Source organism: Streptomyces sp. NPDC008086, assembly GCF_042957325.1.
GTDB lineage: Bacteria > Actinomycetota > Actinomycetes > Streptomycetales > Streptomycetaceae > Streptomyces.
The window spans coordinates 273,093-330,631 of sequence record NZ_JBIBIA010000004.1 but is presented as its reverse complement, the minus strand read 5'-3'; the positions used below and the strand labels follow the sequence as shown (position 1 = coordinate 330,631).

Below are 57,539 nucleotides of genomic sequence, written 5' to 3'. Positions count from 1 at the left end.
GGACCCCCGGCGCCGGCGCGTCACGCTCACCGCGCGCGGCAGGGAGACCGGCAAGCTGCTGGAGGAGCGGGCCACCGAATCGGTCGGCTCACTGCTGTCGACGGTGCCGGCCGCCGAACGCCCGCGCCTCGCCGAGGCGATGACGACGGTCCGTACGATCCTGTCCCACGGCCGCCCGCCCCGCCGCGAGGACGTCCTGCTGCGCGAACCCGGCCCCGGCGACCTCGGCTGGATCGTGCAGCGCAACGCCGCGCTGTACGCCGCCGAGTACGGCTTCAACGCCGACTACGAGGGGCTGGTGGCGAGGATCGTCGCGGACTTCGCGGAGGACCACGACCCGCATCTGGAGCGGGTGTGGATCGCCGAGCTGGACGGCCGGCCGGTGGGCTGCGTGATGTGTGTACGGGACGAGGCGCCCGGCACGGCCCGGCTGCGGCTGCTGCTGGTCGAGCCCGACGCACGCGGCCTCGGCATCGGCGACCGGCTCGTCGGGGCCGTCGTCGACTTCGCCCGCGGCGTCGGCTACCGCGACCTGGTGCTGTGGACCAACGACGTCCTGGCCGCCGCCCGCCGCATCTACCAGCGGCACGGCTTCGTCCTGGCCGCCGAGAAGCCCCACCGTTCCTTCGGCAGGGACCTGAACGGCCAGGACTGGCGCCTGGATCTGCACGACACACAGGAGTGAGTCCCGCCCGGGTGCCTGCCGGATGGGCGTACCCGCGTTTCCCTGGCAAGGTGGGGGGCATGAAACTGGCGTTCTCCACCCTCGGCGTCCCCGGTCTCCCTCTGCCCGACGTGCTGCGGCTCGCGACCACGCACGGCTATCACGGCGTCGAACTGCGCACGCACCCGGAGGAGCCGGTCCACCCGGGCCTCGGGCCCGCCGAACGGGCCGACGTGGCGGCCGAGTTCAAGTCCGCCGGCATCGAGCTGCTGGGCCTCGCCGGGTACGCCCGGGTCGCCGCGCCCGGTGACGACGGGCCCGTGATCGAGGAGATCCGCACCCTCGTCGACCTCGCCCACGACCTGGGCGCGCCCTATGTCCGTGTCTTCCCCGGCGCCGACCCCGAGCAGAGCACCCAGCGGGCGGACGCCATCGCCGCGCAGCGGCTGGGTACGGCCGCCGAGTACGCCGCCGACATGGGCGTACGGATCCTGCTGGAGACCCACGACTCGCACCGCACCGCCGCCGACGCGATCCGTGTCCTCGGCCTCGTCGGGCACCGCCACGTCGGCTCGCTGTGGGACGTGATGCACACCTGGCTGGGCGGCGAACAGCCCTCGGAGAGCTACGCCGCGCTCGCCCCGTTCCTCGGCTACGTCCAGGTCAAGGACATCGCCTCCGCCGACGACACGACACCGCTGCCGCTGGGCGCCGGGGTGCTGCCACTCGCCGACTGCGTGGAGGTCCTCTCCCGGCACGGCTGGGACGGCTGGCTGTGCTGGGAGTACGAGAAGCGCTGGTACGAGGAGGCCGCGCCGCTGGAGGGGCTGTTGGGCGCGGGCGCGGAGCACCTGTCGCGGCTGCTGAACGAGTCGGCCTAGGCGTCGCGGGGACCCGGGGGCGGGGAGGGGCGACAGGTCGGCGAGGCGGCCGCACGAGTCCCGTAATTCGGTGGTCCCGGTCGGAGCCCCCGGTATAGCGTCCCGCCTCGTGCCCGAGCCCCGTCCCGCCCCCCACCCCGTCCTGCCCTCATGAGCCTCGCCCGTACGTTCATCGACGTACGGCCGCTGCGTACCTCCCCGGTCTTCCGGCGGCTGCTGATCGGGCGGACGGTCTCCGTGCTCGGCGGCTTCATGACCCTGGTGACCGTCATGTACCAGGTGTGGGACATGACGCACAGCCCGGTCTGGAGCGGTGCGGTCGGGCTCGCCCAGGCGCTGCCCCTGGTGTGCGTGGGTCTGTTCGCCGGGTCGTGGGTGGACCGCGGGGACCGGCGGCGGATCTTCCTGGTGACCACCGTCGGGCAGGCGGTCTGCGCGGCCCTGCTCGCGGTGCAGGGCTTCACCGGGGGCGTGCCGGTGGCCGGGGTCCTCGCGCTGGTGGCGGCCGGTTCCTGCTTCGGCGCGGTCGGCGGTCCGGCGGCGGGCGTGTTCGTGCCGCGGCTGCTGCCGAAGGAGCAGGTGGCGGCCGGGCTGGCCCTCAACCACGCCAGCGGCCAGGTGATGATGCTGCTCGGCCCGGCGCTGGGCGGGCTGTTCCTCGGCTGGTTCGGCATCGGCCTGTGCTATCTGCTGGACGCGCTGAGCTTCGGTCTCGCCTTCTACGGCGCCTTCGGCCTGCCCGCGCTGCCGCCGGAGGGCGAGCCGTCGCGGGCCGGGCTGCACGGCGTCCTGGACGGACTGCGCTTCCTGGCCGGCCACCGGGTGGTGCGCGGCGCGCTCGTCACCGACCTCGCGGCGACGGTCCTCGCCATGCCGGCCAGCCTCTTCCCCCTGATCAACGCCGAACGCTTCGACGGCAACCCCCGCACCCTCGGCCTGTTCATGTCGGCCGTCGCGGTGGGCGGTATGACGGCGACGGCACTGTCGGGTTCGGTCACCCGCCTGGGCCGACCGGGCCTGGTGATGCTGTGCGGGGCGGGCACCTGGGGGACCGCGCTCGCCCTGTTCGGCGTGACCACCAACCCGTGGCTGGGGTTCGCGCTGCTGATGGCGGCGGGCGCCGCCGACGCCCTCTCGGTCGTCTCCCGCGGCACGATCGTCCAGACCCGCACCCCCGACGCCCTGCTCGGCCGGGTGACGGCCGCCGAACAGATCGTCGGCCAGGCCGGCCCCCACCTCGGCAACCTCCGCGGCGGCCTGGTCGCCGGCTGGACCTCCGGTCCGACCGCCCTGATCACGGGCGGCCTGCTGTGCGTGCTCGCGGTGACCTGGGTGGGCACGAGTACGCCGGAGCTACGGGACGGGAGGGTCACGCCGGACGAGGGGTGAGGGGCACGGCGGGGCCGGGCACCCCGGAACGGCAGCCTCACGCCGGACGGGCCATCAGCGGCACCGTGGGATCCAGGCACCACCCCAGCACGGCCGGCCACGGCCCGTACCCGGCGTCCAGGTCGAGGTGGGCGGCGCCGGGGAGGATGTCGGTCGGGAGCGCGAGCGGGGTGCCGTACAGGGTGTCGGCGCCCTCCTCGCAGTACGGGTCGTCGTCGCCCGCGACCAGCCGGGTCGGGCCGGGGAGGGTGAACTCCAGGGGCGGCGGGGCGAATCCGGCGACCTCCGGGTGCCGGGCGAGTACGGCACCGGACGGCGGGGCGACCAACAGCACCCGGTCCACGGCGTCGAGCCCGGGCAGCCCGCGCGCGGCCGCGTGCAGCCACAGCACGGCCGACAGGCTGTGCGCGACCACGACTCGTTCCCCGCCGGCGTCGAGCGCGTCGAGGTGCCGGGCCAACTCCGCCAGCCATACGTCGAGTTCGGGGTCGTCGGGCTCGGGCAGCTGCGGATATCCGACCTGATGGCCGATCGCGGTGAGCCGACCGGCGAGCCAGTGCTGCCAGTGGCCCTCGGGGCGGTGGTTCTGCCAGCCGTGCAGGATGAGGTAGGCGGTCATGGCCCCGATGGTTTCCGATCACCGCGGGGCCGGTCCAGCCTTACCGCCCGTCGTCCGACGCCCCGGCGCCCGGCCACCCGCGCCTCCAGCAGCTCCCGGCGCTCCGGCTCCGCTGCGCGCCGGTGCTCCAGCGGCTCGAGCCCCGCTCACAACCGTGCGCGCAGCGCCCCGAACTCCTCGTGGAAACCGGGGAAGGTCTTCCGTACGCAACCGGGGTCGTCGAAGGAGATGCCCGGCACCCGCAGCCCGGTCACCGCGAAGGACATGACGACGCGGTGGTCGCCGTACGACTTGATCTCAGCACCTGTCGGCCCGTCGGCAGCCGTCGGCCGGATCTCGATCCAGTCCGGCCCGGTGGCCACCTCCACCCCCAGCCGCCGCAGGTTCTCCGCGCACGCCTCCAGCCGGTCGCACTCCTTCACCCGCGTGTTCGCCACGTCCTCGATCCGCACCGGGCCGGAGGCGAACGGCGCTATGGCGGCGAGGGTCGGCATGGTGTCGGAGATGTCGCGCATGTTGACGGTGACGCCCCGCAGTTCGCCGGTCCCCCGGACCGTTGTCGCGTCCCGGCCCACCGTCACGTCCGCGCCCATCCGCCGCAGTACGTCGACGAAGCCCAGGTCGCCCTGGAGCGCGCCCTCGCCCAGGCCCGGGACGGTGACCTCGCCGCCCGTGACGGCCGCCGCGGCGAAGAAGTAGCTCGCGGTGGACGCGTCGGGCTCGACGGCGTAGGTCGTGGCCCGGTAGCCGCCCGGCGGCACCACGAAAACGTCCCCCTCCCGCCGTACCTCCACCCCGAACGCCCGCATCATCGCCATCGTGATCTCGACGTACGGCACGGAGACCAGGTCGGTGACCGTGACGCGCAGGCCCTCGCGGGTCAGCGGGCCGAGCAGCAGCAGGGCCGTCAGGTACTGCGAGGACTGGCCCGCGTCCAGCGTCACCTCGCCGCCCGCCACACCGGCCGCCGTCACGGTCAGCGGGTGGTGGCCCTCCTGGTCCTCGTGCCGCAGGTCCACGCCCAGGTCGCGCAGGGCGCGGGTCAGTGGGAGCAGGGGGCGGCGGCGCATCTGGGGCGAGGCGTCGAAGCGGTATGTGCCGTGGCCTGCGGCCGCCAGTGTGGGCAGGAAACGGGCCGTCGTCGCGCCGTCGCGGCAGTAGACGTCCGCCTCCGGCACCGCGGGGCCCTGCGGGCGGCCGTCGACCTGCCAGGTGTCCGGCGTCCGGCCGACCCGGTAGCCGAGCCGGGCCAGCCCCTCGGCGAACCCCTCCGTGTCGTCCGAGCGCAGTGGCCGCACGAGCGTGGTGACCCCGTCGGCCGCGGCCGCCAGGAAGAGGGCACGGGCGGTGATGGACTTGGAACCGGGGATGTCGATTACGGGCATACCGCCATGATCACCCGCCCCCGCGATGCCGCGCCCACCCGTCCACAAACTGGACCCGCCCCCGCCGCCCCTACCCGTCCCATCCTTCTGGGGCTCCGCCCCAGACCCCGCTCCTCAAGCGCCGGAGAGGCTGAGACCTTCAGCCCGTCCGGCGTTTGAGGACGAGGCCCGAAGGGCCGATCAGGGGGGTTTGGGGGCGCAGCCCCCAGGGATGGGACGGGTAGGGGCGGCGGGGGCGAGGGAACGGTTGGTCCCATCGACCTCACTCTCCCCCGCCCTACCAACTTCGCGGATTCCAGCCATCCCCGGGAACCCAGCCCCACCCCCGCCCGTCCAACCCCCGAGCTGCCGGAGAGTCACCGTGGTGCGGTGTCGGCCCTCGCTGCTGGCTGCGATAGCTGACCAACCCTCTCCGCCGTACCGCGGCCGGCAGCACGCCGTCATCGGCGCGCCCCCCTCCAACTGCGCCGATGGCGGCCCCTCCTCGGTTGTGGTGCACTCCCTTGACTGGCAGAAACTTCCCGGTTATTGGTGACTTCTCGGAAGTTTCCTTCAGCGCACCACCTCCGGAAGGAGCGCACGTGCCCGACACCAGCCCAGGAAACACCGCGAGACCCGCCAGACGTACGGTCCTCACGGCCACCACCGGCCTCACCACCGCCCTCGCCCTCCCCCTCGGCGGCACCGCGCACGCCTCCGCCCCCGACGACAGGAAACTCCGCGCCCTCATCGCCCGGATGACCCTGCCCGAGAAGGTCGGCCAGCTCTTCGTCATGCGGGTCTACGGCCACTCCGCCACCACCCCCGACCAGGCCGACATCGACGCCAACCTCAAGGAGATCGGCGTCCGGACGGCCGCCGAGCTGGTCGCCAGGTACCGGGTGGGCGGCATCATCTACTTCACGTGGGCGCACAACACCCGGGACCCGCACCAGATCGCCGACCTGTCCAACGGCATCCAGGGGGCCTCCCTCACCCAGCCGCGCGGCCTGCCCGTCCTCATCTCCACCGACCAGGAACACGGCATCGTCTGCCGCGTCGGCGAGCCCGCCACCCTGTTCCCGGGCGCCATGGCCATCGGCGCCGGCGGCTCCCGCTCCGACGCCCGTACCCTCGGCCGGATCGCCGGACAGGAACTCAGGGCGCTCGGCATCCGGCAGAACTACTCCCCCGTGGCCGACGTGAACGTCAACCCGGCCAACCCGGTCATCGGCGTCCGCTCCTTCGGCGCCGACCCGCACGCCGTCGCCGGGCTGGTCGCCGCCGAGGTGGCCGGATACCAGCGCTCACCGCACGCCCGGCAGGTCGCGGCCACCGCCAAGCACTTCCCCGGGCACGGCGACACCGCCGTCGACAGTCACTACGGCTTCCCGGTCATCACCCACACCCGTGCGCAGTGGGAGAGCCTGGACGCACCGCCCTTCCGGGCCGCGATCCGCGCCGGCATCGACTCGATCATGACCGCGCACATCATGGTCCCGGCCCTCGACGACTCCGGCGACCCGGCCACGCTCTCCCGCCCGATCCTCACCGGCATCCTGCGCGAGGAACTCGGCTACGACGGGCTGGTGGTGACCGACTCGCTCGGCATGGAGGGCGTCCGCACGAAGTACGGCGACGACCGCGTCCCCGTCCTGGCACTCAAGGCCGGCGTCGACCAGCTCCTCAACCCGCCGTCCCTCGACATCGCCTGGAACGCGGTCCTGAAGGCCGTACAGGACGGGGAACTCACCGAGGCACGGCTCGACGAGTCCCTCCTGCGCATCCTTCGGCTGAAGGCGAAGCTGCGGCTGTTCGAGGAGCCGTACGTCAGCCAGGGCGGCGTCGACCGCAACGTCGGCACCCGGTCCCACCTCGCGGCCGCCGACCGTATCGCCGAGCGGACGACGACCCTGCTGGTCAACGACGGCCGATTGCTGCCACTGTCGCGGCGCACCCATCCCAAGGTCCTCGTCGTGGGCGCCGACCCGGCCTCCCCGTCCGGCACGACGGGCCCGCCGACCGGTGTCCTCGCCGCCGCCCTCACCGAGCTGGGCTTCACGGCGACCGCCCTGTCGACGGGCACCTCGCCCTCCGCCGCCACCGTCGCCCGAGCCGTCGAGGCGGCGCGGACGGCGGACGCGGTGGTGGTCGGGACGTACAACGTCACCGCGAGCAGCACCCAGAAGACGCTGGTCGAACAGCTCCTCGCGTCGGGCAGGCCGGTGGTGGCGGTGGCCGTGCGCAACCCGTACGACGTGGCCCATCTGCCCACCGTCCGGGCCTGCTTGGCGTCGTACTCCTGGACCGACGTCGAGCTGCGCGCGGCCGCCCGGGTGATCGCCGGACGGGTGGCACCGCGCGGGAGGCTGCCGGTGCCGGTGCAGCGGGCGGACGATCCGACGCGCGTGCTGTATCCGGTCGGTCATGGGCTGTCGTACGGGCGGGGTTAGCACCGCACGGCACAGTGGGGGCCTGTCCGGCGGACAGGCCCTAGCTCTTTGGGCGTAGCGCCCGTACGCCACACAACGGGCGCACTCACCCCCAACCGGCGCAAAGGACCCCACATGTCTGGCGTGTGCCTGCCGCGGCGGGTCACGCTGGACGGGGGTACCCGGGGGGAGTGCGATGCGTGAGCGGAATGTGGTGGGGGTGGCCTGTGCGTTGCTGGTGCTGCTCGCCGCGCTGGTGACGGGGTGCCAGAGTCCGTCGGGGGCGGCCAAGGAGGACGGGCGGCTAGGCGAGAGCGCGAGTTCCGGCGCGGGCGCGGGTGTCGGGCAGAGCGATCGGCAGACGACGTCGCCCACGCGGCCCGCCGGGTACGGCGCGGTGTTCCTCGGGGTCGACGAGTGCAGTTCCTTCGGAACGACCAGTTTCACCGAGGTGCCGTGCACCGGTGAACGGGCGGCGGCGCGGGTCGTGTCCCGGCACGACGGCACAGTGGGCGACGGGCCGGTGTGCCCGGGGACCACGGACTTCGTGCTGCACATCAGCGAGCAGAGCCGGACCTCCGACGAGGACGGCGACGGCGCGATCCCGCAGGGCTACGCCTGTATGCGCAACCTGGCCCCGCCCCACCCCGGCGACCCTGGCGGCGGAGGCGGCCCGCGCACGATCGTCGGCGACTGCGTCTACAGCTCCGGCGACGGCCAGGTGCGCGAGACGTCGTGCGACGGCGAGGGGAAGCAGCGGCCCGAGTACAAGGTGACCAAGGCCGTGGACAAACGGGCGAAGTGCCCGCTGTCGACGGCCCTGTACGTCCAGTTGGGCGGCGAGGAGCCGGTGGGCTGCGCCCGGCCCGTGTGACGGCCCACAGGGGCCGGGCGCGGCACCGGGATCACGGGCGCAGGGTGGGCTCCCGCTCCACGTCGCGCACGTCCAGCTTCGCGTCGTACCTCGCCAGCGGCTCCGCCCGGTTCACGGCGGCGGCCGGGACGCCCGCCCACTGCAGGATGCGGGCCGTGGCGAGGGCCTTCTCGTCGCCGACCAGGCCGTCCACGCGGGCGCCGTGGTTGGCGCCGGGGGCGGTGAACACGTACGAGTCCTTCGCGCCCTTGCCGAGGCGGAACGGCTCGGCGCCCCACGGGTCGTTCTGCCCGTAGACGAAGAGCATGTGGCGGGCGTTGTGCCGCACCCAGGTGTCCACGTCGCGCATGGCCCGCGGCTGGAACTTCGTCGGAATGTCCTGCGGGACGAAGTTCCGCGGGGGCTGGTAGCCGTAGCGCAGGTACTTCTTCTCGATGTGCGGGAAGTGGATCGTCGGCGCGCCGAGCTGGGTGGCCGCCTGGTAGTAGTACGGCGTGTACGGCTCCAGGCCCTGGTCCGTGTAGAAGGAGAAGCCGGAGACCGTGTCGATGGACGTCCAGATCTGGTCGTCGGTGGCGTTCTTCGCGTCCGGCGGGATCAGGGTGTCGTCGGCGCAGTTCTGGAGCAGGTTGTACTGCCAGAAGCCCCAGACGTAGTCCAGGACGACCGCCTCGTACGCCTTGTCCAGGCTGCCGACCGTGCGGAAGGTGTAGCCGTTCTCGGCGGCCAACGCGGCGTACTTCTTCTCCAGCGGCTCGCGGCGCACGAGTGCCTCGCGCTGTACGGCGTTCAGCCGGTCGCGGCACTCCTTGGTGCCGACGCCCGCGAAGAAGCGGTCGTAGGCGGAGTCCTCGCGGTTCACGACGTCGTTGGGGGCGACGTAGGCGACGACGCCGTCCATGTCCTGCGGGTAGAAGCGCTCGTAGTAGGTGGCGGTCATGCCGCCCTTGGAGCCGCCCGTGGAGATCCAGTTCCGGTCGTAGACCTTCTTCAGCGCCCGGAAGATACGGTGCTGGTCGCTGGCCGCCTGCCAGATGTCCAGCTTGGTCCAGTCGGCCGGGTCGGGCCGGGACGGGGTGAAGAAGCGGTACTCCATGGATATCTGGTTGCCGTCGACGATCTGGGTCGGCTCGCGGCGGCTGGGTGTCGTGGAGACGCCGTAGCCGCCGGTGTAGAAGACCGTCGGCCGGCTGACGTCCTTGTGCAGCACGGTGATCCGCTGCTGGAACGTTCCCTTGGTCGGATGCCGGTGGTCGACCGGCTGGGTGTAGTTGAGCACGAAGAAGCGGTAGCCGGTGTACGGCTTCTCCTCGATCAGGCTCATCCCCGGTATGGAGAGCAGCCGGTCCTTGATGTCGGTGGTGGTGGCCGCCGACCGGGCGGTGGTGGCCGCCCCCGCGGTGCCCGCCGTGCCCAACGTGCCGATCAGCACGCCGAGCGCCAGCAGCCATCTGAGCGCCTTCCGCATGCACCCTCCCTTGTGAGTCAGATGTGCGTGCGGAAGCTATCGGAGCAACTCCCCGACACACCAGGGGAGATGGAGAATTCCCGGAAGCGGAGGCGGGGCGGAGGCCCGGCAGAAGCGCGAATCAGCCGGTCGGCATCAGCGCCAGCGTCAGCACAGGATCCAGCCCTTGCTGACCGACCCGCTCCCCACCCGGCCCGTCACCCACACGCACCGCTGCCCGGCATGGACGGTCACCGGACCGGCCCGGCGGGTGTACAGGCCCTCGTCGGTCACCGGCTTGGCCCGGAACGCCTGCACGCTGACCTTCATCGCCTGCTGCCGCCCTGGGCGCCTGGGCAGGACGATGGCGCAGACGTGGCCGCGCTTCTTGTAGACGTACAGGGTGCCGGTGGAGAACGGGTACGTCTTGACCTTGCGGCCCTCGCAGCGCGTGGCGGCCGCTGCCTGCGCCTGCGTCGGGGCCGCGACCGCGATCAGTCCGGCCGCGGTCAGCACCGCAAGACCGACGGCCAGCCGTCGGCGTATCGCACCACTGTCCACTTGGTTGTCCTCCCCGTACACCGGCGATGAGCGTACTGGTGTACGGACGCACGACGTAGGCCGGATGGTTGCACACCGGCCCCGCCCGTCCCGCCCGCACCGCCCCTACCCGGCCACCTGAGCGGGCTCTTCCGGCTCGGTCTCCCCCACGAAGGTCCGCCACAACTCGGCGTACCGCCCGCCCCGCGCCAGCAACTCCTCGTGCGTGCCGTCCTCGGCGACCCGCCCGTGATCCATCACCACGACGCGGTCCGCGCGGGCGGCCGTGGTCAGGCGGTGGGCGACAATCAAGGTGGTGCGCGCGCAAGCGCTCGACGAGGGGTGGTGGTCGGGCGACGGGAGGGCCGTGCGGCGGCCGGCGACGCGGTCCGTGGCCTGGTTGACCTGGGCCTCCGTGGCCAGGTCCAGGGCGGCGGTCGCCTCGTCGAGGAGCAGGATGTCGGGGTCGACCAGTTCGGCGCGGGCGAGGGCGATCAGCTGGCGCTGGCCGGCGGAGAGGTTGCGGCCGCGTTCGGCGACCTCGTGGAGGTAGCCGCCGTCGAGGGTGGCGATCATCTCGTGGGCGCCGACCGCGCGGGCCGCCGCCTCCACGTCCGCGTCGGTGGCGTCCGGCCGGCCGTAGGCGATGGCGTCACGGACGGTGCCCTGGAAGAGGTACGCCTCCTGCGGGACGACCCCGAGGCGGTGCCGGTACGACGTGATGTCCAGGGCACGCAGGTCCGTGCCGTCGACGGTCACCCGGCCGCCGGTCGGGTCGTAGAAGCGCGCCACCAGCTTGACCAGGGTCGACTTGCCCGCCCCCGTCTCACCGACGAACGCGACCGTCTGCCCGGCCGGGATGCGCAGGTCGACGCTGCTCAGCGCCTCCTCGTCCGCCCCGTACGTGAAATGCACGTCCTCGAACGCGACCTCGCCGCGCAGCGACAGCACCTCCAGCGGCTCCTCGGCCGCCTTCGTCGAGGTCGGCTCCCGCAGGAGCTCCTGGATGCGGCCGAGCGAGACCGTGGCCTGCTGGTAGCCGTCGAAGACCTGGGAGAGCTGCTGGACCGGGGCGAAGAACAGGTCGATGTAGAGCAGGTACGCCACCAGCGCGCCGGTCGTCAGCGTCGCGGCCTCGATCCGGGCGCCGCCCACGATCAGCACCGCCGCCGCGGCCCCCGACGACAGGAACTGCACGAACGGGAAGTAGACCGAGATCAGCCACTGGCCCCGGATGCGGGCCTGCCGGTAGCTGTCGCTGCGCTCGGCGAACCGCGCGCCGCCGTCCCGCTCGCGCCGGAAGGCCTGCACGATCCGCAGCCCGGACACCGACTCCTGGAGGTCGGCGTTGACCAACGACACGCGCTCACGGGCGAGTTCGTACGCCTTCACGCTCGCCCGGCGGAAGAAGTAGGTCCCGACGATCAGCGGCGGCAGCGTGGCGAAGACGACGAGCGCGAGCTGGAGGTCGAGGACCAGCAGGGCGACCATGATGCCGAAGAAGGTGACGACGGAGACGAACGCGGTGACCAGGCCCGTCTGGAGGAACGTCGACAGCGCGTCGACGTCCGTCGTCATCCGGGTCATGATCCGGCCGGTCAACTCCCGCTCGTAGTAGTCGAGTCCGAGCCGCTGGAGCTGGGCGAAGATCTTCAGCCGCAGGGAGTACAGGACGCGCTCGCCGGTGCGCCCGGTCATCCGCGTCTCGCCGATCTGCGCCACCCACTGGACGGTGACCGCGAGCAGCGCCAGCAGGGAGGCCGCCCAGACCGCGCCGAGGGCCACCTGGGTGACGCCGGAGTCGATGCCGTGCCGGATCAGGACGGGGAGGAGCAGGCCCATGCCGGCGTCCATGGCGACCAGGCCGAGGCTGATCAGGAGCGGCGGCCCGAAGCCTCGCAGCAGCCGCTTCAGGCCGTACGACTCCTCCGGCCGGACCGCCTTGGCCTCGTCGATGTCGGGGGTGTCGGTCGCCGGCGGCAGCGCCTCCACCTGGGCGAGCAGCTCGGGGGTGGCCGGGGACTCCGTCAGCGCCGGGTCCTTGCGTTCGCGGTCGCCGGTCCACAGCCTCGGCGTCACCCCGCGTTCGGCGTCGAACTCGGCGTCCAGTTCGTCGCGTACGGAGGTGTCCTCCTGGGGGCAGACGGGCTGGGCGTGGCCGGGTGAGACGCCGCCGAGTTCGTCGGGGTCGGTGAGGAGGCGACGGTAGAGGGCGGACCGCTGCTGGAGTTCCTCGTGGGTGCCGATGTCGGCGAGGCGGCCGGCGTCGAGGACGGCGATGCGGTCGGCGAGGTTGAGGGTGGAGCGCCGGTGCGCGATCAGCAGCGTCGTCCGGCCCTCCATGACGTGCTTCAGCGCCTCGTGGATCTCGTGCTCGACGCGGGCGTCCACCGCCGAGGTCGCGTCGTCGAGGACGAGCAGCCGGGGGTCGGTGAGGATGGCGCGGGCGAGCGCCACGCGCTGGCGCTGGCCGCCGGAGAGGGTCAGGCCGTGTTCGCCGACCGTGGTGTCGTAGCCGTCGGGCAGCTCGGCGATGAACCGGTCCGCCTGGGCCGCGCGGGCGGCCGCGCGGATCTCCTCGTCGGTGGCGTCGGGGCGGCCGTACGCGATGTTGTTGCGGACCGTGTCCGAGAAGAGGAAGGAGTCCTCCGGCACCAGCCCGATCGCGGCCCGCAGCGAGTCGTAGGTCAGCTCGCGGACGTCGTGGCCGCCGACGAGGACGGCGCCGCGGGTGACGTCGTAGAAGCGCGGGAGGAGGAGGGAGACGGTGGACTTGCCGGAGCCGGAGGAGCCGACGACGGCGAGGGTCTCACCGGGGCGGATCTCGAAGCTGAGGCCGTCGAGGACGGGGCCGGAGGAGTCGTCGTAGCCGAAGGACACGTCGTCGAACTCGACGGTCGCGGGCGCGTCGGCGGGCAGCGTCTTGGTGCCCTCCTTGATCGACGGCTCGGTGTCGATCAGCTCCAGGACGCGCTCGGTGCCCGCCCGGGCCTGCTGCCCGACGGTGAGGACCATGGCGAGCATGCGCACCGGGCCGACCAGCTGGGCGAGGTAGGTCGAGAAGGCGACGAACGTACCCAGCGTGATGTTCCCGCGCACCGCCAGCCAGCCGCCGACCGCGAGCATGGCGACCTGGCCGAGCGCCGGGACCGCCTGCAGGGCCGGGGTGTACTTCGAGTTGAACCGGATGGTGCGCAGCCGCCCCGCGAAGAGCCGCCGGCTGACGTCCCTGAGCTTCCCGGTCTCCTGCTCCTCCTGCCCGAAGCCCTTCACCACGCGTACGCCGCTGACGGCTCCGTCGACCACGCCCGCGACGGCGGCGGCCTGGGCCTGGGCGTACCAGGTGGAGGGGTGCAGCTTGGTCCGGCTGCGCTTGGCGATCCACCACAGGGCGGGGGCGACCGCGAGGGCGACCAGCGTGAGCGGCAGGGACAGCCACGCCATGACGACCAGGGATATCAGGAAGAGCGCGAAGTTCCCGATGGTCATCGGGAGCATGAAGAGCAGGCCCTGGATCAGCTGGAGGTCGCTGGTGGCCCGCCCGACGACCTGCCCGGTGGACAGCTCGTCCTGCCGCCGCCCGTCGAGCCGGGTGATCGTCCCGAACATGTCGGTGCGCAGGTCGTGCTGGACGTCGAGGGCGAGGCGGCCGCCGTAGTAGCGGCGGATGTAGGTCAGGACGTACACGGCGAGCGCGGCGGCGATGAGCAGGCCGGCCCAGAGGGCCATGCCTCGGGTGTGGTCGCCGATCACGTCGTCGATGATCACCTTGGTGATCAGCGGTACGACGGCCATGACGGCCATACCGGCGAGGAGCCCAGGGCCAGGACGACGTCCTTGGGGTAGCGCCACGCATACCCGGCCAGTCTGCGCGCCCAGCCCTTGGTCTCCCCCTGATGCGCTGCCACGCGGGTGCCCTCCGTTCGTCCTGATCTACCGGAAGGCACCAACGCCGGTGAGCCCTGATTTCATCCCGCCGCAATGCGCTCCGCGGGTTCGGCCGCTTTCGTTGTCCTTACCCGCAAGTAATAGAACCGTGTCGTCTGTGCGGCGTTCTGGTTGTCGTCGCTGACCAGCAGCACCTTCAGGCGGTCGCCCGCACGGCCCGTGATCACCATGCCCTCGATGTTGTCGAGCAGCGGGTTCGGCTGGGGCTGCTTGGCGGTCGCTCCCCGTGACGGGCAGTTCACGATGTCGGCGAGCAGCGTCTTCCTGACCAGCCGTACGCCGTCCTGCCCGGTGAGGTTCTCGACACCGCTCGTGTCCGTGGCGCGGCGCGGGTCGGCGAGGTAGAGGCGGACGGTGTTGCCGACGCCCGCGGTGAAGCCGCGTTCCAGGACGAGGAGGCGGCCGTCGGGGGTCGCCTGGACCTCGGGGACGCCGAGGCCGGCGTCGGTGCGGTAGGCGTACTGGCGGGAGAGCCGGAAGTGCCCGCCCTTGGTCTCGCGCCAGGTCTGGAAGCGGACGATGCCGGAGCTGTCCCCGGCGAGCGCGTACTCCATCGACGCGAGCAGGGTGCGGCCGCCGGGCAGCAGGGTCAGGCCCTCGAAGGTGCCGTTGGAGACGGCGCGGCCGGCCGGGGCGACCTTCAGGGCGTCCGGCACGGGGAGGCGGTCGAGGATCCTGCCGTCGCGGGAGTAGCGGCGTACGGAGGGCTCGGTCTCGGAGGAGACCAGCCGGCTGCCGTCCCGGTCGACGACGAGGCCCTCGGAGTCGAGGGCGGCGCCGCTCTCGTCGGCGAGCGGGACGACGGCCCGGGGCGCGAGCGTCCTCCTGTCCAGGTTGAACAGGGCCGAGCGGTCGGAGACGGCCGCGAGCGAGCCGTCCCGGTCCACGGCGAGGGCGGAGAAGTTACCGACGAAGGTGCCGTCGTACGTCGTCTTGTCGAGCGCGTCGGAGAAGCGGTCGATGGAGACGGCGGGCGAACAGGCGTGGCTGCCCGGCGTGTTGGCGGGGACGGTGGGGGTGACGGTGGCGGCGTGGACGTCGGCGTTCGCCGGGCCGGCGGCGGTCAGGCACGCGGCCGCCGCCAGGCTCGCGGTGGCGGTGGCGAGTACGGTTCTCAGGCGCATGGGGGTCACCGTAGGACGGGTGGGTGACGCGAGGTGGGCCGCCCAGTTAAGGCTCGGCTCGCGTGAGGCTCAGCTCGCGGCCAGGTCCTTGTGGATGACCTTGGCGACGCCCTGGATGGTCGTGACGCCGTAGTTCATGGTGCTGTTGCCATGGGTCAGCACAGTCATCACGTAGTCGTGCCCGCGCCCCTTGAAGGCGCCGACGCTGTGCACCCGCCAGCCCTGGGTGGCACGCTGCAGCCAGCCGTTCTTGACGGCGACGGTGACGCCGGACGGCACGCCGTACGGGGTGCCCCAGCGCTGCGAGGAGACGACCTGGCCCATCAGCTTCAGGATGTAGGCGCGGGAGTTGTCGCTGAGTATCGCGTTCTTGGCCGTGATCAGCTTCAGCAGCTTCTGCTCGTCGGTGACGGTGATCTGGGTCAGTCCCCAGTAGCCGTTCGCGCCGGGCTTGGTCTGGGTCATGCCGGCGGCACCGAGGAACCCCTTGATCTTCGTCAGCCCGAGCTGCTTCCAGAGCGTGCTGGTCGCGGCGTTGTCCGACTTGGTGATCATCGCCTTCGCGAGGGACACCTCACGGTCGGTGAGATACCGGTTGTGCTTCTTCGCGTCCCACAGCAGCGCGGCGAGCACGGTCACCTTGACGACGCTGGCGGAGTCGTAGGCGCTGGAAGCCCTGAGCGCGCAGGTGGTGTTGGTGGACCGGTCGTAGAGGCCGACCGCGATGGTCCCCTTGCGGTTGGCCAGCGCGGCGGTGATGTCCTTCTTCAGCTTGGCGGCGAGGCCGGCTTTGGCGGACGTACAGCTGACGGTGGGTGCGGTGGCCGCGACGGCGGGGGTGGCGGCCGCGACACACGGTATGAACACCCCGGCCACGACACCTGTCGCGAGGACTGCTCTCGCACGTCCGGAAACGCCTCTTGATTTCGCTCTCGATACCCCTTGAGTCATGCCCTGTTGACTCGCGAGCCCAAGGGAAAGGTTGTACGCACGTGGACCCTTTTACACACCGAAACGGTCACGGCACGCATGGCCCTGCACGACGACTTCATGATCAATTCCCTTGCCGTACACCCAATGACAAGATCGTCCGACATAGCGTCACCTCGACCAGACTGGCGTGATCACGTCAGATGCAGGTAAATCGGAGGGGACGTTCCATGCGCAGACAGAGGATGATCGCGGCCGTCACGGGATGCGCCTCGGCCGCGGTGCTCGCCAGTGCGATTCCGGCGCACGCCGAAGGGAGCTGGAGTTCCAGCATGAACGGAGTGCGCACGGGCTTCGACTCCCGTACGTGGACGGACAACAACAACGACAGCGTCAGCACCTCCATATCCCTGAGCGGTTGCAGCAACGGCGGACTGGGCCCCGCGGTCAGCAACACCCAGCTCCAGCTGACCCGCGAGACCTCGATCGTCCAGCCCGACGAGGACCGGGGCCGCTACACGTTCCACTGCAGCAGCTCCGCCTCCCACGCCTTCGGCGACCAGCCGAAGGGCGACTACCACTTCACCGTGACGAAGATCCAGGACAGCTCGTCGGGCTACTACCTGAAGGTGGACTCGGTCTCGGTCCGATACTGAGCACCGCAGGCGCTACGAGCATCACGAGCACCACACTGAAACGTCGTCATTCCTTGTAAGAAGGCCGTGGGCTGTGTCTGTCGAGTTCGTCACCTGCACCTACCAGTACCGTCGGGGCCCGGTCGTCCTCGACAGACTCAGCTTCGCCTTCCCCCCGGGCCGCACCGTGCTGCTCGGGCCCAACGGGGCGGGCAAGACCACGCTGCTGGCGCTGGCCGCCTCCGCGCTCAAGGCGCACTCCGGCTCCGTCTCCTTCGCGGGGCTCGACCCCGCCGTACGTTCCCAACTGCGGGAGTACCGACGCCAGGTCGGGTGGATGCCCCAGCACATCACCCCCGCCCCCGGTATGACGTGCCGGGAGCAGGTCGCCTATGCCGGGTGGCTCAAGGGTATGTCCCGGCGGGACGCGTGGGACGGAGCCCTGGCGGCGCTCGACCGTGTGGGACTCGCCAAGAAGGCGGACCAACAGGCGTCGTCGTTGTCCGGTGGCCAGCTGCGCCGGGTCGGCGTGGCCCAGACGCTGGTGCACTCCTCCCGGCTCGTGCTGATGGACGAACCGACGGCGGGCCTCGACCCCGCGCAGCGGAGCACGTTCCGCAAGGTCGTCGAGGAACTCGCCGGAAGTGCCGACATCGTCGTCTCCACCCACCAGACCGAGGACCTCTCCGAGGTCTACGACCATGTCGTCGTCCTGTCGGACGGCGTGGTCCGGTTCACCGGCACCGTCCAGGAGTTCCACGCCCTCGCCCCGCGGGACACCGCGTCTGGCCGCGTCGCGGACGGCGCCTACACGGCGGTTCTCGGCGGAGGCGAGGCGTGGTGATGTTCCGTCTGCACCCGCGCGCGAACGCGGCCGTTCCCGCCGCTCCCGTGCTGCTCTGTATCGTCGCCATCTACGTCACCTCGAACTACGTCGCCGGGGACCTGGACGGCTACTGGACGGCGGCCACCGCCAAGGCCGTCTCCGCCATGATCTTCATCGCCCCGGTCACCGCGGCCTGTGCCGCCTGGGAGGCCGGAAGGCTCCGCCGCGCCAAGGTCGGTGAGGGCACCCCGACCCGCAACGGGTGGCAGATCGCCGCGGCGGCCCTCGTACCGGTCGTGCTGCTGGGCCTCCTCGCCCTCGCGGCGGCACTCGCCGTGGTCCGCCTGCAGATGGAGTCGGCTCCGGGGTGGCCGGATGCCCGGATCATCGCCGCGGCGTGCGTGGTCCTGTGCGCCCACATCGCCCTCGGCTACGCCGTCGGCATGTGGCTGCCCGCCGTGGCCGCCGTCCCGGTGATCCTGGTCGGTGACTACCTGTGGAACGTGTACCCGCCGGCGCTGGAGCCCCTGTGGCTGCGCCACCTGACCCAGCCGGCCTTCGGCTGCTGCTCGAACAACTCCGCGGTCTACCCGGGGGCCGTCACTGCACCCACGCTCGTGGCCGTCGGCCTGGCCGCGCTGGCTGTCGCCGCCGCGGCCCTCTCCCGGCGTACGCCCCGGCGCGGCAGCCTGCCCCGGGCCGTCCCCTACTGGGGTGCCGCCCTGGCCGTGGTCGCCGCCACGGCCACCACCGCCACGGGTGTCAGGCTGGTGGACCGACTCGGCCCCGACGCGATCGAGGCCCGCCCGGTGTCCGATCTGGTCTGCGCCGACCCTCGGGGCACCCGGGTGTGCGTCTGGCCCGAGCACGCCTCCCGTCTGACCGGGACGGCCCGCACCGTGAGCACGGCGGTCGAACGCCTGCGCGCCGTCGGAGTGAGTGCACCCGACGTCGTCACCGAGAGCGGCCATCGCCCCGGGCCCAGGCAGTGGACGATGACCGTGCGGCAGGATCCCGCGTTCACCGACCAGGACCTGCTGACCAGCCTGACCTCCGACCTCGCGGTGATCCTCGTCGACGCCCCGCACGGTGACACCCGCGGAGACTGCCCGGCGGATCCGGCCACCGCCGCACAGCGGGCGTTCGACTCCCAGGACCAGCTCGGCGTCTGGCTGTCGGTGCGGGCAGGTCGGAGTCAGCAGGAGGCCCGGGACGGCACCGATCCACGGATCTGGGCGCCGGTCGGTCGTGTCCTCGGCACCAGCGCGGCCGACCAGAGGACCTGGTTCCAGGACACCCTCGGCCAGGCGCGGTGCATGCCGCGATGACCTGGTGGATCCACACACGGCGCACGACCCTGCTCACGCTCGTCACCGTCGGCTTCTGGGCGGCGGCCTTCGCCCTGGGCAACAGCCGCCTGCCGCTGCCCCAACTGGGCGGAGCCACCTCGGCGGACGTCCCGTTCATCCTGTTCGCCCCCTTGGCACCGGCCATCGCCCTCAACGCGTGCTACGGCACACCCACCCCCGTCGAGCGAACAGCGCTACGCCGGGTCGCCGCCCTCGACTCCCTTCTCGCCGTCGCGGTGGTGGCGGCCTCCGCGGCCGTGGCGACCCCCGTCATGGCGGGCTGGATCAGCGGCCCCGACGCGTTCGCGGCCGAGTCGGCCGTCCGCAACCTGGCCTTCTACACCGGGCTCGCCCTGATCGGCAGAGCGGCCCTCGGCAACCACGCCTCCACGGTGATCCCGACGCTGCTCGCGCTGGTCGTGTCGGTCTTCGGCTACGGCCCCGAGCAGACGGCCCATTGGTGGGCATGGCCCGCGGCACTCCCCTCCGACCCCCTCTCCTGGGCCGGATCCGCCGTGCTCCTGTCGATCGGCCTGTACCTGACGGCGCGGGGGGACTTTCCGCGGCGTTGGGCGACCTTGGCGGACGGGTCATGAAAGCCTGTGCGCATGATGCCTGCTGACGGCGTACTGGCCATCCTCTCCGTGCTCCGGCAGGCGCAGGTCGCGGTCTGGATCGGGGGCGGCTGGGGCATCGACGCCCTGATCGGCGAGCAGACCCGCGAGCATCGGGACCTTGACCTGATGCACCGCCAGGAGCAGGAGCCCGCGGTGCTGTCGGCCCTCGCGGAGGCGGGCTTCGTGGAGACCCTCGACTGGCGCCCGGTCCGCTTCGTGATGGGGGCTCCGGACGGCCGCGAGATCGATGCGCACCCCCTGGCCTTCGCCGAGGACGGCTCCGCGACCCAGGCCTCCCTGGAGCCGTCACGTCCGTTCCGCTACCCCGCGTCGGCGTTCGTGACGGGCAGCATCGGCGGGACGCCGGTCCCGTGTCTGTCGGCAGAACAGCAGGTCGAGTTCCACCAGGGCTACGAGCCGGCGGACCGCGACCGGCATGACATGGCTCAGCTGCGGCGCGTGTTCGGGATCGCCACGCATTTCTGATCCCGTCCCCGCGCTGTGCGGCCCCTCCTGGGCCACAGGGCTACGCGGCCCGTCCAGGGCTCCTGAGGATCTCCGTCAGGGCGGAGATGCTGTGGTCACCGTGGCCGGCTTCGACCGCACGCTTGAGCAGATCGTGGAACGGCCTGTGCCAGGCCATGTCGAGGTTCGCTTCCCTGCCGAGTTCCTCGTCGTGGGCGGTGCCTGCCAGGAAGAGGTTCACGGAGGAGGCGGGCCTGGTGTAGTCGCCGCGGTCGATCTCCTCGGCGAAGACCGGCAGTACCGAGTTGATCATTTCGAACCACTTGACGCTGAACCGAACCATCGAGGCCGCCGTGAGGCCCCGGGCCTGCAGGGCCGCAGCTCCCTGGAAGAAGCCGACGAGCGCGGGTAACAGGGTGCCGCCCACCGCCATCTCGTACAGGGCGGCGAGGTCGGGGTCCGCACCGAGATAGACGGTGTCGCCGCCGAGGACCCGCAGCGTCGGGGCGAACTCCTCGAACACGCCGATGTCACCGCCGTAGTACAGGAGGGTGTCCTCGGCGCCCACGGCCGACGGCACGTTCTTGATCGCTCCCCCGAGGTAGCGCGCTCCGTGCCCGAGCGCCCACTCGGCCATCTGCCGGGCCCCGGCCGGTGAGCCGCTGTTCAGGGTCACCAGGGCTCGCCCCTTGAGCCCGGCGGCGGCCGGTTCGAGGGCCTCGACGGTGTTCTCGAACGTGGTGAGACAGGCGACGACCAGCGGACTCACCGCCACCGCCTCGGCCACGGTGTGCGCGTGAACAGCCCCCTTGGACACTAGGGGCGCGGCCTTCCCGGGTGTCCTGTTCCAGACGGTGGTCGGGTGCCCGGCGGCGATGAACGCCTCGGCCAGCGCGCTGCCCATCGAGCCCAGCCCGACGACGGTGACGGGAGTGCGGTGCTGCCCGGTCATATGTTGCTCCTGCCTGGAACGGATCCTTCTGAGCACCTGAAATGACGTCAAACACGAGCTTCGGGCGTCGAGTTGCTGCCATCCGGATGCGCTGCCTGCTCCATGCTGTGGGCGCGCCATCACATCTGCAAGTACCTACAATTTTGTCGGGTACCCACATTTTTGTCAGTGGAGGACAGATGACGAAGCGGAGCTACACCTGCGGGCTCGACGCCGCCATCGACGTCATGGGAGGGAAATGGAAGGGGCTGATCCTGTTCTGGCTCGGCGAAGGGCCACTGCGCTTCGGTGAGTTGCGCCGGACCGTGTCCGGCATCAGTGAACGGATGCTGATCCTGCAACTACGGGAACTGGAGGCCAGCGGCCTGGTACACCGCGAGGTCCATCACCAGGTCCCACCGAAGGTGGAGTACTCCCTGACCGACTTCGGCCACTCCCTCGTCACGGCACTCGTCCCGCTCGGGCAGTGGGGCGAGGACAACATAGAGCGTCTCGAGGGGCTCCGGTGAGGGGGCCCACGGCCTCCTTTGCCGCCCCCTTTGCACATCCACAGGAAAGATCCAGCTCCGGCACAGCCCGCACCCACCCCCGCCGCACACGATGCCCTGGTGACATCAGCGACCGATCCCCACCCCCACCCGACCGTGACCGCCACCCGCGTGCCCCCGCGGGCCCCGTCGGAGGTCCCACCCCCGACTCCCCCGGACAAGACGCCGCGCTGGTCGCCGCCCGCGTTGATCGCGATCCTGATCACGGCGGCGGTGCTGTACTCGTGGAACCTCTCCGGTTCCAGCCTGAACAGCTTCTACAGCGCGGCCGTGCTGAGCGGCACGGAGAGCTGGAAGGCGTGGTTCTTCGGCTCGCTGGACGCGGGGAACTTCCTCACCGTCGACAAGCCGCCGTTCGCCCTGATGGTGATGGGGCTGTCGTGCCGGATCTTCGGTTACGGCACCTGGCAGATGATGCTGCCGATGGTTCTGGTCGCGCTGGCGACGATCTGGATCGTGCACTCCTCGGTGAAGCGGGTGTGGGGCCACGGCGCGGCGACGGTGGCCGCGCTGGTGCTGGCGCTGACCCCGATCACGGTCGCCATCAACCGTGACAACAACCCCGACACGCTGCTGGTGTTCCTGATGGCCGGCGGTGCGGCGCTCGCCCTGCGCGCCGTGCACAACGGCAGGTTGCTGCCGCTGGTCGGATCCGCGGTGTGCTTCGGTCTGGCCTTCAACACCAAGATGCTCCAGGGCTACATCGCGCTGCCCGCCGTGTTCGCGGTCTACCTGTACGCCGCGAAGCCGAAGCTCGTGAAGCGGATCGTGAACCTGCTGATCGCGGGCGCCGCCCTGGCCGTCTCCAGCTTCTGGTGGGCCGCGGCCGTCTCACTCGTGCCCGCCGACGAACGCCCGTACATCGGCGGTTCGACGGACGGCACGGCCTGGGACCTGATCATGGGCTACAACGGCCTCGGCCGAATCCTCGGCGGCGAGGGCAACGGCGGAGGCGGCGGCGGTGGAGGCGGTGGCTTCTCGGGTACGGCAGGCATCGGGCGGCTCTTCAACGACATCCTCGGCGGCCAGATCTCCTGGCTGATCCCCTTCGCGGCGCTCGCGTGCATCGGCGGCCTCGTGCTGTGCGGCCGCGCCCCGCGCACCGACCTCACCCGTGCCGCGCTGCTGCTGTGGGGCGGCTGGACGGCCCTGCACTACCTGACCTTCGCCATGGCCGAGGGCACGATGCACCCGTACTACACGACCGCGCTCGCCCCGGGCATCGCGGCGCTGTGCGGAGGCGGCGGCGTGATGCTGCTGCGCGCGTTCCGCGCCGACAAGCGGTGGGCGTGGGTGCTGCCGGTGGGGCTGGCGGTCACCGCCGTCTGGGCGGTCGTACTACTGCGGCGGGCCTCCGGCTGGAACACCTGGCTGTGGCCGGCGATCACCGTCGTCATGGCCCTGGCGATCGTGGGCCTGCTCGTCTTCCGGTCCGCGTCCGGGAACCGGCTGCGGCTGCTCGCGGCCTCCGTGGTGGCGGCGATCGTCGCGGCGGTCGCGGGGCCCGCGGCGTACGCCTGGTCGGTGCCGTCCGGTTCGGGCGCCGGCATGGGCGGTACGAATCCGACGGCCGGCCCCTCGACGGGCAGCGGCTTCGGCGGCGGCCCCGGTGGGGGCGGTGGCGGCCGGGGTGGCTTCGGCGGCGGCCGGATGCCGGACGGTGGGCGTCAGCAGAACGGCCAGAACAGCCAGGCCAACGGCCAGACCGACGGTCAGGCCGGGCAGCAGGGCGGCTTCCCGGGCGGACCGCAGGAGGCTCAGAACGGCCAGAACGGCCAGGCCCCCGGCGGCACCGGCGAGACGGGCGGTACGCCGCCCAACGGAGCCGGCGAGACCGGCGGTACGACCCCGGGCGGCACCGGCACCAGCACCGGCACCAGCGGCACCCCCGGCGGCATGGGCGGCGGAGGCTTCGGCGGTGGCGGCATGGGCGGCGGCGCGACCAACGAGCTCATCACGTACCTCAAGAAGCACCAGGACGGCGCCAAGTGGCTGCTGGCGGTGTCGAGTTCGCAGAGCGCGGCCCAGCTGATCCTCAGCAGCGGTGAGCCCGTGATCTCCATGTGGGGCTGGTCCGGCAGCGACAAGGCGATGACCCTGGCCAAGCTCAAGGAACTGGTGAAGAACGGCGAACTGCACTACATCCAGATCGGTGGCGGCGGCATGGGCGGCGGCCCCGGCGGCGGCAGCGACGTCAGCTCCGCGGTCACGGAGTGGGTGCAGAAGAACGGGACGGCCGTGAAGGAGAGCGAGTACAGCACCAACTCCTCGTCCTCGTCCTCTTCGTCCTCATCCTCCTCTTCGCAGAGCAACCAGTCGACGATCTACCGCCTGGACGCGTCGGACGTCAGCTGACACCGACTCGGCTCATCGCGTGAACGGCCCCCGGCTCCCTGTCGGGTGCCGTTTCGCACTCCCGTACGCGCAGCAACTCGCGTAGACAAGCCCCGTTTTGCCGTTTCCCGTCACCCAATGGACACGCGTAAGCCCTCGACACCACCGCATGTCCATGCCACTCTCCCGTTTGCCGCCTCCATTCAACCCGCGTAGATGGGACACCCCACATGCTGGCGACACACATACGCCACCGCCGCTGGAAGTCCGTGGCGCTGACGACGGCAGCCGTCCTGGTGGGACTCACCACCCCGGCGCTCATGGCCTCCCCGGCCGCGGCCACCACGACGGAGTACGACGACACGTACTACGCCGACGCGATCGGCAAGACCGGTACGGCCCTGAAGGACTCGCTGCACACGATCATCAGCGACCAGACGAAGATCTCGTACTCGGCGGTCTGGAACGCGCTGAAGGCCACCGACCAGGATCCGAACAACACCAACAACGTGATCCTGCTGTACAGCGGTGTCTCCCGCAGCAAGTCCCTCAACGGCGGCAGCACCGGCAACTGGAACCGCGAGCACACCTGGGCCAAGTCCCACGGCGACTTCGGCGAGGCCATCGGCCCCGGCACCGACCTGCACCACCTGCGCGCCTGCGACGTCCAGGTCAACAGCATCCGCGGCAACCTGGACTTCGACAACGGCGGCAGCGCCGTCACGGGCGGCGGCGGCAGCACCGTCGACTCCGACTCCTTCGCGCCCCGCGCCGCGGACCGGGGCGACGTGGCCCGCATGATCCTCTACATGGCCGTGCGCTACGAGGGCGACGACGGCTGGGCCGACCTGGAGCCCAACGAGAGGGTCAACAACGGCAGCAACCCCTACATGGGCAAGCTCTCCGTCCTCAAGGCATGGAACGAGGCGGACCCGCCGAGCGCCTTCGAGGAGCGCCGCAACGAGGTCATCTACGACTCCTACCAGCACAACCGCAACCCGTTCATCGACCACCCGGAGTGGGTCGAGGCGATCTGGTAGACGCGCCCGAAGGGCTCGGCCTCACTTCCGTGCAAGGGAGGCCGAGCCCTTCGCGTCCCGTGGATCAGATGCGGGCGCCCGTCCAGCGAGCGGCGGATCAGGCCCCGACGTGTCCGGTCACCACCTGTACAGCGGAATGACCTGCGCCGATCCACCACCGTTGACCCGGCTATGAAGAAGATCAGCGCGCTCGCCGCGCTCACCATGGCAGCCCTCGTCCTCGCCACCCCGGCCCACGCCGACGACGGCGACCGGGGCCGTGTCACCATCGCCGGCTACACCACTCCCAACCTCTGCAGGCAGGCCCTGGCGCTCGTCCCGATGGCGGCACCGTGGACCGGTCCCGCGGTGGACGACGCCTGCTACAACCGCGACCACAACACGCAGGAGCAGGGCTCCTGGATCATCATGTCGTGAGGTGGGTGGGCGCGAACATCCGCAGCACCGCCGGGAGGACGACCACCGACGGGCCGGGGGTCTGAAGCGCCTTCGCCAGATCCGCCTCCAGCGTCTCCGGGGTCGTCCGGGCCCCGGGGACACCGAACGACTCCGCCAGCGCCACGTAGTCCGGCCGCGTCAGTTCGGTCGCGGTGGCCTGGCCGAAGGCGTCCGTCATGTACTCGCGCAGGATGCCGTAGCCGCCGTCGTCGACGATGAGCCAGGTGACGTTCAGGTCGTACTGGCGGGCCGTGGCCAGCTCGGCGATCGAGTACAGGGCGCCTCCGTCGCCGGAGACCGCGAGCACCGGGCGGGTCGGGTCCGCGGCGGCGGCGCCGAGTGCCGCGGGGAAGCCGTAGCCGAGGCCGCCGGCGCCCTGAGCGGAGTGCATGTGGTTGGGGCCCTTGGCGTCGAAGGCCGACCAGGCCCAGTACGCGAGGATCGTCATGTCCCAGAAGGACGGGGAGTCGGCGGGCAGGGCGCGCCGGACCGACGCCAGCACGTCCTGCTCCAGGGTGAGTTCCTGGCCGTCGATCCGCTCCGACACCTTGCCGAGCACCTCACGCACCCGCTCCGGCGCCGTGACGTCCTCCCGCTCCGACACCGTCTCCAACAGCGCCTGCAACGCGAGGCGCGCGTCCGCGTGGATGCCCAGCGCCGGGTGGTTGGACTCCAGTTTGCCGAGGTCGGCCTCGATCTGGATGACCCGGCCGCGCGGCTTGAAGGTGTGGTAGTTGGACGACAGCTCCCCCAGCCCCGAGCCGACGACGAGGAGTACGTCGGCGTCCTCCAGGAAGTCCGTGGTGTGCCGGTCCTCGATCCAGGACTGGAGGGACAGCGGGTGCGTCCAGGGGAAGGCGCCCTTGCCGCCGGGGGTCGTGACGACGGGTGCCCGGAGCGTCTCCGCCAGCTGACGGAGCTTCTTCGAGGCGTCGGCGCGGACCACTCCCCCGCCCGCGATGATGGCCGGGCGGGCGGCGTGGGAGAGCAGGTGGGCGGCCACCGCTGTCAGTTCGGGGCGCGGGGGCAGGTCCTCCGGGAACGCGTCGCCGCCCGTCACCACCGGGATCGACGTCCCGGCCAGCAGCACGTCCTGCGGGATCTCCACCCACACCGGGCCGTGCGGGGCCGTCAGCGCCGACTTCCAGGCCGCCTCGATCGCGGAGGGGATCTGGGACTGGGTGCGGACCGTGTGGACCGATTTCACCACGCCCCGGAACGACGCCGCCTGGTCCGGGAGTTCATGCAGATAACCATGTCTGCCGCCGCCCAGTCCCGCCGTCGGGATCTGGCTGCTGATCGCCAGCACGGGGGCGGAGGCCGCCGCGGCCTCCTGGAGTGCGGCCAGCGAGGTCAGCGCGCCGGGGCCCGTCGACAGCAGCAGCGGGGCGGCCTCGCCGGTGATCCGGCCGTACGCGTCCGCCGCGAAGCCGGCGTTGTTCTCCACCCGCAGCCCGATGTACCGCAGGTCGGAGCGCCGTAGCGCGTCGAACATGCCGAGCGCGTGCTGGCCGGGCAGTCCGAAGACGGTCGTCGCGCCGAGCCCGGCCAGCGTCTCCACGACCAGGTCTCCGCCGTTGCGGCCGGCGGGAGGGTTCAGTGCGGCGGCGGTCTGCTCCTCCGTCGGGCGGAGCACCAGGTCGTGGTCGTGGGTCACTTGCCCTCGTTCTCCTTACGGGCCGCCGCGATCTGGCGGGACATGATCGTGGTCAGTTCGTACGCCGTGTGGGACGCGGCCACCGACGTGATCTCGGCGTGATCGTACGCGGGGGCCACCTCGACGACGTCGGCGGAGACCAGGTTGCACGACGCGAGACCGCGCAGGATCTCCAGCAGCTCGCGGGAGGTCATGCCGCCCGCCTCCGGCGTACCCGTGCCGGGGGCGTGGGCCGGGTCGAGGCAGTCGATGTCGATGGAGATGTAGAGCGGCCGGTCGCCGATGCGCTGGCGCAGCTGGTCGGCGATCTCGTCGGCGCCGCGCCGGTAGACGTCGGCGGAGGTGACGATGCCGAAGCCCATCTTCTCGTCGTCGGTGAGGTCCTGCTTGCCGTACAGCGGGCCGCGGATGCCGACGTGGGAGAGGGCGGAGGTGTCGAGGATGCCCTCTTCGACCGCGCGCCGGAACGGCGTGCCGTGCGTGTACTCGGCGCCGAAGTAGGTGTCCCAGGTGTCGAGGTGGGCGTCGAAGTGCAGCAGGGCGACCGGGCCGTGCTTCTTGGCGACCGAGCGCAGCAGCGGCAGCGCGATGGTGTGGTCGCCGCCCAGGGTCATCAGGCGGGCGCCGGAGCCGATCAGGTCGTCGGCGGCGGCCTCGACGGTCTCGACGGCCTCGTTGATGTTGAAGGGGTTCACGGCGATGTCGCCGCCGTCCGCGACCTGCGCGAGGGCGAAGGGGGAGGCGTCCTGTGCCGGGTTGTACGGGCGCAGCAGCCGGGACGCCTCGCGGATCGCGTTGCCGCCGAAGCGGGCGCCCGGCCGGTACGAGACCCCCGAGTCGAACGGCACGCCGACCACGGCGACATCGGCGCGGCCGACCTCGTCGAGGCGGGGCAGCCGGGCGAAGGTGGCGGGTCCGGCGTACCGCGGGATGCGGGAGGAGTCGACGGGGCCGCGGGGGGTCTCGTTGCCAGTCATCGTGAAATGCCTTCTTTCCTACGCTTCGTCGCGTATGTACTTCTGCCGGTGACTCTACTGGGGAGCCGACACCGGTTCGGACACGAGTTCGGGGTCCCGCCCGGCGAGACGCTCACGCCAGGCGGCGAGTACGGCCGCGTCGGTCGGCCTCGTCATCAAGGAGACGGCGATGTACGCGGCGAGGGAAGACAGCAGGCCGTAGTAGACCGGTTCGTTGGCGAGGATGCCGTGGGTCGCCATCAGGGTGATCACGGCGACGCCGCCGACGACGACCGAGGCGAGCGCGCCCTGCGCCGTGCCGCGCCGCCACAGCAGCCCGCCGAGGATCGGCACGAGCAGCCCGCCGACCAGCAGGTTGTAGGCGACGGTCAGCGCCTCGACGACGTTGTTCAGCGCGATGGCCGTACCGATGACGGCGAGGCCCATGAGCAGGATGAAGGCACGGTTGCCCTTGACCTCGTCGTGCTGCTCGCCCGATTCCGGTGCGCCCGCCGGCCGGACGGCTCCGCGCAGCCGTGACCAGATGTCGTTGTTGGCGACGGTCGCGCAGGCGATGAGGGCACCGGACGAGGTGGACATCACGGCGGCGAGGGCGGCGGCCAGCACCAACCCCCGTACGCCGACCGGGAGTTCGTCCTTGACGATGGTCGCGAAGGCGTCGTCCGCACTACCGAGCCTGGGGTAGAGCACCTTGGCCGCCGTACCGATGACGGCGCCGGCGAGGGCGTAGACGAGGCAGTAGGTGCCGGCGACGGTGCCGCCCCACTTGGCGGTCTTGTCGCTGCGGGCGGTGAACACGCGCTGCCAGATGTCCTGCCCGATGAGCATGCCGAAGGTGTAGATCAGGACATAGGTGAAGATCGTCTCGCCGCCGATGCCCAGCGGGTCGAAGTACTCGGTCGGCAGCTTGGCCTTCATCTCGCTGAACCCGCCGGCCTTGACGACGGCGATGGGGAGCAGGAGCAGCAGCACGCCGACGGTCTTCACCACGAACTGCACCATGTCGGTGAGGGTGATCGACCACATGCCGCCGAGCGTCGAGTAGGCGACGACGATCGAGCCGCCGAGGACGATCGCGACGGTGCGGTTCATGTCGAAGAGGACGTCGAAGATCGTGGCGTACGCGATGGTCGACGTGACCGCGAGCATGAGGGTGTACGCCCACATGACGACACCGGAGATGACACCGGCCCGGCCGCCGTAGCGCAGGTCCAGCATCTCGGAGACGGTGTAGACCTTGAGGCGGGCGATGCGGGCGGAGAAGAAGACGGAGAGGGCGAGGAGCCCGAGGCCGATGGTGAACACCATCCAGGCGCCGGAGAGCCCGTACTGGTAGCCGAGGCCCACGCCGCCGATGGTGGACGCGCCGCCGAGGACGATCGCGGCCATGGTGCCCGAGTACATGGTCGGGCCGAGGCGACGGCCCGCGACCAGGAACTCGCTCTTGGACTTGGCGCGGCGCATGCCCCACCAGCCCATGGCCAGCATGCCGGCCAGATAGACGACGATGACTGTGTAGTCGACGGCCATGTTGGGGCCTCCTTCGCGAACATCCCGGTGGCGTGTCGTGCAGATGGGGGGTGGGGACGTCGGCAGCGGCTCGCGGGGACATCCGCCCGTACCCGCGGCTGCCGGTCTGGAACGACAGTAGGTGGCCGGAAAGTGACTGCGAAGTGTACGTTTCATCCATCTGAGGCTGCACAGCTGGAGGAAACGTCCACATGCCGGATCCCGCCGTTCCGCCGACCCCACCGGTACCGCTCTCGGCGCTCCTGGCCCGCGAGGACCTGGGCCTGCGCCGGATCGCCGGGCCGCCGGACGCGGACCCGGCCATCCACTGGGCGCACACCTCGGAGATGGCCGATCCGTATCCGTATCTGCTGGGCGGCGAGCTGCTGCTGACGGCCGGGGTGCACATCCCGGAGGCGGCGGGCTCGGGGACGTACTTCGACGACTACGTCTCCAGGATCGTGGCGGCGGGCGGCGCGGCGCTCGGCTTCGGGCTCGCCCCCGTGCACGACACGGTGCCGCGCGCCCTGGTGGCCGCGTGCGACGCGTACGGCCTCCCGCTGCTGGAGGTCCCGCCCCGGACCACCTTCTCGGGCGTGGCCCGCGCGGTCTGGCAGCTCATGGCCCGGGCCCGGCACGCCGAACTGCGCCGCGTGACCGAGGCCCAGCAGAGCCTGGCCGCGGCGGCCTCCCGCCCCGACCCGGTCCGTGCCGTCCTGCGGCAGCTGGCCCAGCGGGTGGGCGGCTGGGCGGTGCTGTACGGGCCGGAGGGGGCGGTGATCGGGGAGGCCGGCCGGGAGGCACCGGGGGATGCGGCGCGGGTGGCGTTGGCGGGGCTGGCGGGGGTGGTGCGGCCGGTTGGGGGTGCGGGGGCGGCTACGACCGCGGCAACGGCTGGGGGCGGGGCCGGGGCTTCGGGCGCATCCGGCAGCGTGACCACGTGGCAGACCAGCGGACCGGAGGTCACGCGAGCGGCCGCTCTCGACGCCGGACGGGCACCCGGTCGCCCCGCCACGCGGCAGACCACCCGGTCCGAAGCCCCACCCCTTGGCCTCGGCGCACCCGGCACGACCGGCAGCCGCGCGTCCTCCGCGCCCGCCTCCCCCTCCCCCGCCCCTCTCTCGTCAGCCGCCCCACCCCCAGCTCCGCCCACCCCCACCTCCGCCACCGACACCATCGCCGGCACCCACCTCGCCGCCTACGCCCTCGGGGCCGGCCAGGGCTTCGTCCTCGGGGTCGCCGCCCCGCGCCGGGACCCCGGCGACCACACCATCGCCTCCGTCGCCGCCGTGCTCCTCTCCCTCCTCACCGGCGAGCACCAGAGCGGCTCGGGAGCGGCCCGGTCGTCGGCGCTCGTACGGCTGCTGCTGGGCGCCGAGCCGCAGGCCGTGGCCCCGCTCCTCGGCGCCGACCGCTGGGTCGTGGTGCACGGCCGCCCCGACGCCCAGCCCTGCGACTCGGTGGCGGCCTCGGCGCTGGGCGCGGCCCTCGGCTCCCCGCTGGTCGACCTCGCGCGGGACGTCGTACGCGTCCTCGCCCCCGCGGACCGTGAACCGGCCCCGCTGCCCGGCTGGACCCTGGGCGTGAGCGCCCCCGCGTCCGCGGCGGAGTGGCCGGCCGCCGACGCCCAGGCGGCCCGGGCCCTGTCCCGCGCCCGGGCCACCCGCACGCCCCTGTTCCGGCACGGCACCCACCGCCCGGCCCTCACCGACCTGCTCTCCGTGGACGAGGCGGAGTCGCACGCCCGCGCCCTGCTCGCGCCCCTCACCCCGCCCCTGACGGAGACCCTGCGCACCTGGCTCTCGCTGCACGGCAGTTGGGACCGCACGGCCGTCGCCCTGTCCGTCCACCGCAACACGGTCCGGCAGCGGATCGCCCGTTGCGCGGCGCTGCTCGGCACCGACCTGGACGACCCGGACGTACGGATGGAGTTGTGGTTCGCCCTGCGGCACGGCGAAGGGTGATCGGCACAGTGACCCGCGTCGCACGCGCCCCGGAGCCGGGCGTTCCCACAGTTGTCTGCCTCACAATGGGAGGCATGCCGATACCCGGGACACCCAGCCGCGCCGAGCTCGTCGACCATCTCGTCAGAACCCGCATCGCGGGCGACGTCGCCACTCCCCGCGAGAACAACCTCTCCCACTACCGCAAGCTGGCGAACGGCGACCGCCACTACTGGCTCGGGCTGGAGCTCGGCGACCGCTGGACCGACGAGCAGGACGTCCTCGCGGTGATGGCGGAGCGCGTCGGCGTGAACGACGACGCGGAGCACCGCCACGGCCAGGACACCATCGACCCCGAGCTGACGGTGGCCGCGCTGGAGCGCATGGCGGCCCGGCTGCGCAAGGCGGCGGACGGGCAGCAGCGGGTGCTGTTCGCGACGGGCCACCCGGGCGGCCTGCTGGACGTGCACCGCGCCACGGCGCAGGCCCTGCGGGCGGCGGGCTGCGAGATCGTGGTGATCCCCGAGGGCCTGCAGACCGACGAGGGCTACGTCATGCAGTTCGCGGACGTGGCCGTCCTGGAACACGGCGCCACCCTCTGGCACACCCACTCCGGCGCCCCGATGAGGGCCATCCTCACCGGACTGGAGCGCGAGGGCCGCCCGCTGCCGGACCTGGTCGTCGCCGACCACGGCTGGGCGGGCTACGCCGGTCAGCACGGCGTGGACTCCGTGGGATACGCGGACTGCAACGACCCGGCGCTGTTCCTCGCGGAGGCCGAGGGGACCGTACAGGTGGTGGTGCCGCTGGACGACCACGTGGTCAGCCCGCGCTCCTACGACCCGATGACGGCGTATCTGCTGCGTGAGGCGGGACTGGCCGACTAGGGGGTGTTTCGAAGGTCCCGTGCGGTGCCCGCGCCCGCCGCGGCAGCGGCTGGTGTCGCAGCCGGTGCGTGCCCTCGGCGCGCCGGACGAAGGCCTTCGTACTGGACGTACCTGGGCCTTTGGCCGGTGCGGCGAGGGTGCGTGCCGGGCGCCGCGGGTGCTGTGCGGGGCTTTCGAAACACCCCCTGGGCGTGCTCGACCGCGAGCGGGGCCGGCCGACGACGGGTCCGGCCCGCAGGACGGCGGGCCGTCACCGCGGGACGCGGACCACGCCCTCCTGGATCACCGACACCGCCAGCTGCCCGTCCTGGGTGTAGATACGGGCCTGGCCGAGGCCGCGCCCGCCGTGGGCCGACGGCGACTCCTGGTCGTACAGCAGCCACTCGTCCGCGCGGAACGGGCGGTGGAACCACATCGCGTGGTCCAGCGAGGCCCCGACGACGTCGCCGACGGCCCAGCCGCCCCGGCCGTGCGCGAGCAGGACCGAGTCGAGCAGGGTCATGTCGGAGACGTAGGTGGCGAGGACGACGTGCAGGAGCGGGTCGTCGGCCAGCTTGCCGTTGGTGCGGAACCACACCTGGGAGTGCGGTTCGCGGGGCTCGCCGAAGCGGCCGTACGGCGGCTCGTCGACGTAGCGCAGGTCGACCGCCTGGCGTGCCTCCAGGAACCGCTCGACGACGTCCGCGTCCAGGTGGCCGTAGCCGCGCAGTCGCTCCTCGGAGGTGGGGAGCGTCTCCGGATCGGGTGCGGGCGGCATGGGCGTCTGGTGGTCCATGCCCTCCTCGTGCAGTTGGAACGAGGCCGACAGGGCGAAGATCGGCTTGCCGTGCTGGACGGCGACGACGCGACGGGTGGTGAAGGAGCGGCCGTCGCGCATGCGGTCGACGTTGTAGACGATGGGCGCGCCCGGGTCCCCCATGCGCAGGAAGTACGCGTGGAGGGAGTGGGCGGGCCGGTTCGCGGGGACGGTGCGTCCGGCGGCGACGAGCGCCTGGGCCGCGACCTGACCGCCGAAGACGCGCGGGACGACGGCGGAGCGGGACTGGCCGCGGAAGATGTCCTCCTCGATCTGCTCCAGGTCGAGCAGATCGAGGAGACCCTGTAGTGCCTGGTTCATGGCACCTTTTCTACTGGCAGGAATTTCAGGGGCCTCGCCGGCCCGGGTGCGGAGGGACCCGGGTGCTTACAGGCCCATGTCCTTCGCGATGATCGACTTCATGATCTCGCTGGTGCCGCCGTAGATGCGGTTGACGCGGTTGTCCGCGTACAGGCGGGCGATCGGGTACTCGTTCATGAAGCCGTAGCCGCCGTGCAGCTGGAGGCAGCGGTCGATGACGCGGTGCGCGACCTCGGTGCAGAAGAGCTTCGCGGAGGCGGCCTCGGCGGGGGTCAGCTCACCGGCGTCCAGGGCCTCCAGCGCGCGGTCGGCGACGGCCTCGGCGGCGTCGACCTCGGCCTGGCAGGCGGCCAGCTCGAACTTGGTGTTCTGGAAGGAGGCGACGGACTTGCCGAAGACGGTGCGGTCCTGGACGTACTCCTTGGCGAACCGCACGGCCGCCTTGGCCTGGGCGTAGGCGCCGAAGGCGATGCCCCAGCGCTCGGAGGCGAGGTTGTGGCCGAGGTAGTAGAAGCCCTTGTTCTCCTCGCCGAGGAGGTCCTCGACCGGGACCTTGACGTCGACGAACGCCAGCTCGGCGGTGTCGGAGGTCTTCAGGCCGAGCTTGTCGAGCTTGCGGCCGACGGAGTAGCCCTCGGACTTGGTGTCCACGGCGAACAGGGAGATGCCGTGGCGGCGGTCCTCGGCGCTGGGCGCGTCGGTGCGGGCGCAGACGATCACGCGGTCGGCGTGGACGCCACCGGTGATGAAGGTCTTGGCGCCGTTGAGGACGTAGTGCGTGCCGTCCTCGGAGAGCTTGGCGGTGGTCTTCATGCCCGCGAGGTCGGAGCCGGTGCCGGGCTCGGTCATCGCCAGCGCCCACATCTCCTCACCGGAGACGAACTTCGGCAGGAAGCGCTTCTTCTGCTCGTCGGTGGCGAGCATCTTGATGTACGGCAGGCCGAGCAGCACGTGCACGCCGGAGCCGCCGAACTGCACACCCGCGCGGGCGGTCTCCTCGTACATCACCGCCTCGAACTTGTACGAGTCGATGCCGGCGCCGCCGTACTCCTCGTCGACGCGGATGCCGAAGACGCCGAGTTCGGCGAGCTTGTAGTAGAAGTCGCGGGGCGCCTGGCCCGCCGCGAACCACTCGTCGTAGACCGGGACGACCTCGGCCTCGATGAAGGCGCGGATGGTCTCCCGGAACGCCTCGTGATCCTCGTTGAACACCGTACGGCGCACGCCGCCCACCCTTCTTTGCGCCTAAACCGGCGCCGCTCTCGCGTACCTGGTTGCTCGCCGTCGGGGTTCCTCAATTGATGGTTGCGGTCCCATGGCTAAGCGCTTGCTCACTCAACCGTACCGGCGAGTATCCACAGGCGTCCAGAGGTCAAGGTCCGTAACGCTCGTCACGCCCGCCCCCCTCAGATCCGTACGTCCTCCTCGCTCCGCCGGGCCGGACGCCGCCGCGTGCCGCGCCCCGCCCGCAGCAGCCGTACGGCCACGAGGGCCAGGACCGCCACGACCACGGCCGCCAGGATCACCTTGGAGTAGAGGCCGACCAGGTCGGTGACCTCGTGCCAGCGGGCGCCCAGCGCGTAGCCGGCGGCGATGAAGGCGGTGTTCCAGATGAGGCTGCCGGCCGCGGTGAGGGCGAGGAACAGGGGCAGCCGCATGCGCTCCACACCGGCCGGTATCGAGATCAGGCTGCGGAAGATGGGCACGAAGCGGCCGAAGAACACGGCCTTGGTGCCGTGCCGGAGGAACCACGCCTCGGTCCGCTCCACGTCGGCGACCTTCACCAGCGGCAGCCGCGCCGCCACCGCCATCAGCCGCTCCCGGCCGAAGAGCGCGCCCAGCAGATACAGGGCCAGCGCACCCACCACCGAACCCGCCGTCGTCCAGACGACCGCCGCGACGACGTCCATCCGCCCCTGACTCGCCGTGAAGCCCGCCAACGGCAGGATCACCTCGCTCGGCAACGGCGGGAAGAGGTTCTCCAGGGCGATGGCCAGCCCGGCACCGGGGCCGCCCAGCTTCTCCATCAGGTCGGCGGCCCAGCCGGCGACTCCGCCGACGGGGGCGTCGGCCGTAACAGCAATGATCACGCCGCTACTTTACTAAGTCTTGACCTAAGGGCCGCGTGAGTGAGCACGAGGCCGCGGACGGCTCAGGCCACCCCGGCCGCCCCGAACGCCCCCCGCGCCATCCGGTGCAGCAGCTCCGCCGTGACCCCCCGGCCCGGCAGCGAGCCCGGGCGCCCAAGGTGCGGGGTCGAGTTGAGCAGGCCGAAGACCGAGTGGACGGCGGAGCGGGCGGTCGGCTCGGTGAGGTCGGGGTAGACCTTGCGGACGATGTCCACCCACAGCTCGACGTACTGCCGCTGGAGCTGGCGCACCAGCTTGCGGTCGCTGTCGCGCAGGCGGTCCAGCTCGCGGTCGTGCAGGGTGATGAGGGGCCGGTCGTCGAGGGCGAAGTCGATGTGGCCCTCGATGAGGGAGTCGAGGACCGCCTCGGGCGGCACGCCGTCGGCCTCCGCGAGGCGCCGCTTCGCGCCCGTCAGCAACTGGCCGCTGATCCCGACCAGGAGCTCGGCGAGCATCGCGTCCTTGCCGGCGAAGTGGCGGTAGAGACCGGGGCCGCTGATGCCCACGGCGGCGCCTATCTCGTCCACGCCGACGCCGTGGAAACCACGTTCGGCGAAGAGCCGCGCGGCTTCCTTGAGGATCTGCTCGCGGCGGGTGGGGGCGTCGGTTCTGGTGGCCATGGAAGCAATTCTAGACAGGGAGGTTAGCGGTCGTTAACCTGAAGGAAATGCGTTAACGCTCATTAACTGGTCGACCACTGGTGAGGGGACCGCAGGATGCACGAGGCACCGGAGCTTGTGAGCGCGGCGGATCCCGCGTCTCAGGCCTGGCGGGCCAACGAGGAGGCCCACCGGGCGCTCGTGGAGGAGTTGCGCGGCAAGCTGGCCGCCGCCCGGCTGGGCGGCGGTGAGAAGGCCCGCGCCCGGCACACCGCGCGCGGCAAGCTGCTGCCGCGCGACCGCGTCGACACCCTCCTCGATCCCGGCTCCCCCTTCCTGGAGCTCGCTCCCCTCGCGGCCGACGGCATGTACGAGGGGCGGGCACCGGCGGCCGGTGTCATCGCCGGGATCGGGCGGGTCAGCGGGCGCGAGTGCGTGATCGTCGCGAACGACGCCACGGTCAAGGGCGGGACGTACTACCCGATGACCGTGAAGAAGCACCTGCGCGCGCAGGAGGTGGCCCTGGAGAACCGGCTGCCGTGCCTCTACCTCGTCGACTCCGGTGGCGCCTTCCTGCCCATGCAGGACGAGGTCTTCCCCGACCGCGAGCACTTCGGGCGGATCTTCTACAACCAGGCCCGGATGTCGGGCGCCGGCATCCCGCAGATCGCCGCCGTGCTCGGCTCGTGCACGGCCGGGGGCGCCTACGTCCCCGCCATGAGCGACGAGGCGGTCATCGTCCGAGACCAGGGCACGATCTTCCTCGGCGGCCCCCCGCTGGTGAAGGCCGCCACCGGCGAGGTCGTCACCGCGGAGGAGCTCGGCGGCGGCGATGTCCACGCGCGCGTGTCGGGAGTCACCGACCATCTCGCCGAGGACGACGCGCACGCCCTGCGGATCGTGCGGAACATCGTCGCGACCCTCCCCGCCCGCGGGACGCTCCCGTGGCAGGTCCAGCCCGCGGTGGAACCCAAGGTCGACCCCTACGGCCTCTACGGCGCCGTCCCCGTCGACTCCCGCACCCCCTACGACGTACGCGAGATCATCGCGCGCGTGGTCGACGGCTCCCGCTTCTCGGAGTTCAAGGCCGAGTTCGGGCAGACCCTCGTCACCGGATTCGCCCGCATCCACGGCCACCCGGTCGGCATCGTCGCCAACAACGGCATCCTGTTCTCCGAGTCCGCCCAGAAGGGCGCCCACTTCGTCGAGCTGTGCGACCAGCGCGGCATCCCCTTGCTCTTCCTGCAGAACATCTCCGGCTTCATGGTCGGCAAGGACTACGAGGCGGGCGGCATCGCCAAGCACGGCGCCAAGATGGTCACCGCGGTGGCCTGCACCCGTGTGCCGAAGCTGACGGTCGTGGTCGGCGGGTCGTACGGCGCCGGGAACTACTCGATGTGCGGGCGGGCGTACTCGCCGCGCTTCCTGTGGATGTGGCCGGGCGCGAAGATCTCCGTGATGGGCGGCGAGCAGGCCGCCTCCGTCCTCGCGACCGTCAAGCGCGACCAGCTGGAGGCGCGGGGCGAGGACTGGCCCACGGAGGCCGAGGAGTCCTTCAAGGCGCCGATCCGTGAACAGTACGAGCGCCAGGGGAACGCCTACTACGCCACCGCCCGCCTCTGGGACGACGGCGTCATCGACCCGCTGGAGACCCGTCAGGTGCTGGGCCTCGCCCTGACCGCCTGTGCCAACGCGCCCCTGGGTGAGCCCCAGTTCGGCGTCTTCCGGATGTGAGGGGGACGGAACCCATGTTCGACACAGTGCTCGTGGCCAACCGGGGCGAGATCGCCGTACGGGTCATCCGCACGCTCCGCTCGCTGGGTGTGCGCTCGGTGGCCGTCTTCTCCGACGCGGACGCCGACGCCCGCCATGTCCGGGAGGCCGACACGGCGGTGCGGATCGGTCCGGCCCCGGCGGCCGAGAGCTATCTGTCCGTGGAGCGGCTGCTGGAGGCCGCCGCCCGCACCGGCGCCCAGGCCGTCCACCCCGGCTACGGCTTCCTCGCGGAGAACGCCGGTTTCGCGCGCGCGTGCGCCGAGGCGGGGCTGGTCTTCATCGGGCCGCCCGCCGACGCCATCTCCCTCATGGGCGACAAGATCCGCGCCAAGGAGACGGTGAGGGCGGCCGGGGTACCGGTCGTGCCCGGCTCCAGCGGCAGCGGCCTGACGGACGCCGAACTGGCGGCCGCCGCCCGTGAGATCGGCACGCCCGTGCTGCTCAAGCCCTCCGCCGGCGGTGGCGGCAAGGGCATGCGGCTGGTGCGGGACGAGGCCGTGCTGGGCGACGAGATCGCCGCCGCCCGCCGTGAGGCCCGCGCCTCCTTCGGCGACGACACCCTCCTCGTCGAGCGGTGGGTCGACCGGCCCCGGCACATCGAGATCCAGGTGCTGGCGGACGGCCACGGCAATGTCGTCCACCTCGGGGAGCGCGAGTGCTCCCTGCAGCGCCGGCACCAGAAGATCATCGAGGAGGCGCCGAGTGTGCTGCTCGACGAGGAGATCCGCGCGTCGATGGGCGAGGCGGCCGTGCAGGCGGCCCGCTCGTGCGGCTACCGGGGCGCGGGCACGGTGGAGTTCATCGTGCCCGGCGGCGACCCGTCCTCGTACTACTTCATGGAGATGAACACCCGCCTCCAGGTGGAGCACCCGGTCACCGAGCTGATCACCGGGCTGGACCTGGTGGAGTGGCAGCTGCGGGTGGCGGCGGGCGAACGACTGCCGTACGAGCAGGACGACATCACACTCACCGGACACGCGGTCGAGGCCCGCATCTGCGCCGAGACCGTATCCGTCAAAGAGGGCGCGCGCGGGTTCCTCCCCTCCGGTGGCACGGTGCTGCGGCTGCGCGAGCCCCAGGGCGACGGCGTCCGCACCGACTCCGGGCTCAGCGAGGGCACGGAGGTCGGCAGCCTGTACGACCCGATGCTGTCCAAGGTGATCGCGTACGGCCCCGACCGCGCGACCGCGCTCAGGAAGCTCCGGGCGGCCCTAGCGGAGACGGTCACGCTGGGGGTGCAGACCAACGCCGGGTTCCTGCGGCGGCTGCTCGCTCACCCGGCGGTCGTCGCGGGCGAGTTGGACACCGGCCTGGTCGAGCGCGTGGTGGACGACCTGGTCACCACGGACGTACCCGACGAGGTCTACGAGGCGGCGGCCGCCGTACGCAGGGAGGCGCTGCTGCCGAAGGGGGACGGCTGGACGGACCCCTTCTCGGTGCCGAGCGGCTGGCGTCTCGGCGGGATGGCCAGGCCGGTCGGGTTCCACCTGCGGGTGCAGGACCCGGTGGAGTACGTCCCGCGCGGCCGCGCCGACGTCACGGACGACCGCGTGGCCGTCACCCTGGACGGCGTCCGCCACACCTTCCACCGGGCGGACGACTGGCTGGGCCGCGACGGCGACGCCTGGCATGTGCGCGACCACGACCCGGTGGCCGCCTCGCTCACCGGGGCCGCCCACGCGGGCGCCGACTCGCTCACCGCGCCCATGCCGGGGACGGTGACGGTGGTGAAGGTCGCCGTCGGCGACGAAGTGACCGCCGGACAGAGCCTGTTGGTGGTGGAGGCGATGAAGATGGAGCACGTCATCTCCGCCCCGCACGCCGGCACGGTCGCCGAACTGGACGTCACACCGGGCACCACGGTCGCCATGGACCAGGTGCTGGCCGTGATCGCCCCGCACGAGGAGGTGGAGTGACGGTGAACGGGCTCCCCATGGTCGTATCGGCCACCAACCTGCCCGCCCGCGTCCGCATCCACGAGGTCGGCGCGCGCGACGGGCTGCAGAACGAGAAGACGACCGTGCCGACGGAGGTCAAGGCGGAGTTCGTCCGCCGCCTCGCGGACGCCGGCCTGACGACGATCGAGGCCACCAGCTTCGTCCACCCGAAGTGGGTCCCCCAACTCGCGGACGCCGAGCAGCTGTTCCCTCTCATCGCGGACCTGAGGGGCGTACACCTCCCGGTCCTCGTGCCGAACGAACGCGGGCTCGACCGGGCGCTGTCTCTGAACGCCACACGCGTCGCCGTCTTCGCCAGCGCCACGGAGTCCTTCGCGAAGGCCAACCTCAACCGCACGGTGGACGAGGCACTGGCCATGTTCGAGCCGGTGCTGGCCCGGGCGAAGGCGGAGGGCGTCCACGTCCGGGGTTATCTGTCGATGTGCTTCGGCGACCCGTGGGAGGGCGAGGTCCCCGTCCCGCAGGTGGTGCGGGTCTGCAAGGCCCTGCTCGACATGGGCTGCGACGAGCTGAGCCTCGGCGACACGATCGGGGTGGCCACCCCGGGGCATGTGACAGCTCTCCTGACGGCACTGGAGGAAGCCGGCATCCCAGCGGCAGCTGTCGGCGTGCACTTCCACGACACCTACGGCCAGGCGCTAGCCAACACCTACGCCGCCCTGGAACACGGCGTCACCACGATCGACGCCTCCGCGGGCGGCCTCGGCGGCTGCCCGTACGCCAGGTCCGCCACCGGCAACCTCGCCACCGAAGACCTCGTGTGGATGCTTCAGGGCCTCGGCATCGACACCGGGGTCGACCTGGGCCGCCTCGTCGCCACGAGCGCGTGGATGGCCGGACAACTGGGCCGACCCAGCCCCTCCCGCACCGTACGAGCCCTCTCCCACAAGGAGCAGTGAACAGCCATGGACCACCGTCTGACCCCCGAGCTGGAGGAACTCCGCCGCACGGTGGAGGAGTTCGCCCACGACGTCGTGGCGCCGAAGATCGGCGACTTCTACGAGCGTCATGAGTTCCCGTACGAGATCGTGCGGGAGATGGGCCGCATGGGGCTGTTCGGCCTGCCGTTCTCGGAGGAGTACGGCGGCATGGGCGGCGACTATCTGGCGCTGGGCCTCGCTCTGGAGGAGCTGGCCCGCGTGGACTCCTCGGTCGCCATCACGCTGGAGGCCGGGGTCTCGCTGGGCGCCATGCCGATCCACGTCTTCGGCACGGAGGAGCAGAAGCGGGAGTGGCTGCCGAAGCTGTGCTCCGGTGAGGTCCTCGGGGCGTTCGGGCTGACCGAGCCCGACGGCGGCTCGGACGCGGGCGCGACCCGGACGACGGCCCGGCTCGACCCGGAGACGGACGAGTGGGTGATCAACGGCAGCAAGTGCTTCATCACCAACTCCGGCACGGACATCACCGGCCTGGTCACGGTGACTGCGGTGACGGGCCGCAAGCCCGACGGCAAGCCGCTCATCTCGTCGATCATCGTCCCGTCCGGCACCCCCGGCTTCACGGTCGCCGCCCCTTACTCCAAGGTCGGCTGGAACGCCTCCGACACTCGTGAGCTGTCCTTCGCCGACGTCCGCGTCCCGGCCGCCAACCTGCTGGGCGAGGAGGGCCGCGGGTACGCCCAGTTCCTGCGCATCCTGGACGAGGGCCGCATCGCCATCGCGGCGCTGGCGACGGGCCTGGCGCAGGGCTGTGTGGACGAGTCGGTGAAGTACGCCAGGGAACGCCACGCCTTCGGCCGTCCGATCGGCGCCAACCAGGCCATCCAGTTCAAGATCGCCGACATGGAGATGAAGGCCCACACGGCCCGCCTCGCCTGGCGCGACGCGGCCTCCCGGCTGGTCGCGGGCGAGCCCTTCAAGAAGGAGGCGGCCCTCGCCAAGCTGTACTCCTCCACGATCGCCGTGGACAACGCCCGCGACGCCACCCAGGTGCACGGCGGCTACGGCTTCATGAACGAGTACCCGGTGGCCCGGATGTGGCGGGACTCCAAGATCCTGGAGATCGGCGAGGGCACGAGCGAGGTGCAGCGGATGCTGATCGCGCGGGAGTTGGGACTGGTGGGCTGAGCCGGCCGACCCCTTGAGCAAGGCTCAACGACCCTCGATTACAAGGTCGTTGGGCCTTGTTGGCTTATGTGGCGACCTCACAGCCTGCGCACAACTTCGATCACAAGGGCCCCCACCCCTGGACATCAGCTCAGGTTAGGCTAACCTACCTTCGAATTGTCCGGCGCGTGATCCGCCCTGTTCGAAAGCAGCGTAGCCATGTCCAACGCCAGAGCCACCCACCTCACCCGCCGCGGCATCCTCGCCGCGGGCGGCGCACTCGGCCTCGGTGCCGTGCTCGCGGCCTGCGGAGACGACGACGCGAAAAGCGGTGGCTCCGGCGAGGAGACGACCGCCGCGAAGTCGGGTCCCTGGAGCTTCAAGGACGACCGCGGCACCACGGTGAAGCTCGACAAGGTGCCGACGAACATCGTCGCCTTCACCGGTGTGGGCGCCGCCCTCTACGACTACGGCGTCCAGGTCAAGGCCGTCTTCGGCCCGACGACGACCCCCGACGGCAAGCCCGACGTCCAGGCCGGCGACCTCGACGTCAGCAAGGTCACGGTCCTCGGCAACGAGTGGGGCAAGCTCAACGTCGAGAAGTACGCGGCGCTCGCGCCCGAGGTGCTCATCACCACGACGTTCGACAACGCGGGCACGCTCTGGTCCGTGCCCGAGGAGTCCAAGGACAAGATCGCCAAGCTCGCCCCGAGCGTCGCCATCTCCGTCTACGACCGCCAGCTGACCCAGCCGCTGGAGCGCATGTGGGCGCTGGCCGAGTCCCTCGGCGCGGACCTGAAGGCCGACAAGGTCGTGCGGGCCAAGAAGGACTTCGAGGCGGCGGCCGAGCGGCTGCGCAAGGCCGCGAAGTCCCGTCCCGAGATCAAGGTGCTGGCCGGTTCCGCCGCCGACACGATCTTCTACGTCTCCGGCACCAACTTCTCCATCGACCTGGAGTACTTCAAGGCGCTCGGCGTGAACTTCGTCGAGCCGTCGGAGAAGGCCAAGGCGAAGTCCGGTGGCTGGTTCGAGGACCTGAGCTGGGAGAACGTCGACAAGTACCCGGCGGACATCATCATGATGGACGACCGGTCCTCGACGATTCAGCCCGCTGACATCACCGAGGCGACGTGGAAGAAGCTGCCTGCGGTGAAGGCGGGGCAGGTCATCGCTCGGTCGCCGGAGCCGATTCTGTCCTACGACAAGTGCACGCCGTTGCTGACGAGCCTCGCCGAGGCCATCGAGAAGGCCAAGAAGGTCGCCTGAGTAAGTGCCACCAGAGGTTGTGGGGCGGCTGCGGGCCGGTTGTGGCTGGTCGCGCGGTTCCCCGCGCCCCTGGTGCGCCGCCCTGACGTCGATTCAGGAGTTACCCCCTATGACCACCGCCGTCGCCGCCCCGTTCCGGTTCTTCTCCCTTCATGTCGTACGGACTCGGCGGCTCGGGCCGTCCATGGTCCGGGTGACCTTTGGTGGGGACGATCTGGCGTACTTCTTCTCCGACGGGCGTGACCAGTCACTGTCGTTGTTCCTGCCGCACCCCCATCAGACGGAGCCGCAGGTTCCGTTGGAGCTCGGGGACGGGTGGTGGCAGGGGTGGCGGGAACTGCCGGACGACGTACGGGCCGTGATGCGGTCGTACACGCTGCGCGCGCTGCGCCGGAACCCGGACGAGATCGACATCGACTTCGTGCTGCACACCCCGGCCGGGCCCGCGTCCGAGTGGGCCTCGCGGGCCGCCGCCGGTGACCGGGTGCTGCTGCTCGGGCCCGCGATCGCGGACAACCGGGCGATCCGGTTCCGGGCGCCCGAGGACACCGACCTGGTGGTGATCTGGGGTGACGAGACCGCCGTACCCGCTGTCTCCGCGATCCTGGAGTCGCTGCCCGTCGGGACACCGGCCCGGGTGTGGCTGGAGGTGAGCGACGCCGGGGACATCCAGGACCTGGTGACGGAGGCGGACGCCGAGATCACCTGGTTGGTGCGGGAGGACGGGCTCGAGGCCGTCCGGGCCGGCCACCTCCCGCCCGCCGAGCACCCGTACGTCTGGATCGCGGGCGAGTCCGGCCGGGTGAAGGCGCTGCGCCGGCACTTCGTCGGCGAACGCGGCGTCGACCGGCGCCGGGTGACGTTCGTCGGCTACTGGCGGCACGGGATGACCGAAGAACAGCTGCGCGCCGCGGAGTAGTTGCTCCTGAGACCAGAGTGATCACGGTCACGGCCGAGGCTACCTTCATCCCGAGTTACTTAGGTTAGGCTAACCTAAGTTGCATTCGGCCAGTCGCAACCCCGCACTTCACGGCCCGTCCCCACCGGAGGACCTCCCCATGCGCTCGCACCTGCTCAATGACACGACCGCGGAGCAGTACCGCCGCTCCGTGACCGAAGGTATAGAGCGGGTGGCAGCCAAACTCGCCGCCACCGACCGTCCGTTCACCGGCGTCACGGTCGACGCCCTCTCCCCCGCCATCGACGCGATCGACCTCGACAAGCCGCTGCTGGACACCGCCGCGGTCCTCGACGAGCTGGAGGACGTCTACCTCCGGGACGCGATCTACTTCCACCACCCCCGCTATCTCGCCCACCTCAACTGCCCGGTCGTCATCCCGGCCGTGCTCGGCGAGGCGATCCTCTCCGCCGTCAACTCCTCCCTGGACACCTGGGACCAGTCGGCCGGCGGCACCCTGATCGAGCGCAAGCTGGTCGACTGGACGACGGCTCGGATCGGGCTCGGCCCGAACGCCGACGGTGTCTTCACCTCCGGCGGCACGCAGTCCAATCTCCAGGCGCTGCTGCTGGCCCGTGAGGAGGCGAAGACCGACTCCTTCGCCAAACTGCGCATCTTCGCCTCCGAGGTCAGCCACTTCAGCGTGAAGAAGTCCGCGAAACTGCTGGGCCTCGGTCAGGACTCCGTGGTCTCCATCCCCGTCGACCACGACAAGCAGATGCAGACCGTCGCCCTCGCCCGCGAGCTGGAGCGCTGCAGGCGGGACGGTCTCGTCCCCATGGCCGTCGTCGCCACCGCCGGCACCACCGACTTCGGCTCCATCGACCCGCTGCCCGAGATCGGCGAGCTGTGCGAGCAGTACGGGACCTGGATGCACGTCGACGCCGCATACGGCTGCGGGCTGCTGGCCTCCGTGAAGTACCGGGGCCGGATCGACGGCATCGAGCGCGCCGACTCGGTCACCGTCGACTACCACAAGTCCTTCTTCCAGCCCGTGAGTTCCTCCGCCGTGCTGGTCCGCGACGCCTCGACCCTGCGCCACGCGACGTATCACGCCGAGTACCTCAACCCCAGGCGCATGGTCACCGAGCGCATCCCCAACCAGGTCGACAAGTCCCTGCAGACCACCCGCCGCTTCGACGCCCTCAAGCTGTGGATGACCCTGCGCGTGATGGGCGCCGACGGCATCGGGCAGCTCTTCGACGAGGTCTGCGACCTGGCCGTGGAGGGCTGGCGGCTGCTGGCCGCCGACCCGCGCTACGACGTCGTCGTCGAGCCGAGCCTGTCCACCCTGGTCTTCCGCTACATACCGGCGGCCGTCACCGACCCCGCCGAGATCGACCGCGCCAACCTGTACGCCCGCAAGGCCCTGTTCGCCTCCGGCGCCGCGGTGGTCGCTGGCACCAAGGTCCAGGGCCGCCACTACCTGAAGTTCACCCTGCTCAACCCCGAGACGACGACCGAAGACATCGCCGCCGTCCTCGACCTGATCGCCGGCCACGCCGAGCAGTACCTGGGAGAGTCCCTTGACCGCGCGTCCTGAAAACCCGACCAGAACCCATGATTTCGTGGGGATCGGGCTCGGCCCGTTCAACCTCGGCCTCGCCTGTCTGACCGAGCCGATCGACGAGCTCGACGGTGTGTTCCTGGAGTCCAAGCCGGACTTCGAGTGGCACGCGGGCATGTTCCTGGACGGCGCCCACCTCCAGACGCCGTTCATGTCGGACCTGGTCACCCTCGCCGACCCGACCTCGCCGTACTCCTTCCTGAACTACCTGAAGGAGAAGGGCCGGCTGTACTCGTTCTACATCCGCGAGAACTTCTACCCGCTGCGGGTCGAGTACGACGACTACTGCCGCTGGGCCGCGAACAAACTGAGCAGCGTCCGCTTCGGCACGACGGTCACCGAGGTGACGTACGACGAGGAGGCCGAGCTGTACGTCGTGCACACCGCGGCCGGCGAGCGGTTCCGCGCCCGGCACCTCGTCCTCGGCACCGGCACCCCGCCCTACATACCCGAGGCCTGCCAGGGCCTCGGCGGCGACTTCCTCCACAACTCCCGCTATCTCCAGAACAAGGCGGAGCTCCAGAAGAAGGAGTCGATCACGCTGGTCGGCTCGGGCCAGTCGGCCGCGGAGATCTACTTCGACCTGCTCAGCGAGATCGACGTCCACGGCTACCGGCTGAACTGGGTGACCCGCTCCCCGCGCTTCTTCCCGCTGGAGTACACCAAGCTCACGCTGGAGATGACGTCCCCGGAGTACGTCGACTACTTCCGCGAGCTGCCCGAGGCGACCCGCTACCGCCTCACCGCCGAGCAGAAGGGCCTGTTCAAGGGCATCGACGGCGACCTGATCAACGAGATCTTCGACCTGCTCTACCAGAAGAACCTCGGCGGTCCCGTGCCCACCCGCCTGCTCACCAACTCCTCGCTGCACGGCGCGCGGTACGAGAACGGCACATACACCCTCTCCTTCCGCCAGGAGGAGCAGCAGAAGGACTTCGAGCTCGACTCGCAGGGCCTGGTCCTGGCCACCGGCTACAAGTACGCCGAGCCGGAGTTCCTGAAGCCCGTGCGCGACCGCCTGGTGTACGACTCCCAGGGCAACTACGACGTCGCCCGCAACTACGCCGTCGACGTCACCGGCCGCGGGATCTTCCTCCAGAACGCCGGCGTCCACACGCACAGCATCACCAGCCCCGACCTGGGGATGGGCCCGTACCGGAACGCGTACATCATCCGCGAGCTGCTCGGCACCGAGTACTACCCAGTCGAGAAGACGATCGCGTTCCAGGAGTTCTCGGTATGACGTTCACGTTCCGCACCCTCGACCCGCTGAAGGACGCCGAGCTCCTGCACGCCTGGGTCACCCACCCCAAGGCCGCCTTCTGGATGATGCAGGACGCGAGCCTGGTGGACGTCGAGCGCGCGTACATGGAGATCGCGGCCGACGAGCACCACCACGCCCTGCTCGGCCTCCAGGACGGCGTGCCCGTCTTCCTGATGGAGAAGTACGACCCCGCCCACCGCGAACTGGTCGGCCTGTACGAGCCGCGGCCCGGCGACATCGGCATGCACTTCCTGACCCCGCCCACCGACCGGCCCGTCCGCGGCTTCACCCGGTCCGTCATCACCGCCGTGATGGCCCACCTCTTCGAGGACCCGGCCGTGCAGCGCGTGGTCGTGGAACCGGACGTCTCCAACAAGGCCGTCCACGCCCTGAACGAAGCCGTGGGTTTCGTGCCCGAGCGCGAGATCCAGAAGCCGGAGAAGAAGGCGCTGCTCAGCTTCTGCACGCGCGATCAGTTCTGCGCCGCCCGAGGAGTAGCCGTATGACCCTGTCCGACGCCGTAGCGCATCTGTCCCCCCACCGCTGGGCGCGGGCCAACCGCCTCCTGATCCGCAAGGCCCTCGCCGAGTTCGCCCACGAGCGCCTCATCACGCCGGAGGCCGCCGGCGACGGCACCTACGTCGTCCGCAGCGACGACGGCCTGACCCGTTACACCTTCACGGCCACGGTCCGCGCCCTCGACCACTGGCAGGTCGACGCCGACTCGATCACCCGCCACCGCGACGGCGCCGAACGCCCGCTCGCCGCCCTGGACTTCTTCATCGAGCTCCAGAAGTCCCTGGGCCTGAGCGACGAGGTGCTGCCGGTCTACCTGGAGGAGATCTCCTCCACCCTCTCCGGCACCTGCTACAAGCTCACCAAGCCGCAGGTCCCGGTCGCCGAGCTGGTGAAAAGCGGCTTCCAGGCCATCGAGACCGGCATGACCGAGGGCCACCCCTGCTTCGTCGCCAACAACGGACGGCTCGGCTTCGGCATCCACGAGTACCTGTCGTACGCCCCCGAGACCGCGAGCCCCGTCCGGCTGGTCTGGCTCGCCGCCCACCGCTCGCGCGCCGCGTTCACGGCCGGCGTCGGCATCGAGTACGAGTCCTTCGTCCGCGACGAGCTGGGCGCGGAGACCGTCGACCGCTTCGACGCCGTCCTGCGCGACCAGGACCTCGACCCGGCCGACTACCTCCTCATCCCGGTCCACCCCTGGCAGTGGTGGAACAAGCTCACGGTCACCTTCGCCGCCGAGGTCGCCCAGCAGCACCTGGTCTGCCTCGGCGAGGGCGACGACGAGTACCTGGCCCAGCAGTCCATCCGGACCTTCTTCAACCGGTCCAGCCCCGAGAAGCACTACGTCAAGACGGCCCTGTCCGTCCTCAACATGGGCTTCATGCGCGGCCTCTCGGCGGCGTACATGGAGGCGACCCCCGCCATCAACGACTGGCTGGCCCAGCTCATCGCCGGCGACCCGATCCTGCGGAACACCGGCCTGACGATCATCCGCGAACGCGCCGCCGTCGGGTACCGGCACCTGGAGTACGAGGCCGCGACCGACCGCTACTCGCCGTACCGCAAGATGCTGGCCGCGCTCTGGCGCGAGAGCCCCGTCTCCTCCCTCCAGGACGGCGAGTCGCTGGCCACCATGGCCTCCCTCGTCCACGTCGACCACGAGGGCGCGTCCTTCGCCGGCGCCCTGATCGAGCAGTCGGGCCTGCCCCCCACTCAGTGGCTGCGCCGCTACCTGAAGGCCTACTTCACCCCGCTCCTGCACAGCTTCTACGCCTACGACCTGGTGTTCATGCCGCACGGCGAGAACGTCATCCTCGTCCTGAAGGACGGCGTCGTCGAACGCGCGATCTACAAGGACATCGCCGAGGAGATCGCCGTCATGGACCCGGACGCGGTCCTCCCGCCGACGGTCGAGCGGCTGCGCGTGGAGGTCCCCGAGGACAAGAAGCTCCTGTCCATCTTCACGGACGTCTTCGACTGCTTCTTCCGCTTCCTCGCCGCGAACCTCGCCGCCGAGGGAATCCTGGAGGAGGACGACTTCTGGCGCACGGTCGCCGAGGTCACCCGGGACTACCAGCGCTCGGTGCCCGAACTCGCCGACAAGTTCAAGCAGTACGACATGTTCACCCCCGAGTTCGCCCTGTCCTGCCTCAACCGCCTCCAACTGCGCAACAACAAGCAGATGGTCGACCTGGCGGACCCGGCGGGCGCCCTCCAACTGGTCGGCAACCTGAAGAACCCGATCGCAGGGCTGTAAGCCCCCCGGGCAGACGTGCACCCCGGAGTACGGTCCTCCGGGGTGCACGTCTATATGTCCAGGGCGGGCGCGCCGGGTTTTGGGGCGCGGGGAACTGCGCGATCAGCCCCCACCGGCCCGCAGACAAAACCCATTCACCAAGGAACCTGAGGCGACCGGTAGAAACTGATCCCCAACGCCTCCCACCGAGCCCCCTGTGCAGCCAGCCGAACCTTGTAGGTGTCCCAGTCGTGGGTGGCAGCCGGCGACCACCCCAGCTCAGCCACCCCCGCCAGCCTCGGAAACGCCATGTACTCAAGGTCGTCCGACTTGCTGAGCGTCTCCGTCCACATGGGCGCCTCAACACCCCGCACAGCCGCAGCAGGCACTCCCGGCAGATAGCTCCCCGGATCCCAGTCGTAAGACCGCTTCACCTCGACCAGACCGGCCCAGTCCAGCCCCAACGGCGTATCAGCGGTGTACTTCATGTCGAGATAGACCCGGTCAGCCGGAGACAGGACAACCCCGGCCCCGTTCCGCGCGGCGGCCGCGACCTGCTCCTTCTCCTCGGCACTCGTACTGTCCAACCCCCAGTACTGCGCCAGAGCCCCCCGCGAGGGGTTCGCTCCGGTCAGCTGGTGCCACCCCACCACCGTCTTGCCGTACTTGGCCACGATCGGCTGCACCCGGTCCATGAACCGCACATAGTCCTCGTGGCTGGTCGAGTGCGCCTCGTCACCCCCGATGTGCAGATACTTCCCCGGCGTAAGCGCCGCCAGCTCCCGGATCACGTCGTCCACGAAGTCGTACGTGATCGCCTTGCCGACGCACAGCGAGCTGAAGCCGACCTCGGTGCCGGTGTAGAGCGGAGGCGCGACGCCGTCGCAGTTCAGCTCGGCGTACGAGGCGAGCGCCGCGTTCGTGTGGCCCGGCATGTCGATCTCGGGGACGACCTCCAGATAGCGGGAGGAGGCGTACCGGACGATCTCCTTGTAGTCGGCCTTGGTGTAGAAGCCACCGGGCCCGCCGCCCACCTGCGTCGAGCCGCCGTACGAAGCCAGCCGCGGCCAGGAGTCGACGGCGATCCGCCAGCCCTGGTCGTCGCTGAGGTGCAGATGCAGCTTGTTGATCTTGTAGAGGGCGAGCTGGTCGACGTAGCGCTTGACCTGGTCGACGGTGAAGAAGTGCCGGGAGACGTCGAGCATCGCGCCGCGCCAGCCGTAGCGCGGGGTGTCCTGGATCGTGCCGCCCGCGACCAGCCAGGGCCCGGGCTGGACGGAGTCCTTCTCGACGGCCGCCGGGAGGAGCTGGCGCAGGGTCTGCACGCCGTGGAAGAGGCCGGCGGCGCCCGCGGCGGTGATGGTGACGCCGCCCCGGCCGCTGTCGAGGCGGTAGCCCTCGGCGCCGAACGGGCCCTTGGCCAGGCGCAGTCGGATGCCGCCGGAGCCGTGGGCGGTCACCGGGAGCCGGTAGCCGGTGGAGGGGCGCAGGACGTCGGCGAGGTACTCGCCCACGCGGCGGGACTCGCGGGAGTCGTCCACGCGGATGTGGGTGCCGCGGGTGATCCGGTACGGGGATCCGCCGGGGTCGACCGAGGCGGGCGCGGGGACCACCCGGTCGAGCGGGGTGGGCGAGGCCGCCCCGGCGGGGGTGGCTCCCGTCGCCGAGGCGCCCATCGCGACCAGCAGCAGGGAACCCAGCAGGCGGAACGTTCTGTGGTGCGGTCTCACACTGCCGACTCTCACAAGCGTGTCCCTTCCTTGAGCCGATGCGCTTGAGCCGTTTCGCTCCAAAAGGTCTGGACCACTCTCTCGTGAGACTGGTGGAACAATCCACCCCATGGCGGAAATCATCCAGAAGGACGGCACGTGGGTCTTCGACGGCGACGCCCTGAGGCTGACCCCCGGACGGGACAAGAACGTCAGTCTGTTCCGCAAGACGCTGGGTGAACTGGCCGTCCCCCTGGGGGCGTTGGCGGGGGTCTCCTTCGAGCAGGGCAAGAAGGCCGGGCGGCTCCGGCTGCGGCTGCGCGACGGCGCCGACCCGCTGCTGCACGCCACGGGCGGCCGGCTCACCGAGCCCCACGACCCCTATCAGCTGATCGTCGAGTCCGACCGGTACGGCGTCGCGGAGTACTTCGTGGAGGAGGTGCGCACCGCCCTGCTGCTGGACCAGGTCCCGGCCGACCCGGTCGACGCGTATCTGCTGCCGGGGCCGTCGGTCCCGCTGTCGGTCTCGGCCGGGGACGGCACCGCGACCTTCGACGGGGAGCACATCCGGCTGGAGTGGAACTGGAAGACGGAGGACGCCAAGGCCGCCGCCGGCTCCCGCACCCTGACCCTCGCCGACATCACGGGGGTGGAGTGGCATCCGGCGGCGGGCCTGGAGAACGGCCACCTCCGCTTCACCGTGCGGAACGCGCCGACCAAGGCCCCGCCCAAGTACGACCCCAACGCGGTGGAGCTGTGGGGGTTCAAGAAGGATCCGCTGATGGCCCTGGTCGCGGCGGCGGTCCAGGCCCGCCTCCCGCATCCGGCCGCGCCTGTCGCATCCGTCGCGGCCCCCGCGCCGCAGGAGGACACCGTGGTGGAGGACCACGACGCCCTCCTGCGCCGGCTGCGCGAACTCGGCGAGCTCCACCGCACGGGGGTGCTGACGGACGACGAGTTCACGATGGCCAAGCAGGCGGTTCTGAAGCGGTTGTAACGGGCTCACTTGGCCCTGCGGGCGACCGTGAAGTGGTCGATGCGCTCACCGGTCTCGGCGATGCCCTGCACCTTCAGGGTGGCGTGGCGGCCGCGCGGGGCGGGGTGCACGTCCACGCGCAGGAACGAGTAGTTCAGGTAGCGCACGCGCGACCAGGCGACGGTCTCGTTCTGCTTGCCGCCCTTGAGGTTGACGAACGACGCCACGGAGTCCTGCTCGTGCTCGTGGCCCTCGTAGGAGTCGGGCGCGGTGAACGCGTACAGGCTGCGGCCCGCGGCGCCCGCGGTCACGTAGACCACGCCGTCGGTCTCGGGGTACGCCGTGCCGCCGATCGGCAGCTTCTTGGTGACCTCGTTCCTCTTGATCACGTCCGTCCGCTCGTACTGGTGGTTGTGGCCGTTGATGACGAGGTCCACCTGGTACTTCTCGAACAGCGGCACCCACTCCTGGCGCACACCCCCCTCCGAGGCGTGCGCGGTGGAGGTGCAGTAGGCGCAGTGGTGGAAGAACACGATGACGAAGTCGATGTCGTGCGCGGCCCGGTACCTCTTCAGCTGCGCCTCGAACCATGTGGTCTGGGTGCCGCCGGAGAGGCCGAGGTTGGCCGGGATCTCGAAGGACACGTCGTTCGGGTCCAGCGAGATGATCGCCGTGTTGCCGTAGACGAAGGAGTAGACGCCGGGCAGGTGCTTCTTGTCCGGCCCGTTGTCGGGGAGCGTGAAGCGGGCCTCCTGGCCGCCGTAGCCGTTGGGCGAGTACCAGGCCTCCATGTCGTGGTTGCCGTAACTGACCATCCACGGCACGGACTTGGCGACCGACTCGGTCTGGGCGAGGAACTGGTCCCACACCCGCGAGTCGAAGCCGGTGTCGGCGGTCTTGCCGGCGCCGGACGGGTCGGCGTAGGCGATGTCGCCCGCGTGCAGATGGAAGGCCGGGTTCTGGCCGAGCAGCAGGCTGTCGTTGGCGAGGCCGTGGTAGCTGACGCCCTGGTCGCCGAAGGCGGTGAAGGTGAAGGGCGCCTTGTGGGCGGGGGCGGTGGTGAAGGTGCCGAGGGTGCCCAGCAGGTGCGGCTCGGCGGGGTCGAAGCCCTGGTGGCCGACGCCGTAGTAGTACGTCCGGCCGGGGCGCAGGTGGGTCAGCTTGGCGTGGACGTAGTACTGCGTGTGGTCGGCGCTGGCACCGACGCCGGCCGGGGTGTGGAGGGTGCGGACCTCGGCCTCGATCTTGCGGGAGAGGTCCCAGGGGTGGGCGCCGATCCGGATGAACGGCTTCCTCACGGCGACCGGGACCTGCCACGAGACGGTCATCTCGGTGCGCGGGTCGTTGCCGTAGGCGAGGTGGCGGCCGAAGGGGGCGACGAGCGCGCCGTCGACGGTCTCGGTGCGCGGGGCCGTCTGTGTCGGAACGGCCTGGGTGGTGGCGGCCCGGGCGGTGGCGCCCGGCACGAACGCGCCACCCGCGACGGCGCCGAGCGTGACGGCGCCGCCTCTGATCATCGTGCGCCGGGAGAACCTGGTGCGCAGGTACTCGTGCTGTTCGGCCATGCTCATGCGCTCGGCCAGCTGCTGGGGTACACCCATGCGAGGAATGTCCATGACGCCACAAACTGGCCGGTGCACACATCCCCCCGCGGAACAACCGCCCAACGAACACCCATGGGCGTTCCATAACTCTCCCAAAGCCCCCTGACACCCTCTTGCCCGAAATCGGGCAGGATTCTTGCGAAGCCGTCCCCGATACCCCAGGATCTACCGAGTGCACGACGACCTCGTTGATCATCTGACCCGCAGCACGCCCCTCAGCAGGGGCGAGGCGACCCGGGTGATCCAGGACGTGCTCGCCTACTTCGACGAGACGACCGAGGAGTTCGTCCGTCGCCGCCACCGCGAACTCCAGGCCCAGGGCCTGGTGAACGCGACGATCTTCGAACGGATCGAGGCGGACCTGAAATACCGGACGGTGGCACCGCCGGAGCTCACGCTCCGCCAGCTGCGCCGGATCGTCTACGGCTAGGGATACCTATATATATGTGCGGAATCGTCGGATACATCGGGAAGCGTGACGTAGCGCCCCTGCTCCTGGAGGGCCTGCAGCGCCTGGAGTACCGCGGCTACGACTCGGCCGGCGTGGTCGTCTCCTCCCCGAAGGCGCCCGCCCTGAAGATGGTCAAGGCCAAGGGCCGGGTCCGTGACCTGGAGGCCAAGGTCCCGGCGCGCTTCAAGGGCACCACCGGCATCGCCCACACCCGCTGGGCCACCCACGGCGCCCCGTCCGACGTGAACGCCCACCCGCACCTGGACGCCGAGGGCAAGGTCGCCGTCGTCCACAACGGCATCATCGACAACGCCGCCGACCTGCGCCGCAAGCTGGAGGCGGACGGCGTCGAGTTCCTCTCCGAGACCGACACCGAGGTCCTCGTCCACCTCATCGCCCGCTCGCAGGCGGAGAAGCTCGAGGACAGGGTCCGCGAGACGCTGCGCGTGATCGAGGGCACGTACGGCATCGCCGTCCTGCACGCCGACTTCCCGGACCGCATCGTCGTCGCCCGCAACGGCTCCCCGGTCGTCCTCGGCATCGGCGAGAAGGAGATGTTCGTCGCCTCGGACATCGCGGCCCTGGTCGCCCACACGCGTCAGATAGTGACGCTGGACGACGGCGAGATGGCCACCCTCAAGGCCGACGACTTCCGCACCTACACCACGGAGGGCACCCGCACCACGGCCGAGCCCACCACGGTCGAGTGGGAGGCCGCCTCCTACGACATGGGCGGCCACGACACCTACATGCACAAGGAGATCCACGAGCAGGCCGACGCCGTGGACCGCGTGCTGCGCGGCCGCATCGACGACCGCTTCTCCACCGTGCACCTCGGCGGCCTCAACCTGGACGCCCGCGAGGCCCGCCAGATCCGCCGGGTGAAGATCCTCGGCTGCGGCACCTCGTACCACGCGGGCATGATCGGCGCCCAGATGATCGAGGAGCTGGCCCGTATCCCCGCGGACGCAGAGCCGGCCTCCGAGTTCCGCTACCGCAACGCGGTCGTCGACCCCGACACCCTCTACATCGCCGTCTCCCAGTCCGGCGAGACGTACGACGTCCTCGCGGCCGTCCAGGAGCTGAAGCGCAAGGGCGCGCGGGTCCTCGGCGTCGTCAACGTCGTCGGCTCGGCGATCGCCCGCGAGGCCGACGGCGGCATCTACGTCCACGCAGGACCCGAGGTCTGCGTCGTCTCGACGAAGTGCTTCACCAACACGACGGTCGCCTTCGCGCTCCTCGCCCTCCACCTGGGCCGCACCCGCGACCTCTCGGTCCGCGACGGCAAGCGCATCATCGAGGGCCTGCGCAAGCTGCCCGCCCAGATCGCCGAGATGCTGGAGGAGGAGGAGGAGATCAAGAAGCTGGCCCAGGAGTACGCCGACGCCCGCTCGATGCTCTTCATCGGCCGCGTCCGGGGCTACCCGGTCGCCCGCGAGGCCTCCCTGAAGCTCAAGGAGGTCTCCTACATCCACGCCGAGGCCTACCCCGCCTCCGAGCTCAAGCACGGCCCCCTGGCCCTCATCGAGCCCGCCCTCCCCACGGTCGCCATCGTCCCCGACGACGACCTCCTGGAGAAGAACCGCGCCGCCATGGAGGAGATCAAGGCCCGCAGCGGCAAGATCCTCGCGGTGGCCCACCAGCCCCAGGAAAAGGCCGACCAGACGATCGTCGTCCCCAAGAACGAGGACGAACTCGACCCCATCCTGATGGGCATCCCCCTGCAACTCCTGGCGTACCACACGGCCTTGGCCCTGGGCAGGGACATCGACAAGCCCAGGAACCTCGCAAAGTCGGTAACGGTGGAGTAGCAGCCCGCCTCTCAAGGGCGCGCCAGCCTTCCCACCAGGGGCGCGGGGAACTGCGCGACAAGCCCCCACCGGCCTGCAGAGGCCAACGAAACAGAGACGGACCCCCACGTGATGCCACCACTCACGGGGGGTCCGTCTTCCATCGCCGGGGGCCGCCCAACCCCCAGCCGGCGGCAGCTACCCGGTGGCCGTCACACCTCGCCCAGCAGCCCGCCGCGGAAGCGCGGTCGGCCAGTGCGCCAGAGCCGCGGTGGCCGCATACCAGGCCACAGCCCCCGCACCAACGGCGAACCAGCCCCCCACCTTGGCGAGCCCGTCACCGCCGGCGAACTCGGCGACAGCCATGAGCACCAGGGCGACGAAGAACAACCCGTACGCCCCCTGCCCGAGCTGATCCCCGCCCGCCAGCGTGAGAGACAGCGCCACAAGGGCGAACAGCAGCAGGAACAACCCCGCCGCATTGTCGGAGACACCCGCGTCAGCGGATATCGCCCACGTGAACCACAGGGCGCCCAGCGTCACGAACGCGGTGCCGTTCGCGGCGTCACGGTCCCGCAGGGCCATCAGCCCGGCGACGAAGAGGGCAATGCCGCCCACGTACTGGGCGATTGATACGGCGTCAGCAGCTGACACTCCGTCGATCACTTCGGTGTACCCCAGCCCGAAGGCCAACAGGGTGATTCCCAGGGCGAGTCGGCCGACCACGGTGGTGATTCCGCTTCCCGCAGAGACGTCGTTGTCCACGGCGGGCTCCCTTCATGCATGTGCAGTTGTGCGGTGAGCGATATATGCCCTTCACAAGAGCACAAACACCTCTACGCGCGAGTAGATTTGCACATCTCACCTGGGAGAACGGCGAGTTACGGAATGACAACGACGGGACGCTTGGCCCGCTTGGCGAGCCGCCCCGCGACGGAGCCGAAGATCCGCCCGACGATCCCGTGCGTGGAGCCGACGACGATCGCGTCCGCCTCGTACTCCTGTCCGACCTCTTCGAGCTCGTGGCAGATGTCACCGCCGCGCTCGACGAGGATCCAGGGCACCTCGGCGAGGTAGTCGGCGCACGCGAGTTCGAGGCCGAGCACCTCGGTGCGGTGGTCCGGTACGTCGACGAAGACCGGCGGCTCGCAGCCGGCCCACACCGTGGTGGGCAGCCGGTTGGCGACGTGGACGATGATCAGGCCCGACCCGGAGCGATGAGCCATTCCGATGGCGTACGCGAGGGCGCGCTCACTGGAGGTGGAGCCGTCGAAACCGACGACGACGCCGTGCTTGAAGGCGGGATCGCAGGAATGGCGTGACTGTTCCGCCGCCAGGGGCTCGGACGCCGTGGGGTCGGCTACCGGCCGCTTGCGGTCCGCTGGTTCGAAGAATTCGTGACCGGCCATGGCTGTCTCGGCGTATTGATCCTTTATGGGTGGGCCCGCGAGCGGAGCTCGCTGACGGATCCAGCAAGTGCGGCGGAGCTGTGTCCGGGAATGGTCTTCCCAACCCCATACCCCAAGGGTACGGCGGCACGCCTCCTTAGCCCAGATCCCCGCTCACGGTCGGTGCGGGTTCCAGGGAGCATGCACGAGGGTGCGCCCGTAACGCAATGGTTGCTGCGGTGTACAGGCGGTTTGCACAGGGTTCAACTTCCTCCGCCGCCGGACGGTCGCCTACCCGC

At 70.9% G+C, this 57,539-nt stretch carries 47 protein-coding genes and 1 pseudogene (1 of these 48 only partly in view); 29 read left to right on the top strand and 19 right to left on the bottom strand.

All coding sequences use genetic code 11. The annotated features are described in order from the left end of the window. From ACFZBP_RS15710 to ACFZBP_RS15700, 3 genes are all read left to right on the top strand, one after another. Nucleotides 1-685 carry the 3' portion of a GNAT family N-acetyltransferase gene (locus ACFZBP_RS15710; RefSeq protein ID WP_391413477.1) on the top strand. It extends 248 nt beyond the left edge of the window, so only the last 685 of its 933 coding nucleotides appear in the window; its start codon lies beyond the left edge, outside the window; it ends in the stop codon at nt 683-685. Nucleotides 686-744: 59 nt separating this feature from the next. Next, a complete protein-coding gene (locus ACFZBP_RS15705; protein ID WP_391413474.1) occupies nt 745-1,545 on the top strand; it encodes a TIM barrel protein in 801 nt (266 codons plus the stop codon). A 150-nt stretch (nt 1,546-1,695) separates the two neighbouring features. Beyond that, nucleotides 1,696-2,934 (top strand): MFS transporter, encoded by a 1,239-nt coding sequence (locus tag ACFZBP_RS15700; RefSeq protein WP_391413472.1) that lies wholly within the window; start codon nt 1,696-1,698, stop codon nt 2,932-2,934. A gap of 37 nt (nt 2,935-2,971) precedes the next feature. Here ACFZBP_RS15700 and ACFZBP_RS15695 read toward each other — a convergent pair whose 3' ends face one another. Together ACFZBP_RS15695 and aroA are read right to left on the bottom strand one after the other, a co-directional pair. After that, nucleotides 2,972-3,553 carry an alpha/beta hydrolase gene (locus ACFZBP_RS15695; protein WP_391413470.1) on the bottom strand — a complete coding sequence of 194 codons (582 nt, stop codon included), beginning with the start codon at nt 3,551-3,553 and terminating at the stop codon, nt 2,972-2,974. A gap of 146 nt (nt 3,554-3,699) precedes the next feature. Beyond that, complete coding sequence (gene aroA / locus ACFZBP_RS15690) at nt 3,700-4,938, bottom strand: 3-phosphoshikimate 1-carboxyvinyltransferase (RefSeq protein WP_391413468.1); 1,239 nt, start codon at nt 4,936-4,938, stop codon at nt 3,700-3,702. Between the two features lie 581 nt (nt 4,939-5,519). On the opposite strand from aroA, the gene ACFZBP_RS15685 reads away from it, so the two are divergent. Then, nucleotides 5,520-7,370, top strand: coding sequence for a glycoside hydrolase family 3 N-terminal domain-containing protein (locus tag ACFZBP_RS15685; RefSeq protein ID WP_391413466.1), 1,851 nt, complete (start codon nt 5,520-5,522; stop codon nt 7,368-7,370). Between the two features lie 175 nt (nt 7,371-7,545). Beyond that, entirely contained in the window at nt 7,546-8,223 is a 678-nt protein-coding gene (locus ACFZBP_RS15680) for a hypothetical protein (RefSeq protein ID WP_391413464.1), read from the top strand. A gap of 31 nt (nt 8,224-8,254) precedes the next feature. Here ACFZBP_RS15680 and ACFZBP_RS15675 read toward each other — a convergent pair whose 3' ends face one another. From ACFZBP_RS15675 to ACFZBP_RS15655, 5 genes and pseudogenes are all read right to left on the bottom strand, one after another. Further along, complete coding sequence (locus ACFZBP_RS15675) at nt 8,255-9,691, bottom strand: S28 family serine protease (RefSeq protein WP_391413462.1); 1,437 nt, start codon at nt 9,689-9,691, stop codon at nt 8,255-8,257. Nucleotides 9,692-9,838: 147 nt separating this feature from the next. Continuing rightward, nucleotides 9,839-10,231, bottom strand: a complete 393-nt coding sequence (locus ACFZBP_RS15670; protein WP_391413459.1) for a hypothetical protein — start codon at nt 10,229-10,231, stop codon at nt 9,839-9,841. A gap of 105 nt (nt 10,232-10,336) precedes the next feature. Beyond that, nucleotides 10,337-14,118: pseudogene (locus ACFZBP_RS15665) on the bottom strand (ABC transporter ATP-binding protein). Between the two features lie 60 nt (nt 14,119-14,178). Then, nucleotides 14,179-15,282 (bottom strand): esterase-like activity of phytase family protein, encoded by a 1,104-nt coding sequence (locus tag ACFZBP_RS15660; RefSeq protein ID WP_391413457.1) that lies wholly within the window; start codon nt 15,280-15,282, stop codon nt 14,179-14,181. A gap of 69 nt (nt 15,283-15,351) precedes the next feature. Then, nucleotides 15,352-16,233, bottom strand: coding sequence for a serine hydrolase (locus tag ACFZBP_RS15655; RefSeq protein ID WP_391413454.1), 882 nt, complete (start codon nt 16,231-16,233; stop codon nt 15,352-15,354). A gap of 209 nt (nt 16,234-16,442) precedes the next feature. On the opposite strand from ACFZBP_RS15655, the gene ACFZBP_RS15650 reads away from it, so the two are divergent. From ACFZBP_RS15650 to ACFZBP_RS15630, 5 genes are all read left to right on the top strand, one after another. Next, nucleotides 16,443-16,868 (top strand): hypothetical protein, encoded by a 426-nt coding sequence (locus tag ACFZBP_RS15650; protein ID WP_383454513.1) that lies wholly within the window; start codon nt 16,443-16,445, stop codon nt 16,866-16,868. A 73-nt stretch (nt 16,869-16,941) separates the two neighbouring features. Next, nucleotides 16,942-17,691 carry an ATP-binding cassette domain-containing protein gene (locus ACFZBP_RS15645; RefSeq protein ID WP_383454516.1) on the top strand — a complete coding sequence of 250 codons (750 nt, stop codon included), beginning with the start codon at nt 16,942-16,944 and terminating at the stop codon, nt 17,689-17,691. Then, nucleotides 17,685-19,001 (top strand): hypothetical protein, encoded by a 1,317-nt coding sequence (locus ACFZBP_RS15640; RefSeq protein ID WP_391413451.1) that lies wholly within the window; start codon nt 17,685-17,687, stop codon nt 18,999-19,001. The genes ACFZBP_RS15645 and ACFZBP_RS15640 overlap by 7 nt, the downstream gene beginning before the upstream one ends. After that, nucleotides 18,998-19,618 (top strand): hypothetical protein, encoded by a 621-nt coding sequence (locus ACFZBP_RS15635; protein WP_391413449.1) that lies wholly within the window; start codon nt 18,998-19,000, stop codon nt 19,616-19,618. Before ACFZBP_RS15640 ends, ACFZBP_RS15635 begins: the two co-directional genes overlap by 4 nt. Before the next feature lie 12 nt (nt 19,619-19,630). Beyond that, nucleotides 19,631-20,125: a nucleotidyltransferase domain-containing protein gene (locus tag ACFZBP_RS15630; RefSeq protein ID WP_391413447.1), complete on the top strand. Its 495-nt coding sequence runs from the start codon at nt 19,631-19,633 to the stop codon at nt 20,123-20,125. Between the two features lie 40 nt (nt 20,126-20,165). Here the strand turns inward: ACFZBP_RS15630 and ACFZBP_RS15625 are convergent, their stop codons facing one another. After that, a complete protein-coding gene (locus ACFZBP_RS15625) occupies nt 20,166-21,056 on the bottom strand; it encodes an NAD(P)-binding domain-containing protein (protein ID WP_391413445.1) in 891 nt (296 codons plus the stop codon). 179 nt (nt 21,057-21,235) lie between these two features. Here ACFZBP_RS15625 and ACFZBP_RS15620 point away from each other — a divergent pair, with 179 nt between their 5' ends. The 4 genes from ACFZBP_RS15620 (at nt 21,236) to ACFZBP_RS15605 (ending at nt 25,395) form a co-directional block, all read left to right on the top strand. Then, nucleotides 21,236-21,565, top strand: a complete 330-nt coding sequence (locus tag ACFZBP_RS15620; protein WP_383454530.1) for a winged helix-turn-helix transcriptional regulator — start codon at nt 21,236-21,238, stop codon at nt 21,563-21,565. 99 nt (nt 21,566-21,664) lie between these two features. Beyond that, complete coding sequence (locus ACFZBP_RS15615) at nt 21,665-23,959, top strand: glycosyltransferase family 39 protein (RefSeq protein WP_391413443.1); 2,295 nt, start codon at nt 21,665-21,667, stop codon at nt 23,957-23,959. A gap of 209 nt (nt 23,960-24,168) precedes the next feature. Beyond that, nucleotides 24,169-24,978, top strand: a complete 810-nt coding sequence (locus ACFZBP_RS15610) for an endonuclease (RefSeq protein WP_391413441.1) — start codon at nt 24,169-24,171, stop codon at nt 24,976-24,978. A 171-nt stretch (nt 24,979-25,149) separates the two neighbouring features. Then, the gene (locus ACFZBP_RS15605) at nt 25,150-25,395 is read left to right on the top strand and encodes a hypothetical protein (RefSeq protein WP_383454543.1); all 246 of its coding nucleotides are present in this window, start codon (nt 25,150-25,152) and stop codon (nt 25,393-25,395) included. Here ACFZBP_RS15605 and ACFZBP_RS15600 read toward each other — a convergent pair. The 3 genes from ACFZBP_RS15600 to ACFZBP_RS15590 are packed head-to-tail and all read right to left on the bottom strand — an operon-like array spanning nt 25,385 to nt 29,580. Then, nucleotides 25,385-27,073 (bottom strand): thiamine pyrophosphate-binding protein, encoded by a 1,689-nt coding sequence (locus ACFZBP_RS15600; RefSeq protein WP_383454546.1) that lies wholly within the window; start codon nt 27,071-27,073, stop codon nt 25,385-25,387. The genes ACFZBP_RS15605 and ACFZBP_RS15600 overlap by 11 nt on opposite strands. Continuing rightward, nucleotides 27,070-28,050, bottom strand: coding sequence for an agmatinase (gene speB, locus ACFZBP_RS15595; RefSeq protein ID WP_391413438.1), 981 nt, complete (start codon nt 28,048-28,050; stop codon nt 27,070-27,072). Before speB ends, ACFZBP_RS15600 begins: the two co-directional genes overlap by 4 nt. A 54-nt stretch (nt 28,051-28,104) precedes the next feature. Further along, nucleotides 28,105-29,580: a sodium:solute symporter gene (locus ACFZBP_RS15590; RefSeq protein WP_391413436.1), complete on the bottom strand. Its 1,476-nt coding sequence runs from the start codon at nt 29,578-29,580 to the stop codon at nt 28,105-28,107. 191 nt (nt 29,581-29,771) lie between these two features. Here ACFZBP_RS15590 and ACFZBP_RS15585 point away from each other — a divergent pair, with 191 nt between their 5' ends. Then, a complete protein-coding gene (locus ACFZBP_RS15585; protein ID WP_391413434.1) occupies nt 29,772-31,523 on the top strand; it encodes a helix-turn-helix domain-containing protein in 1,752 nt (583 codons plus the stop codon). Nucleotides 31,524-31,597: 74 nt separating this feature from the next. Further along, a complete protein-coding gene (locus ACFZBP_RS15580; protein WP_383454563.1) occupies nt 31,598-32,389 on the top strand; it encodes a phosphatase in 792 nt (263 codons plus the stop codon). Nucleotides 32,390-32,639: 250 nt separating this feature from the next. On the opposite strand, the gene ACFZBP_RS15575 is transcribed toward ACFZBP_RS15580, so the two are convergent. The 4 genes from ACFZBP_RS15575 to ACFZBP_RS15560 all read right to left on the bottom strand — a co-directional run bounded on the left by ACFZBP_RS15575 (nt 32,640) and on the right by ACFZBP_RS15560 (nt 36,255). Next, nucleotides 32,640-33,506 carry an acyl-CoA thioesterase domain-containing protein gene (locus tag ACFZBP_RS15575; RefSeq protein WP_391413431.1) on the bottom strand — a complete coding sequence of 289 codons (867 nt, stop codon included), beginning with the start codon at nt 33,504-33,506 and terminating at the stop codon, nt 32,640-32,642. A 66-nt stretch (nt 33,507-33,572) separates the two neighbouring features. Then, nucleotides 33,573-34,730 carry an acyl-CoA dehydrogenase family protein gene (locus ACFZBP_RS15570; RefSeq protein WP_383454568.1) on the bottom strand — a complete coding sequence of 386 codons (1,158 nt, stop codon included), beginning with the start codon at nt 34,728-34,730 and terminating at the stop codon, nt 33,573-33,575. A gap of 182 nt (nt 34,731-34,912) precedes the next feature. Continuing rightward, on the bottom strand, nt 34,913-35,533 hold the full coding sequence (locus ACFZBP_RS15565; protein WP_383455002.1) for a DedA family protein: 621 nt from the start codon (nt 35,531-35,533) through the stop codon (nt 34,913-34,915). Nucleotides 35,534-35,658: 125 nt separating this feature from the next. Next, nucleotides 35,659-36,255, bottom strand: a complete 597-nt coding sequence (locus ACFZBP_RS15560; protein ID WP_062720811.1) for a TetR/AcrR family transcriptional regulator — start codon at nt 36,253-36,255, stop codon at nt 35,659-35,661. 96 nt (nt 36,256-36,351) lie between these two features. Between ACFZBP_RS15560 and ACFZBP_RS15555 the strand changes: the two genes are divergently transcribed. The 10 genes from ACFZBP_RS15555 (at nt 36,352) to ACFZBP_RS15510 (ending at nt 49,343) form a co-directional block, all read left to right on the top strand. Continuing rightward, on the top strand, nt 36,352-37,968 hold the full coding sequence (locus tag ACFZBP_RS15555; RefSeq protein ID WP_391413427.1) for a carboxyl transferase domain-containing protein: 1,617 nt from the start codon (nt 36,352-36,354) through the stop codon (nt 37,966-37,968). A gap of 14 nt (nt 37,969-37,982) precedes the next feature. Beyond that, entirely contained in the window at nt 37,983-39,926 is a 1,944-nt protein-coding gene (locus ACFZBP_RS15550) for a biotin carboxylase N-terminal domain-containing protein (RefSeq protein ID WP_391413425.1), read from the top strand. A 17-nt stretch (nt 39,927-39,943) separates the two neighbouring features. Continuing rightward, nucleotides 39,944-40,867, top strand: a complete 924-nt coding sequence (locus tag ACFZBP_RS15545; protein WP_391414104.1) for a hydroxymethylglutaryl-CoA lyase — start codon at nt 39,944-39,946, stop codon at nt 40,865-40,867. A gap of 6 nt (nt 40,868-40,873) precedes the next feature. Continuing rightward, nucleotides 40,874-42,034, top strand: a complete 1,161-nt coding sequence (locus ACFZBP_RS15540) for an acyl-CoA dehydrogenase family protein (RefSeq protein WP_391413422.1) — start codon at nt 40,874-40,876, stop codon at nt 42,032-42,034. A gap of 198 nt (nt 42,035-42,232) precedes the next feature. After that, nucleotides 42,233-43,279 carry an ABC transporter substrate-binding protein gene (locus tag ACFZBP_RS15535; protein ID WP_383454581.1) on the top strand — a complete coding sequence of 349 codons (1,047 nt, stop codon included), beginning with the start codon at nt 42,233-42,235 and terminating at the stop codon, nt 43,277-43,279. A gap of 109 nt (nt 43,280-43,388) precedes the next feature. Further along, the gene (locus tag ACFZBP_RS15530; RefSeq protein ID WP_383454583.1) at nt 43,389-44,198 is read left to right on the top strand and encodes a siderophore-interacting protein; all 810 of its coding nucleotides are present in this window, start codon (nt 43,389-43,391) and stop codon (nt 44,196-44,198) included. Between the two features lie 139 nt (nt 44,199-44,337). After that, nucleotides 44,338-45,780 (top strand): lysine decarboxylase DesA, encoded by a 1,443-nt coding sequence (gene desA / locus ACFZBP_RS15525; RefSeq protein ID WP_391413418.1) that lies wholly within the window; start codon nt 44,338-44,340, stop codon nt 45,778-45,780. Next, a complete protein-coding gene (locus ACFZBP_RS15520; protein ID WP_383454588.1) occupies nt 45,764-47,047 on the top strand; it encodes a lysine N(6)-hydroxylase/L-ornithine N(5)-oxygenase family protein in 1,284 nt (427 codons plus the stop codon). Before desA ends, ACFZBP_RS15520 begins: the two co-directional genes overlap by 17 nt. Beyond that, nucleotides 47,044-47,574 (top strand): GNAT family N-acetyltransferase, encoded by a 531-nt coding sequence (locus ACFZBP_RS15515; protein WP_391413416.1) that lies wholly within the window; start codon nt 47,044-47,046, stop codon nt 47,572-47,574. Before ACFZBP_RS15520 ends, ACFZBP_RS15515 begins: the two co-directional genes overlap by 4 nt. Beyond that, nucleotides 47,571-49,343, top strand: coding sequence for an IucA/IucC family protein (locus ACFZBP_RS15510; RefSeq protein ID WP_391413414.1), 1,773 nt, complete (start codon nt 47,571-47,573; stop codon nt 49,341-49,343). Before ACFZBP_RS15515 ends, ACFZBP_RS15510 begins: the two co-directional genes overlap by 4 nt. A 134-nt stretch (nt 49,344-49,477) precedes the next feature. Here the strand turns inward: ACFZBP_RS15510 and ACFZBP_RS15505 are convergent, their stop codons facing one another. Further along, nucleotides 49,478-51,052, bottom strand: a complete 1,575-nt coding sequence (locus ACFZBP_RS15505) for a family 20 glycosylhydrolase (RefSeq protein ID WP_391413412.1) — start codon at nt 51,050-51,052, stop codon at nt 49,478-49,480. A 109-nt stretch (nt 51,053-51,161) separates the two neighbouring features. Between ACFZBP_RS15505 and ACFZBP_RS15500 the strand changes: the two genes are divergently transcribed. Beyond that, nucleotides 51,162-52,028, top strand: coding sequence for a DUF4429 domain-containing protein (locus ACFZBP_RS15500; protein WP_383454600.1), 867 nt, complete (start codon nt 51,162-51,164; stop codon nt 52,026-52,028). 5 nt (nt 52,029-52,033) lie between these two features. Here ACFZBP_RS15500 and ACFZBP_RS15495 read toward each other — a convergent pair whose 3' ends face one another. Continuing rightward, complete coding sequence (locus tag ACFZBP_RS15495; protein WP_391413409.1) at nt 52,034-53,608, bottom strand: fibronectin type III domain-containing protein; 1,575 nt, start codon at nt 53,606-53,608, stop codon at nt 52,034-52,036. Between the two features lie 175 nt (nt 53,609-53,783). On the opposite strand from ACFZBP_RS15495, the gene ACFZBP_RS15490 reads away from it, so the two are divergent. Both ACFZBP_RS15490 and glmS read left to right on the top strand, forming a co-directional pair. Continuing rightward, the gene (locus ACFZBP_RS15490; RefSeq protein WP_062720825.1) at nt 53,784-54,041 is read left to right on the top strand and encodes a hypothetical protein; all 258 of its coding nucleotides are present in this window, start codon (nt 53,784-53,786) and stop codon (nt 54,039-54,041) included. A gap of 14 nt (nt 54,042-54,055) precedes the next feature. Next, nucleotides 54,056-55,873, top strand: coding sequence for a glutamine--fructose-6-phosphate transaminase (isomerizing) (gene glmS / locus ACFZBP_RS15485; protein WP_391413405.1), 1,818 nt, complete (start codon nt 54,056-54,058; stop codon nt 55,871-55,873). 177 nt (nt 55,874-56,050) lie between these two features. On the opposite strand, the gene ACFZBP_RS15480 is transcribed toward glmS, so the two are convergent. Further along, entirely contained in the window at nt 56,051-56,617 is a 567-nt protein-coding gene (locus ACFZBP_RS15480; RefSeq protein WP_383454608.1) for a GPR1/FUN34/YaaH family transporter, read from the bottom strand. A gap of 116 nt (nt 56,618-56,733) precedes the next feature. Then, complete coding sequence (locus tag ACFZBP_RS15475) at nt 56,734-57,261, bottom strand: universal stress protein (RefSeq protein ID WP_062720828.1); 528 nt, start codon at nt 57,259-57,261, stop codon at nt 56,734-56,736. Nucleotides 57,262-57,539 lie beyond the last annotated feature (278 nt).

Excerpts from the sequence above, each read along its gene's own strand:
- ACFZBP_RS15705 (WP_391413474.1), top strand. The coding sequence starts at position 745 with ATGAAACTGGCGTTCTCCACCCTCGGCGTCCCCGGTCTCCCTCTGCCC.
- ACFZBP_RS15700 (WP_391413472.1), top strand. The coding sequence starts at position 1,696 with ATGAGCCTCGCCCGTACGTTCATCGACGTACGGCCGCTGCGTACCTCC.
- ACFZBP_RS15695 (WP_391413470.1), bottom strand. The coding sequence starts at position 3,553 with ATGACCGCCTACCTCATCCTGCACGGCTGGCAGAACCACCGCCCCGAG.
- aroA (WP_391413468.1), bottom strand. The coding sequence starts at position 4,938 with ATGCCCGTAATCGACATCCCCGGTTCCAAGTCCATCACCGCCCGTGCC.
- ACFZBP_RS15680 (WP_391413464.1), top strand. The coding sequence starts at position 7,546 with ATGCGTGAGCGGAATGTGGTGGGGGTGGCCTGTGCGTTGCTGGTGCTG.
- ACFZBP_RS15675 (WP_391413462.1), bottom strand. The coding sequence starts at position 9,691 with ATGCGGAAGGCGCTCAGATGGCTGCTGGCGCTCGGCGTGCTGATCGGC.
- ACFZBP_RS15660 (WP_391413457.1), bottom strand. The coding sequence starts at position 15,282 with ATGCGCCTGAGAACCGTACTCGCCACCGCCACCGCGAGCCTGGCGGCG.
- ACFZBP_RS15655 (WP_391413454.1), bottom strand. The coding sequence starts at position 16,233 with ATGACTCAAGGGGTATCGAGAGCGAAATCAAGAGGCGTTTCCGGACGT.
- ACFZBP_RS15650 (WP_383454513.1), top strand. The coding sequence starts at position 16,443 with ATGCGCAGACAGAGGATGATCGCGGCCGTCACGGGATGCGCCTCGGCC.
- ACFZBP_RS15635 (WP_391413449.1), top strand. The coding sequence starts at position 18,998 with ATGACCTGGTGGATCCACACACGGCGCACGACCCTGCTCACGCTCGTC.
- ACFZBP_RS15630 (WP_391413447.1), top strand. The coding sequence starts at position 19,631 with ATGATGCCTGCTGACGGCGTACTGGCCATCCTCTCCGTGCTCCGGCAG.
- ACFZBP_RS15625 (WP_391413445.1), bottom strand. The coding sequence starts at position 21,056 with ATGACCGGGCAGCACCGCACTCCCGTCACCGTCGTCGGGCTGGGCTCG.
- ACFZBP_RS15620 (WP_383454530.1), top strand. The coding sequence starts at position 21,236 with ATGACGAAGCGGAGCTACACCTGCGGGCTCGACGCCGCCATCGACGTC.
- ACFZBP_RS15610 (WP_391413441.1), top strand. The coding sequence starts at position 24,169 with ATGCTGGCGACACACATACGCCACCGCCGCTGGAAGTCCGTGGCGCTG.
- ACFZBP_RS15605 (WP_383454543.1), top strand. The coding sequence starts at position 25,150 with ATGAAGAAGATCAGCGCGCTCGCCGCGCTCACCATGGCAGCCCTCGTC.
- speB (WP_391413438.1), bottom strand. The coding sequence starts at position 28,050 with ATGACTGGCAACGAGACCCCCCGCGGCCCCGTCGACTCCTCCCGCATC.
- ACFZBP_RS15590 (WP_391413436.1), bottom strand. The coding sequence starts at position 29,580 with ATGGCCGTCGACTACACAGTCATCGTCGTCTATCTGGCCGGCATGCTG.
- ACFZBP_RS15585 (WP_391413434.1), top strand. The coding sequence starts at position 29,772 with ATGCCGGATCCCGCCGTTCCGCCGACCCCACCGGTACCGCTCTCGGCG.
- ACFZBP_RS15580 (WP_383454563.1), top strand. The coding sequence starts at position 31,598 with ATGCCGATACCCGGGACACCCAGCCGCGCCGAGCTCGTCGACCATCTC.
- ACFZBP_RS15575 (WP_391413431.1), bottom strand. The coding sequence starts at position 33,506 with ATGAACCAGGCACTACAGGGTCTCCTCGATCTGCTCGACCTGGAGCAG.
- ACFZBP_RS15565 (WP_383455002.1), bottom strand. The coding sequence starts at position 35,533 with ATGGAGAAGCTGGGCGGCCCCGGTGCCGGGCTGGCCATCGCCCTGGAG.
- ACFZBP_RS15560 (WP_062720811.1), bottom strand. The coding sequence starts at position 36,255 with ATGGCCACCAGAACCGACGCCCCCACCCGCCGCGAGCAGATCCTCAAG.
- ACFZBP_RS15555 (WP_391413427.1), top strand. The coding sequence starts at position 36,352 with ATGCACGAGGCACCGGAGCTTGTGAGCGCGGCGGATCCCGCGTCTCAG.
- ACFZBP_RS15550 (WP_391413425.1), top strand. The coding sequence starts at position 37,983 with ATGTTCGACACAGTGCTCGTGGCCAACCGGGGCGAGATCGCCGTACGG.
- ACFZBP_RS15545 (WP_391414104.1), top strand. The coding sequence starts at position 39,944 with ATGGTCGTATCGGCCACCAACCTGCCCGCCCGCGTCCGCATCCACGAG.
- ACFZBP_RS15540 (WP_391413422.1), top strand. The coding sequence starts at position 40,874 with ATGGACCACCGTCTGACCCCCGAGCTGGAGGAACTCCGCCGCACGGTG.
- ACFZBP_RS15535 (WP_383454581.1), top strand. The coding sequence starts at position 42,233 with ATGTCCAACGCCAGAGCCACCCACCTCACCCGCCGCGGCATCCTCGCC.
- ACFZBP_RS15530 (WP_383454583.1), top strand. The coding sequence starts at position 43,389 with ATGACCACCGCCGTCGCCGCCCCGTTCCGGTTCTTCTCCCTTCATGTC.
- desA (WP_391413418.1), top strand. The coding sequence starts at position 44,338 with ATGCGCTCGCACCTGCTCAATGACACGACCGCGGAGCAGTACCGCCGC.
- ACFZBP_RS15515 (WP_391413416.1), top strand. The coding sequence starts at position 47,044 with ATGACGTTCACGTTCCGCACCCTCGACCCGCTGAAGGACGCCGAGCTC.
- ACFZBP_RS15510 (WP_391413414.1), top strand. The coding sequence starts at position 47,571 with ATGACCCTGTCCGACGCCGTAGCGCATCTGTCCCCCCACCGCTGGGCG.
- ACFZBP_RS15500 (WP_383454600.1), top strand. The coding sequence starts at position 51,162 with ATGGCGGAAATCATCCAGAAGGACGGCACGTGGGTCTTCGACGGCGAC.
- ACFZBP_RS15495 (WP_391413409.1), bottom strand. The coding sequence starts at position 53,608 with ATGGGTGTACCCCAGCAGCTGGCCGAGCGCATGAGCATGGCCGAACAG.
- glmS (WP_391413405.1), top strand. The coding sequence starts at position 54,056 with ATGTGCGGAATCGTCGGATACATCGGGAAGCGTGACGTAGCGCCCCTG.
- ACFZBP_RS15475 (WP_062720828.1), bottom strand. The coding sequence starts at position 57,261 with ATGGCCGGTCACGAATTCTTCGAACCAGCGGACCGCAAGCGGCCGGTA.